The organism is Streptomyces diacarni (assembly GCF_003323715.1).
Taxonomy (GTDB): Bacteria; Actinomycetota; Actinomycetes; order Streptomycetales; family Streptomycetaceae; genus Streptomyces; species Streptomyces diacarni.
Map to the genome: position 1 here is coordinate 229941 of NZ_QOIN01000036.1, position 57671 is coordinate 287611.

At 73.3% G+C, this 57671-nt stretch carries 48 protein-coding genes (1 of these 48 only partly in view); 31 read left to right on the plus strand and 17 right to left on the minus strand.

What is annotated here, in order from left to right:
• The 3 genes from DTL70_RS09695 to DTL70_RS09705 form a co-directional block, all read left to right on the plus strand.
• Positions 1 to 162, plus strand: the final stretch of a protein-coding gene (locus DTL70_RS09695) for a metallophosphoesterase (protein WP_245979174.1). The gene continues 879 nt to the left of window position 1, outside the view; 162 of the gene's 1041 nt are visible here — the last part of the coding sequence; its start codon lies beyond the left edge, outside the window; its stop codon occupies positions 160 to 162.
• A gap of 260 nt (positions 163 to 422) precedes the next feature.
• Positions 423 to 2006 carry a murein biosynthesis integral membrane protein MurJ gene (gene murJ / locus DTL70_RS09700; protein ID WP_425470342.1) on the plus strand — a complete coding sequence of 528 codons (1584 nt, stop codon included), beginning with the start codon at positions 423 to 425 and terminating at the stop codon, positions 2004 to 2006.
• 133 nt (positions 2007 to 2139) lie between these two features.
• Entirely contained in the window at positions 2140 to 3114 is a 975-nt protein-coding gene (locus DTL70_RS09705; protein WP_114021462.1) for a carbohydrate kinase family protein, read from the plus strand.
• A gap of 2 nt (positions 3115 to 3116) precedes the next feature.
• Here the strand turns inward: DTL70_RS09705 and DTL70_RS09710 are convergent, their stop codons facing one another.
• Together DTL70_RS09710 and DTL70_RS09715 are read right to left on the minus strand one after the other, a co-directional pair.
• Positions 3117 to 3533, minus strand: a complete 417-nt coding sequence (locus tag DTL70_RS09710) for an NUDIX hydrolase (RefSeq protein ID WP_114021463.1) — start codon at positions 3531 to 3533, stop codon at positions 3117 to 3119.
• Positions 3534 to 3570: 37 nt separating this feature from the next.
• Positions 3571 to 4536, minus strand: a complete 966-nt coding sequence (locus tag DTL70_RS09715) for a beta-ketoacyl-ACP synthase III (RefSeq protein WP_114021464.1) — start codon at positions 4534 to 4536, stop codon at positions 3571 to 3573.
• 133 nt (positions 4537 to 4669) lie between these two features.
• Here DTL70_RS09715 and DTL70_RS09720 point away from each other — a divergent pair, with 133 nt between their 5' ends.
• Positions 4670 to 5290, plus strand: a complete 621-nt coding sequence (locus tag DTL70_RS09720) for a TetR/AcrR family transcriptional regulator (RefSeq protein WP_114021465.1) — start codon at positions 4670 to 4672, stop codon at positions 5288 to 5290.
• A gap of 50 nt (positions 5291 to 5340) precedes the next feature.
• Here DTL70_RS09720 and DTL70_RS09725 read toward each other — a convergent pair whose 3' ends face one another.
• Positions 5341 to 7011: an acyl-CoA dehydrogenase family protein gene (locus DTL70_RS09725; protein ID WP_114021466.1), complete on the minus strand. Its 1671-nt coding sequence runs from the start codon at positions 7009 to 7011 to the stop codon at positions 5341 to 5343.
• 18 nt (positions 7012 to 7029) lie between these two features.
• Here DTL70_RS09725 and DTL70_RS09730 point away from each other — a divergent pair, with 18 nt between their 5' ends.
• From DTL70_RS09730 to DTL70_RS09745, 4 genes are all read left to right on the plus strand, one after another.
• Positions 7030 to 8223: a YihY/virulence factor BrkB family protein gene (locus DTL70_RS09730; RefSeq protein WP_425470343.1), complete on the plus strand. Its 1194-nt coding sequence runs from the start codon at positions 7030 to 7032 to the stop codon at positions 8221 to 8223.
• Positions 8224 to 8748: 525 nt separating this feature from the next.
• Entirely contained in the window at positions 8749 to 9912 is a 1164-nt protein-coding gene (gene rsgA / locus DTL70_RS09735) for a ribosome small subunit-dependent GTPase A (RefSeq protein ID WP_114021468.1), read from the plus strand.
• Between the two features lie 131 nt (positions 9913 to 10043).
• Positions 10044 to 11597: a DNA-3-methyladenine glycosylase 2 family protein gene (locus DTL70_RS09740; protein ID WP_114021469.1), complete on the plus strand. Its 1554-nt coding sequence runs from the start codon at positions 10044 to 10046 to the stop codon at positions 11595 to 11597.
• A gap of 60 nt (positions 11598 to 11657) precedes the next feature.
• On the plus strand, positions 11658 to 12854 hold the full coding sequence (locus tag DTL70_RS09745; RefSeq protein WP_114021470.1) for a protein phosphatase 2C domain-containing protein: 1197 nt from the start codon (positions 11658 to 11660) through the stop codon (positions 12852 to 12854).
• Between the two features lie 105 nt (positions 12855 to 12959).
• On the opposite strand, the gene DTL70_RS09750 is transcribed toward DTL70_RS09745, so the two are convergent.
• Positions 12960 to 14138 (minus strand): DUF2637 domain-containing protein, encoded by a 1179-nt coding sequence (locus DTL70_RS09750; protein ID WP_114021471.1) that lies wholly within the window; start codon positions 14136 to 14138, stop codon positions 12960 to 12962.
• 217 nt (positions 14139 to 14355) lie between these two features.
• On the minus strand, positions 14356 to 15207 hold the full coding sequence (locus tag DTL70_RS09755) for a (2Fe-2S)-binding protein (RefSeq protein WP_114021521.1): 852 nt from the start codon (positions 15205 to 15207) through the stop codon (positions 14356 to 14358).
• Positions 15208 to 15337: 130 nt separating this feature from the next.
• On the opposite strand from DTL70_RS09755, the gene DTL70_RS09760 reads away from it, so the two are divergent.
• Positions 15338 to 16117 (plus strand): GntR family transcriptional regulator, encoded by a 780-nt coding sequence (locus DTL70_RS09760; protein ID WP_114021472.1) that lies wholly within the window; start codon positions 15338 to 15340, stop codon positions 16115 to 16117.
• A 76-nt stretch (positions 16118 to 16193) separates the two neighbouring features.
• Here the strand turns inward: DTL70_RS09760 and DTL70_RS09765 are convergent, their stop codons facing one another.
• On the minus strand, positions 16194 to 17054 hold the full coding sequence (locus DTL70_RS09765; protein ID WP_114021522.1) for a hypothetical protein: 861 nt from the start codon (positions 17052 to 17054) through the stop codon (positions 16194 to 16196).
• A 539-nt stretch (positions 17055 to 17593) separates the two neighbouring features.
• On the opposite strand from DTL70_RS09765, the gene DTL70_RS09770 reads away from it, so the two are divergent.
• The 3 genes from DTL70_RS09770 to DTL70_RS09780 are packed head-to-tail and all read left to right on the plus strand — an operon-like array spanning position 17594 to position 20834.
• Complete coding sequence (locus DTL70_RS09770) at positions 17594 to 18715, plus strand: glycosyltransferase family 4 protein (RefSeq protein WP_245979176.1); 1122 nt, start codon at positions 17594 to 17596, stop codon at positions 18713 to 18715.
• Complete coding sequence (locus tag DTL70_RS09775; RefSeq protein WP_245979178.1) at positions 18709 to 20121, plus strand: sensor histidine kinase; 1413 nt, start codon at positions 18709 to 18711, stop codon at positions 20119 to 20121. Before DTL70_RS09770 ends, DTL70_RS09775 begins: the two co-directional genes overlap by 7 nt.
• A gap of 26 nt (positions 20122 to 20147) precedes the next feature.
• A complete protein-coding gene (locus DTL70_RS09780) occupies positions 20148 to 20834 on the plus strand; it encodes a response regulator transcription factor (protein WP_181860856.1) in 687 nt (228 codons plus the stop codon).
• A gap of 162 nt (positions 20835 to 20996) precedes the next feature.
• Here DTL70_RS09780 and DTL70_RS09785 read toward each other — a convergent pair whose 3' ends face one another.
• Positions 20997 to 22724: a PucR family transcriptional regulator gene (locus DTL70_RS09785; protein WP_114021474.1), complete on the minus strand. Its 1728-nt coding sequence runs from the start codon at positions 22722 to 22724 to the stop codon at positions 20997 to 20999.
• Positions 22725 to 22992: 268 nt separating this feature from the next.
• Between DTL70_RS09785 and DTL70_RS09790 the strand changes: the two genes are divergently transcribed.
• From DTL70_RS09790 to DTL70_RS09810, 5 genes are all read left to right on the plus strand, one after another.
• On the plus strand, positions 22993 to 23898 hold the full coding sequence (locus DTL70_RS09790; RefSeq protein WP_114021475.1) for an FAD binding domain-containing protein: 906 nt from the start codon (positions 22993 to 22995) through the stop codon (positions 23896 to 23898).
• Complete coding sequence (locus tag DTL70_RS09795; protein WP_114021476.1) at positions 23889 to 24404, plus strand: (2Fe-2S)-binding protein; 516 nt, start codon at positions 23889 to 23891, stop codon at positions 24402 to 24404. The genes DTL70_RS09790 and DTL70_RS09795 overlap by 10 nt, the downstream gene beginning before the upstream one ends.
• Entirely contained in the window at positions 24405 to 26840 is a 2436-nt protein-coding gene (locus DTL70_RS09800; protein WP_114021477.1) for a xanthine dehydrogenase family protein molybdopterin-binding subunit, read from the plus strand.
• A gap of 260 nt (positions 26841 to 27100) precedes the next feature.
• Entirely contained in the window at positions 27101 to 28582 is a 1482-nt protein-coding gene (locus DTL70_RS09805) for an NCS2 family permease (protein WP_114021478.1), read from the plus strand.
• 108 nt (positions 28583 to 28690) lie between these two features.
• Positions 28691 to 29854: an XdhC family protein gene (locus tag DTL70_RS09810; protein ID WP_114021479.1), complete on the plus strand. Its 1164-nt coding sequence runs from the start codon at positions 28691 to 28693 to the stop codon at positions 29852 to 29854.
• A 43-nt stretch (positions 29855 to 29897) separates the two neighbouring features.
• Here the strand turns inward: DTL70_RS09810 and DTL70_RS09815 are convergent, their stop codons facing one another.
• Entirely contained in the window at positions 29898 to 30911 is a 1014-nt protein-coding gene (locus DTL70_RS09815; protein WP_114021480.1) for an endonuclease/exonuclease/phosphatase family protein, read from the minus strand.
• Between the two features lie 124 nt (positions 30912 to 31035).
• Here DTL70_RS09815 and DTL70_RS09820 point away from each other — a divergent pair, with 124 nt between their 5' ends.
• Positions 31036 to 32721 (plus strand): AMP-binding protein, encoded by a 1686-nt coding sequence (locus DTL70_RS09820; RefSeq protein WP_114021481.1) that lies wholly within the window; start codon positions 31036 to 31038, stop codon positions 32719 to 32721.
• A 51-nt stretch (positions 32722 to 32772) separates the two neighbouring features.
• On the opposite strand, the gene DTL70_RS09825 is transcribed toward DTL70_RS09820, so the two are convergent.
• A complete protein-coding gene (locus DTL70_RS09825) occupies positions 32773 to 33507 on the minus strand; it encodes a hypothetical protein (RefSeq protein WP_114021482.1) in 735 nt (244 codons plus the stop codon).
• 289 nt (positions 33508 to 33796) lie between these two features.
• On the minus strand, positions 33797 to 35269 hold the full coding sequence (locus DTL70_RS09830) for a catalase (RefSeq protein WP_114021483.1): 1473 nt from the start codon (positions 35267 to 35269) through the stop codon (positions 33797 to 33799).
• Between the two features lie 256 nt (positions 35270 to 35525).
• On the opposite strand from DTL70_RS09830, the gene DTL70_RS33485 reads away from it, so the two are divergent.
• Both DTL70_RS33485 and DTL70_RS09835 read left to right on the plus strand, forming a co-directional pair.
• The gene (locus tag DTL70_RS33485; protein WP_181860857.1) at positions 35526 to 35681 is read left to right on the plus strand and encodes a hypothetical protein; all 156 of its coding nucleotides are present in this window, start codon (positions 35526 to 35528) and stop codon (positions 35679 to 35681) included.
• Between the two features lie 120 nt (positions 35682 to 35801).
• Entirely contained in the window at positions 35802 to 38546 is a 2745-nt protein-coding gene (locus DTL70_RS09835) for a class III lanthionine synthetase LanKC N-terminal domain-containing protein (RefSeq protein WP_114021484.1), read from the plus strand.
• Positions 38547 to 38597: 51 nt separating this feature from the next.
• Here the strand turns inward: DTL70_RS09835 and gcl are convergent, their stop codons facing one another.
• The 4 genes from gcl to DTL70_RS09855 form a co-directional block, all read right to left on the minus strand.
• Positions 38598 to 40367, minus strand: coding sequence for a glyoxylate carboligase (gene gcl, locus DTL70_RS09840; protein WP_114021485.1), 1770 nt, complete (start codon positions 40365 to 40367; stop codon positions 38598 to 38600).
• A gap of 160 nt (positions 40368 to 40527) precedes the next feature.
• Entirely contained in the window at positions 40528 to 41460 is a 933-nt protein-coding gene (locus DTL70_RS09845) for a 2-hydroxy-3-oxopropionate reductase (protein ID WP_281278663.1), read from the minus strand.
• A gap of 59 nt (positions 41461 to 41519) precedes the next feature.
• The gene (locus tag DTL70_RS09850; RefSeq protein ID WP_114021487.1) at positions 41520 to 42338 is read right to left on the minus strand and encodes a TIM barrel protein; all 819 of its coding nucleotides are present in this window, start codon (positions 42336 to 42338) and stop codon (positions 41520 to 41522) included.
• Between the two features lie 221 nt (positions 42339 to 42559).
• The gene (locus DTL70_RS09855; RefSeq protein ID WP_114021488.1) at positions 42560 to 43441 is read right to left on the minus strand and encodes an SAM-dependent methyltransferase; all 882 of its coding nucleotides are present in this window, start codon (positions 43439 to 43441) and stop codon (positions 42560 to 42562) included.
• Between the two features lie 247 nt (positions 43442 to 43688).
• On the opposite strand from DTL70_RS09855, the gene DTL70_RS09860 reads away from it, so the two are divergent.
• From DTL70_RS09860 to DTL70_RS09895, 8 genes are all read left to right on the plus strand, one after another.
• Positions 43689 to 44594: a helix-turn-helix domain-containing protein gene (locus DTL70_RS09860; RefSeq protein WP_114021489.1), complete on the plus strand. Its 906-nt coding sequence runs from the start codon at positions 43689 to 43691 to the stop codon at positions 44592 to 44594.
• 38 nt (positions 44595 to 44632) lie between these two features.
• Positions 44633 to 44908 (plus strand): YkoF family thiamine-binding protein, encoded by a 276-nt coding sequence (locus DTL70_RS09865; protein ID WP_114021490.1) that lies wholly within the window; start codon positions 44633 to 44635, stop codon positions 44906 to 44908.
• Entirely contained in the window at positions 44908 to 45288 is a 381-nt protein-coding gene (locus tag DTL70_RS09870) for a helix-turn-helix domain-containing protein (protein ID WP_114021491.1), read from the plus strand. The genes DTL70_RS09865 and DTL70_RS09870 overlap by 1 nt, the downstream gene beginning before the upstream one ends.
• Positions 45289 to 45455: 167 nt before the next feature.
• Entirely contained in the window at positions 45456 to 45974 is a 519-nt protein-coding gene (gene uraD / locus DTL70_RS09875) for a 2-oxo-4-hydroxy-4-carboxy-5-ureidoimidazoline decarboxylase (protein ID WP_114021492.1), read from the plus strand.
• A complete protein-coding gene (gene uraH / locus DTL70_RS09880; protein ID WP_114021493.1) occupies positions 45971 to 46396 on the plus strand; it encodes a hydroxyisourate hydrolase in 426 nt (141 codons plus the stop codon). Before uraD ends, uraH begins: the two co-directional genes overlap by 4 nt.
• A 5-nt stretch (positions 46397 to 46401) precedes the next feature.
• Positions 46402 to 47337 (plus strand): factor-independent urate hydroxylase, encoded by a 936-nt coding sequence (gene pucL / locus DTL70_RS09885; protein WP_114021494.1) that lies wholly within the window; start codon positions 46402 to 46404, stop codon positions 47335 to 47337.
• A 196-nt stretch (positions 47338 to 47533) separates the two neighbouring features.
• Positions 47534 to 48931, plus strand: a complete 1398-nt coding sequence (locus DTL70_RS09890; protein WP_114021495.1) for an 8-oxoguanine deaminase — start codon at positions 47534 to 47536, stop codon at positions 48929 to 48931.
• A gap of 309 nt (positions 48932 to 49240) precedes the next feature.
• Positions 49241 to 50755, plus strand: coding sequence for a nucleobase:cation symporter-2 family protein (locus DTL70_RS09895; RefSeq protein WP_114021496.1), 1515 nt, complete (start codon positions 49241 to 49243; stop codon positions 50753 to 50755).
• A 128-nt stretch (positions 50756 to 50883) separates the two neighbouring features.
• Here DTL70_RS09895 and DTL70_RS09900 read toward each other — a convergent pair whose 3' ends face one another.
• The 3 genes from DTL70_RS09900 to DTL70_RS09910 form a co-directional block, all read right to left on the minus strand.
• The gene (locus DTL70_RS09900) at positions 50884 to 51579 is read right to left on the minus strand and encodes a helix-turn-helix domain-containing protein (RefSeq protein ID WP_114021497.1); all 696 of its coding nucleotides are present in this window, start codon (positions 51577 to 51579) and stop codon (positions 50884 to 50886) included.
• A 143-nt stretch (positions 51580 to 51722) separates the two neighbouring features.
• Entirely contained in the window at positions 51723 to 52457 is a 735-nt protein-coding gene (gene pepE, locus DTL70_RS09905) for a dipeptidase PepE (protein WP_114021498.1), read from the minus strand.
• Between the two features lie 77 nt (positions 52458 to 52534).
• Positions 52535 to 53380, minus strand: coding sequence for an IclR family transcriptional regulator (locus DTL70_RS09910; protein WP_181860858.1), 846 nt, complete (start codon positions 53378 to 53380; stop codon positions 52535 to 52537).
• A 600-nt stretch (positions 53381 to 53980) separates the two neighbouring features.
• On the opposite strand from DTL70_RS09910, the gene DTL70_RS09915 reads away from it, so the two are divergent.
• From DTL70_RS09915 to DTL70_RS09925, 3 genes are all read left to right on the plus strand, one after another.
• Positions 53981 to 54973: a DUF1177 domain-containing protein gene (locus DTL70_RS09915; protein WP_114021525.1), complete on the plus strand. Its 993-nt coding sequence runs from the start codon at positions 53981 to 53983 to the stop codon at positions 54971 to 54973.
• A 179-nt stretch (positions 54974 to 55152) separates the two neighbouring features.
• Positions 55153 to 56868 carry an OPT/YSL family transporter gene (locus DTL70_RS09920; RefSeq protein WP_114021500.1) on the plus strand — a complete coding sequence of 572 codons (1716 nt, stop codon included), beginning with the start codon at positions 55153 to 55155 and terminating at the stop codon, positions 56866 to 56868.
• 2 nt (positions 56869 to 56870) lie between these two features.
• Positions 56871 to 57656, plus strand: a complete 786-nt coding sequence (locus DTL70_RS09925; RefSeq protein WP_114021501.1) for an AroM family protein — start codon at positions 56871 to 56873, stop codon at positions 57654 to 57656.
• The last annotated feature ends 15 nt before the right edge of the window (positions 57657 to 57671 follow it).

Below are 57671 nucleotides of genomic sequence, written 5' to 3' on the forward strand. Positions count from 1 at the left end.
AGCAACAAGGCGTTCTGGGAGGCCTACGACAGCCTCGGTTTCATGCTGCTGACCGTCAACGCGCGGCAGGTCGTCATCGACGCCTACACCGTCGACCCGGGCACGCACGAATACAGCCACGCTTACCAGCACATCCGCACGGAGCGGCTGCCCGCCGCCTGACCGGTCCGCCCCTGGCACGGCAGGGCACGCCAGCCGTCGGCACCGCCCGGCCGCCGGATTCACACTTCGTCATCCACTGCGCATAGGTTGACCGGATGGTGGACGGGACGCGGGCGACGGCCGGACAAGGTGCGGCATCCCGAGAAGGCGCGGCATCCCGAGAAGGCGCGGCATCCGGACAAGACGCGGCATCCGAGCAGCCGACAGCGGCGGCGGGGGCGGCTCCCGCGCGCCCTGGGCTGGCGCGGTCTTCGCTGGTGATGGCCGCGGGCACCGTCGTCTCGCGGGCCACCGGGCTCGTCCGGCAGGTGCTCCAGGCCGCCGCGCTCGGCACCGGGCTGCTCGCCAGCACCTACAACACGGCCAACACCGTGCCCACGAGCCTCTACACGCTGCTGATCGGAGGCGCGCTCAACGCGGTGCTGGTGCCGCAGCTCGTACGGGCGCGCGCCACCCACCGCGACGGCGGGGCGGCGTACGAGCAGCGGCTGGTCACCCTCGTCGTCACCGTGCTCGCCGTCGGCACGCTGCTCGCCGTGTGGGCCGCGCCCGGCATCGTCGGCCTCTACATGCGGGACACGCCCGCCAACCACGAGGCGTTCGAACTGACCGTCGTCTTCGCCAGGTTCCTGCTGCCTCAGATCTTCTTCTACGGACTGTTCGGGATGCTGGGCCAGGTGCTCAACGCGCGCGAGAGATTCGGCGCGATGATGTGGACGCCGATCCTCAACAACGCCGTGCTCATCGCCATGTTCGGCGCCTATCTGACCATGATGACCGTGCCGGACCGCGTCGCCGACATCACCGCGGGCCAGGTGCGGCTCCTCGGCCTCGGCACCACCGCGGGCATCGCCCTCCAGGCGGTGGCTCTGATCCCGTTCGTGCGCGCGGCCGGCTTCCGCTTCCGGCCGCGCTTCGACTGGCGCGGCACCGGGCTCGGCAGCAGCGCGCACGCCGCCAAGTGGACGCTGCTGTTCGTGCTGGCCAACCAGGTCTCGCTGACCGTCGTCACCAACTACGCCAACGCGGCCGACCAACAACTCCCGCACGCGGGCGCCGGATACTCCGCCTACACCTACGCGCAGACCATCTGGATGCTGCCCCAGTCCGTCATCACCGTCTCCCTGGTGACCGCGCTGCTGCCGCGCATGAGCCTGGCCGTGGCCGAGGGACGCCTCGCCGACCTGCGCGGCCAACTGACGCGCGCGCTGCGGCTGACCGGCGCGCTCATCGTCCCCCTCGCCTTCCTCTTCCTCGCGCTGGGGCCGCAGCTCGCCGCGCTGCTGTTCGCCCACGGCGCCGCCGACGCGGAGTCCGCGCACCCGCTGGGGCAGATGCTCCAGACCTTCGGGCTCGGGCTGATCCCGTTCTCGGCGCAGTACCTGCTGCTGCGCGGCTTCTACGCCTTCGAGGACACCCGGACGCCGTTTTGGGCGGCCTCCTTCATCGCGGCCGTGAACATCGCCCTGGCCACCGCCTGCCATCTGCTGCTGCCCGCGCGCTGGGCGGTGACCGGAATGGCCGCAGGCTACGCGCTCTCCTACGCCGCCGGACTGCTGCTCACCGCCTGGCTGCTGCGCCGCCGCCTGGCCGCGCCCCTGGACCCCGGCCGGCGCCTGATCCGCTGCTACGGCCTGCTGGTGGTGGCCGCGGCCGTCGCGGCGGGGCTCGCCCGGGTGACGTCGGACGCGGCCGCGCACGCGCTGGGTGAGGGTACGGGCCCGACCGCCGCGGCACTCGGCGCGGGCACACTGGTGCTCGCGCTCGGCTACCTCGGGCTGGGACGGCTGCTGCGCGTACCGGAACTGCGCGGCCTCGCGGGCCGTTTGCGGGGGCGGGGCTGAACAGCGCCCGTGGGAGTGCGGCCGACGGGGCTCGAACGGGGGTCCGTAGGGTGGCGAGCCGACAGGGCGGGACAGCGCCCTGCACGGAACGCGGTGCCGGCCGCCTTCCGGGGGCAGACACGAAAGGGCCGAGATGACCGCTGACCACCCCGTGGCCGTGCTGGGCGAATGCGTCGCCGACGCCTTCGTGGCACCGCGCACCACCCCGCCCTCCCCCGCGGCCGAGTCCCCGGCACCGCTCACGTTGGACGTCCACCCCGGCGGGGGGCCCGCCAACACCGCGGTGGCGCTGGCCCGGCTGGGCACGCCCACCCGGTTTCTGGGACGGCTCTCGCACGACGTGTTCGGAAGGCTGTTCTCCGACCACCTCGCCGGCTCGGGCGTCGACCTGAGCCACGCGGTGCACGCGGCCGAACCCAGCACCCTCGCCGTCGCCGACCTGGCCGACGACGGCAGCGCCGACTACTCCTTCCACGCGCAGCAGACAGCCGACTGGCAGTGGACCGACGAGGAGCTGGCCCGCGCCGCCGACGCGCCGACGACCTGCCTGCACACCGGCTCCCTCGCCCTCGTCCAGCAGCCGGGCGGCGCCGCCGTCGAGCGCCTGCTGGCACGCGTGGGGCAGCGCGCCACCGTCTCCCTCGACCCCAACGTGCGGCCGCTGCTGGTCGATCCCGCCGTCTACCGCGAGGCGCTGCCCCGCTGGTGCGCGCTCGCCGACATCCTGCGCCTCTCCGACGACGACCTGGGCCACCTGCGCCCCGGCGCCACTCCGCGGGAGGCCGCGGACGCCTTCCACGCCGAGGGCACCGAGCTGGTGGTGGTCACCCTCGGCGGAGACGGCGTCATGGCCTCCCTCCGTGGCGAGAAGATCCAGGTTGCCGCGCCCACGACCCACGTGGTGGACACGGTCGGCGCGGGTGACTCCTTCATGGCGGGCTTCCTGCACTCCCTCCACGCCGTGGGAGCCCTCGGCGGCCGCCTGGAGGCGCTCACCCCGGAGCAGGTGCGCGACGCGCTGGCGTGGGGGGTGCGGGTGGCCGCGGCCGTCGTCGCCGTCCGCGGCGCGAACCCGCCCTGGGCGGCGGACCTGGACGGCGAGCGCTGAGTTCACAGCACCAGCGGTACGACGTGGTCCCGGATGGCCGGGGCCAGCCTCACGTCCTTGCCGTCCGTCCAGCGCAGCGCCGCGATCTCGGCCGCGGCGCGGGGCGGCTCGTCCAGGGCCGCGCGGAAGACGACCAGGCGCATCGGCACCCCCTCCAGCGCCGCGGTCGCCCGTATCTCGGTGAGCGGGGCGACCGCCCTGGGGACGACGCCCAGTTCCTCGTCCAATTCCCGTACGAGAGCCGCGTGCAGGGCCTCACCGGGCTCGGGCTTGCCGCCGGGCAGGTAGAAGAGGTCGGGGGCCGCCGTCTTGCTGACCACCAGCAGGCGGCCGTCCACGACGACGGCCGCCGCCGAGACGAGCAGCTCGGCGGCGGCTTCTCCGGGCTGCGGCGCGTACCGGTTCTGGGTGTCGTCCATGGCCGGATCGTCGCAGGGGGCGCCGGACGAAGAGGTCTCAGGGGCAGTGCACCACCTGGCCCGCCCACGACATGCCGCCGCCGAAGCTGAGCAGCAGCACCGGAGCGCCCGGCTCCAGCTCGCGGCGCTCGACCAGCTTGGACAGGGCGAGCGGGACGGAGGCGGCCGAGGTGTTGCCGGAGTCGACCACGTCGCGGCCGATCACCACGTCCTCGGCCAGGTCGAGTCGGCCCAGCGCGGCCTCGATCAGGCGCAGGTTGGCCTGGTGGGTGACCACGCCGGCCAGGTCGCCCGGCGCCAGCCCCGCCCGCTCGCAGGCGCGGCGGGCCAGCGCGGGCAGTTCGGCCGTGGCCCAGCGGAAGACGGCGGGGCCCTCCTGGGCGAAGCGCGGCTGCCAGGCGTCCAGCAGCCGCACCATGTCGCCCCGCGAGGGGTCCGAGCCCCACTCGACGGGCCCGATGCCGTTCCGGCCCTCGTCCGCCGCGCTGTCCGGCTGGGCGCTGACGACGGCTGCGCCCGCGCCGTCCGCCAGCAGGATGCAGGTGCTGCGGTCACTCCAGTCGGTGATGTCCGACATCTTCTCCGCGCCGATCACCAGGGCGTGCCGCGCGGCGCCCGCGGCCACCGAGTGGCTTGCGGAGGCGAGCGCCGTACAGAATCCGGCGCAGCCGTTGTTGAGGTCGTAGGCGACGGGGGAGGGGATCTCCAGGCGGCGTGCCACCTGCGCGGCGGTGCTCGGGCAGCGGTCCCGCGCGGAGCACGTGGCGACGACGACCATGCCGATGTCCCAGGGTGCCAGTCCCGCAGCGGCCAGCGCCTTGCCCGCCGCCGCGGTCGCCATGTCGGCGACGGTCTCGTCCTCGGCGGCGATGCGCCGGGTGGCGATGCCGGTGCGCTGGCGTATCCACGCGTCGTTCGTGTCGACCAGCTCCGCCAGGTCGTCGTTGGTGAGGACGCGCTCCGGCTGATAGTGGCCCAGCGCTGCGATACGGGTTCCCGGCACGGTGCAGTTCTCCTCACGGAAGGGGATGTGGCCGGTGGCCGCCCGCGCGGGGGCGCGGCAGGCCGACCGGTGGCGGGAATATAGCAACCGACCGATCGGAAGTTAAATGCGCCCGGGTGGCTACGATGGGCGCATGAGCCCACGCAAGTCCGTCGCCGAGGCGCGCAGAACGCGCGAGCGCATCATCGAGCGCAGTGTCGCCATCGGCTCCGTCGAAGGACTGGAGGGGCTGACCATCGGCCGGCTGGCCACCGACCTGGGCATGAGCAAGGCCGGCGTCCTGGGCCACTTCGGCTCCAAACAGGCGCTGCAACTCGCCGCCCTGCACGGCGCCTCCGAGCTGTTCACCCAGCTGGTGTGGGAGCCGGTCGCCGCACTGCGCCCCGGGCTGGTACGGCTGCGGGCCTGCAGCGAGGCGTGGATCCGCTACCTGGTCAGCGAGCGCACCGCCTTCCCCGGCGGCTGCCTGTTCACCGCCGCCTCCGTCGAGTTCGACGCGCGCGGCGGGCCCGTGCACGACACGGTGGCACGCTTCATGCTGCGCGGCAGACGGCTGCTCGTGAACGACCTGCGCATCGCCGTCGAGGCCGGGGAGCTGCCCGGCGACCTCGACCCCGAACAGCTCGCCTTCGAGATACACGGCCTCTACATGGCGCTCAACCAGGAGCACCAGCTCTTCGCGGACGCCACGGCGCCCGTCAGGACCCGCCGCGCCCTCGACCGCCTGCTGGGCCCGGCACCGCCGCACGGCTGAACACGAACCTGCCGGGCGCGGGTCGTCACATCGCGGGCGGGCCCGGGGCCTCACGCCACAGGCCGCGCCCGCTCCACGAGCGCCTCCAGGTCCGCGCCCGAGGGCAGGGTCCCGAACGCGGCACCCCAGTCGCCGCCCAGCCGGGAGGCGCAGAACGCGTCGGCGACCTCGGGCGGCGCGAAGCGCACCAGCAGCGAGCCCTGGAGGACCAGCGTCATCCGCTCCACGAGCCGCCGCGCCCTCGCCTCGATGCCCTCCAGATCCGCGAGCCGGGTGAACACGTCCTTGACGGCCGCGTCGAGCCGGTGGTCGGCACCGTGCGCCCGGCCGATCTCGCCGAGGAAGGCGTCCAGCGACCCGGGCGAGCGCTGGAGCGCGCGCAGCACGTCCAGCGCCTGCACGTTGCCCGAGCCCTCCCACAGCGAGTTGAGCGGCGACTCGCGCAGCAGGCCCGGCATCGGCGACTCCTCCACGTAGCCGTTGCCGCCCAGGCACTCCAGCGCCTCACCCGCCAGCGGCACACACCGCTTGGTCACCCAGTACTTCGCCGCCGGCAGCGCAAGCCGCAGGAACGCGCGCTCGGACGCGGCCCGCTCGCCGCCGCCCGCCACGCTGTCGTGCGCCGCCGCCAGCCGCAGCGCCAGCGTCGTGGCCGCCTCCGACTCCAGCGCCAGGTCGGCCAGCACGTTGCGCATCAGCGGCTGCTCCACGAGCGGCCTGCCGAACACTGAGCGGTGCCCCGCGTGGTGGACGGCCTGTGCCACGGCCTGGCGCATCAGCGCCGCCGAGCCCGTCACGCAGTCCAGCCGGGTGGCCGCCACCATCTCGAGGATGGTCGCCACCCCGCGCCCCTCCTCGCCCACGCGGCGCGCCCACGTCGTCCCGTCGAACTCGACCTCGCTGGAGGCGTTCGAGCGGTTGCCCAGCTTGTCCTTGAGCCGCTGGATGCGGAAACCGTTGCGGGTGCCGTCCGGCAGCACGCGGGGCACCAGGAAACAGGTCAGCCCCCCGGAGGCCTGCGCCAGCACCAGGAAGACGTCCGACATCGGCGCGGAACAGAACCACTTGTGGCCCAGCAGCGTGTACTCGGCGCCGCTCGCCCCCGCGCCGGTCAGCGGGGTCGCCTCCGTCGTGTTGGCCCGTACGTCGCTGCCGCCCTGCTTCTCCGTCATGCCCATCCCCGCGATGGCGCCCCGCTTGGCGCTCGCGGGACGGTCCAGGCCGTAGTCGTAGCGGCGGGAGGTCAGCAGCGGTTCCCACTCGGCGGCCAGCGCCGGATCCTGGCGCAGCGCCGGCACCGCCGCGTGCGTCATCGAGACCGGGCAACCGTGCCCCGGCTCCACTTGCGACCACACCAGGAAGGCGGCGCTGCGCCGCAGCTGCCCGTCGGGGCGCGAGAACGGGTCCGTCAGCCCCGCGCCCACCGCCCGCTCCATCAGCTGGTGCCAGGCCGGGTGGAAGTCCACCTCGTCGACGCGGTGCCCGAACCTGTCGTGGGTGCGCAGCACCGGAGGGTTCGCGTTGGCCTGCCTGCCCCACTCCTGCGCCTGCGCGGAACCGGCCGCCCGGCCCAGCTCGGACAGCTCGGCGCGCACCTCCTCGGCGCGCTCGGGGGCCACGTGGCGGGCCACGCCCTCGGCGAGCGCGGAGTCGGCCGTGAAGACGTCGTAGTCGACCAGCGGCGAGGCCTGATTGGTCACGGTGTGAGTCGAGGGTGGCATGGCAGATACGTTAAAGACGTGCGTGCAGTCGAGGAAACCCCTGAGCAGACCGTCGCGGAAGGCCCGAAGTGGGCCCCGCGGCGCTCCCGCGGCCCGTTGCGGCGAGCGCGGGTCAAATACCGCGACGTCCCCAAACGGAGGATGGCGTGGCTGCTGCTCAAGGACACCGTGAACTCCTGCATGGAGTACCGCGTCCTCGGGCTGGCGGCCGAGGCGGCGTTCTTCACCCTCATCTCGATCCCGCCGCTGCTGCTCGGACTCATCGGCTCCCTCGGCTATCTCGACTGGATCGGCGCCGACACCGTCGACACGCTCCGCCAGAACACCCTCGACGCCTCCGCCACCGTGCTGTCCGACAAGGGCGTCGACCAGCTCGCCAGGCCGCTGATCGACGACGTGATCAGGGGCGGGGGCCCCGACGTGATCTCCCTCGGCTTCGCGCTCGCCCTGTGGTCGGGCTCCCGCGCCGTGAACGTCTTCATCGACACCATCACCGTCATGTACGGGCTCGACGGGCGGCGCGGCATCGTCAGGACCCGGCTGCTCGCCTTCGGCCTCTACCTCGTCGCACTGGTGATCGGCGCGGTCGCCCTGCCGCTGATGGTGGCCGGACCCGACGCGGTGCTGCGGCTCGTCCCGCAGGCCGAGTGGGTGGTCAGCGCCTTCTACTGGCCGGTCGTGCTGCTGCTGTCCATCGTCTTCCTCACGACGCTCTACCACGTGTCCGTCCCCGTGCGCTCCCCCTGGCGCGAGGACGTCCCCGGCGCGCTGGTCGCGCTGGTCATGTGGGTGCTGTGCAGCTTCCTGCTGCGGCTGTACCTGACCAACACCGTCGAGGGGCCCACCATCTACGGCTCGCTCGCGGCGCCCGTGGCCGTGCTGCTGTGGATCGGCGTGTCGGCGTTCGCCGTGCTGGTGGGGGCCGCCGTCAACGCGGCCATCGACCACGTGTGGCCCTCGGTCGCGACCGCCGCGGCGCGGCGGGCCAACGAGCGGCGCCGGGAGGAGGCGGCCGCAGAGGTCGTCGCCGCCGTCGCCGCGCGCCGGCGGCGCGCCGGCGAGGACGAGCCGGGGGGTGAGGACGCCCCCTCCGAGTTCCCCGAGCGCTGGACGAAGTTCCTGCCGCCCTCAGACGTGCGGGGCCGCCTGCTCCGGCCGCGGGCCCGCGACCACGAGGAACAGGACGGGGCCTCCGACGACGACGGCCGGTGAGCCGCGGTCCGGCCGGCCGGTGCGCGCGGTCCGGCCGGTGAGGCGCGGGACGGTCAGCCGGTGAGGCGCGGGCCGACGAGCGGCGGCCGACCGGGCGCGGTCTGAGGACCGGCGGACTGAGGACCGGCGGATCGGGGCCCGAGGGCTGTTGCGGTCGGGGGGAAGGGGCGGGGCCGGCGCCGAGGCCGGGGCGCACGGGTCGCACAGCGTGTACCGGGTACGCCCACGCGGCCCTTGGTGGAAAGCCGGGCGGCACCGGCGTGCCAGGCCGGGTGGCCTCCGGTGGGAAGCCGGGCGGCTTCCGGCGGAAAAGCGGTGGCTTCCGTCGTGGGGCCGCGCTACATTCTCGGTGATCCGCGCGACGGCATCAGCCGTCGCCCGCACGGGACGAGAAACGGAGGTGTGACCGATGGCTGTCTCCCCACAGGGCGCTGCCCTCTTCCAGACCGTCACATCCACCTCCGTGGCCACCGGCTGACCGCGCTTCTCCGCGCGCCGGGGCCGCCCTTGTGAAGGGCCACACCCTTGTCCCACAGCACGAACGCGTCTTCCTCTTCCGCTTCTCCTTCCGCGCAACTCGACTTCTCCCGCCTCGCCCCCTACGGCTGGGACGACGACTGGGCGGCCGCGTACGCCGACGCCGTGGCCGACGCACGCACCGCGGCCCCCGACCCCCTGCCCGGCAGGGTGGTGCGCGTCGACCGGGGCCAGTGCGACCTGGTCACCCCCGCCGGCACGCTGCGGGCCGACACCGAGTTCGTCGTCCCGCGCGACCCCATGAAAGTGGTCTGCACGGGCGACTGGGCCGTCGTCGACGCGGACGGGGCGCCGCCGTACGTGCGCACGCTGCTGCCGCGCCGCACGGCGTTCGCCCGCTCCACCTCCTCCAAGCGCTCCGAGGGCCAGGTGCTGGCCGCCAACGTCGACCACGCGCTGATCGCCGTGTCCCTCGGCGCCGAACTGGACCTCGGCCGTATCGAGCGGTTCCTCTCGCTGGCCTGGAGCAGCGGCGCGTCTCCGGTACTCGTCCTCACCAAGGCGGACCTCGTACCGGACACCGCCACCCTCGCCCACCTGACCGCCGACGCCGAGACCTCGGCACCAGGGGTTCAGGTGCTGCCCGTCAGCGCGGAGACGGGGGAGGGCGTCGACGTGCTCGCCGCCGTCCTCGCCGGGGGCACCACCGCGCTGCTCGGGCAGTCGGGCGCGGGCAAGTCCACGCTGGCCAACGCGCTGCTCGGCCGGTCGGCGCAAACGGTGCAGACCATCCGCGACCGGGACGGCAAAGGACGGCACACCACGACGACCCGCAACCTGCTGCCGCTGCCCGCCGCCGGTGGGGGCGGCACTCTCATCGACACCCCCGGGCTGCGCGGCGTCGGCCTGTGGGAGGCCGAGGAGGGGCTCGGGCAGGCGTTCGCGGAGATCGAGGAACTGGCCGCCCGGTGCCGCTTCCACGACTGCGCACACGACGCGGAGCCCGGCTGCGCCGTCCTCGCGGCCGTCGAGGACGGCACACTGCCCGAGCGCCGGCTGGTCAGCTACCGCAAGCTGCTGCGCGAGAACGTGCGCCTGGCGGCCCGTACGGACGCGCGCCTGCGTGCCGAGCAGCGGCAGGTGTTCAAACAGCGGCAGGCACTGGGCCGCCACATGATGGAGCGCAAGCGCGGCCCGCGCCGCAAGCCGTGACCGGCGCACGGTAGCCGGGAGCGCCTGGCGGGGACGGTCGGTGACCGTCCCCGCCGTCCCCTCCGCCCGCTCCGACTGCCGTGTCGCATTTCCGCTGGCTCACGCGCCCGGCGCCCTCGCACACTGGAGGTGTGACCACAGACGAGAGCAGGTACGAGGCCGTCCGCAGCAGGGACGCGCGCTTCGACGGAGTGTTCTTCCTCGGCGTGCGTACCACCGGAATCTACTGCCGGCCGAGCTGCCCGGCGGTGACACCGAAGCGCGAGAACGTGCGGTTCTACCCGACCGCGGCGGCCGCCCAGGGCGCGGGCTTCCGCGCCTGCCGCAGGTGCCGTCCCGACGCGGTGCCGGGCTCCGCCGAGTGGAACGTGCGGGCCGACCTGGTGGGCCGCGCGATGCGGATGATCTCCGACGGCGTGGTCGACCGCGAGGGCGTCGCGGGCCTGGCGGCCCGGCTGGGCTACAGCCCCCGCCAGGTGCAGCGGCAGCTGACCGCCGAGCTGGGCGCGGGACCCGTCGCCCTCGCGCGGGCGCAGCGCGCCCACACCGCGCGGGTGCTGCTCCAGACGACCGGACTGCCGGTCACCGAGATCGCCTTCGCCGCGGGCTTCGCGAGCGTGCGGCAGTTCAACGACACGGTGCGGGAGGTCTACGCCCGCACACCCAGCGCCCTGCGCGCCGCCTCGGTGCGCGGCGGGCACGGACCCGCGGGACGCCCCGCGGCGCGTGCGGGCACGGCGCGGGACGACACGGCACGGGACGGCGGGCCCGTCAGCGGGGTGACGCTGCGGCTGGCGTACCGGGGCGACTACGCCGCCGGACAGGTGTTCGGTTTCCTGGAGCGGCGCGCCGTACCCGGCGTCGAGGAGGTGCGCGGACAGCCCGGAGGCCGCACCTACCGGCGCACCCTCGACCTGCCGTACGGCACCGGCGTCGCGGAGGTCGACGAGAGCCCCGCGCGCGGCGGCGGCTGGCTCGCCTGCCGGCTGCGCCTGGGCGATCTGCGCGACCTGACGACGGCCGTGCAGCGCATCCGCCGCCTGTTCGACCTCGACGCGGACCCGTTCGCGGTCACCGAACACCTGAGCAGGTACGAGGCGCTGGCGCCGCTGCCGGCGCGCACCCCGGGGCTGCGTTCGCCCGGCACGGCCGACGCCCACGAACTGGCGGTCCGCGCGGTGCTGGGCCAGCAGGTCACGGTGGGCGCGGCCCGCACCCTGACGGGCCGGCTCGTACAGGCCTACGGCAAGCCGCTGGCGGCACCCAGCGGCGCGCTCACCCACCTCTTCCCCGAACCCGGGGCGCTGGCCGAGGCGCCACTGGGCGAGCTGGGCATACCCGAGTCGCGCCGCCGCACCCTGCGTACCGTCGCCACCGCACTGGCCGACGGCACGGTCGTCCTCGACCCGGGCGCCGACCGCGACGCGACCGAACGCGCCCTGCTCGCCCTGCCGGGAATCGGCCCCTGGACGGCGGGCTACATGCGGATGCGCGCCCTGGGCGACCCGGACGTGTTCCTGCCGGGCGACGTGGGCGTGCGGCACGGCCTCGCCCTGGCCGGAGCCGATCCGACGCAGGCCGACCGCTGGCGGCCGTGGCGCTCGTACGCGCTGCACCACCTGTGGCACGCGACCACCCAGGCCGGAGCAGACGGACCGTCGCAGCGCGCTCCCCGGGCCGCGTGAGGGCGAACCGAGTGTGCCGTACGGGCTTTTCGAGAGGCCCGCGCGGGCAACAATGAGCCCATGGACGGCCAGGGGACACGCAACGGCGCGGGCAGCGGACGCGACCGTGACTGGTGGGCCCGGCTGTACGACCCGTACACGCCCGACACGGGCCGTACCCGCGCCGGAGACAGCGTCGACGACCGCTTCGCCTCGGTCGCCCGCACGCTCGGCACCACCGAGGGCGGCGAAGCGCCCACCGCGGAGGCCGGGCGGGAGCCGCCGGACGTGGCCGAGCGGCCGGGGAAAGCCGAGCCGTCGGGCGCAGGGGAGCCCTCGGACGCGGCCGAGCCGTCCGGCCCCGCGGCGCTGTTGCCGCGCGCCGACCCCGACGCGCCGGCCGAACTCGTGCCGGACACCGTGCTGGAGGAGGCGCGGCACGGACACACCACGCTGCGCGCGGGCTCCCTGCGGGGAGAGGCGGCCCGCGAGGCGGGAGAGCCACGCGGGGACGCGCTGCTGGTGGCACGGTTCGGAGCGGGTGCGGACGCACTGGTGCTCGTGGTGGTCGCCGCGGGCGCGCGCACGGACGGCGCCAGTGCGCACCGCGCCGCGCGCGAGGCCTGCCACGCGCTCGCGGCCGCCGTCGGCCGCAGCGCCCCGCGGCTCGCGGAGGACCTGCGAGCCGACCGGCGCGACGCGCTCAGGCCCGGACTGCACCGGCTGACCGACCGCACCCTGGGCAGGCTCCGCGCGCAGGCCGCCGCGTGGGGGCTGACACCCGCACAGCACACGGCCGACGTGCGGTGCCTGCTGGTGCCCACCGACCCGCGCTGCCGTACCCGGGTCTGCTTCGGCGCTGGAGCGGGCGGCCTGCTGAGGCTGCGAGACGGCGCCTGGGAGGACATCGAGCCGCGAGCCACGCCGGTGCCGCCGCCCGCGGCTCAGCCCCTGGCCGGCCCCGGGCGCGCCGCGGACGCGGCCGGTGCCGCCGCGGCCCGGGACGGCTTCACCGCCGCTGAGCCTCCCTCCTCCGCGCTCGCGGAGCCGTTCCGCTTCCGGGCGTGCGCCGCCGAGCCCGGCGACGCACTGCTGCTGGCCTCCCGGGGCCTCGCCGAACCGCTGCGTGCCGAGCCGTCGTTCGCTGACCGGCTCGCCGCCCGCAGGCCGCGCGCCGAAACGGGGCCAGCGGCCCTCGCGGCGTACCTCGCCGACCTCGGGCACCACGTCCCCGGACACACGCGCGACCGCACGGGGGTTCTCCTCCAGGAGGACTGAGTGCGGGGCGGAGTGCCCGGGGACGGGTTGAGGCGGCCGGGGGCGTCCGTTCCGCGGAGCGGACGCCCCCGGCCGCGGATCTCCGACCCGCCAGCCGACCCGACGTCAGCCGAACTGGCGCTCGATCTCGGCCAGTTTCTCCTCCAGGGTGTCCAGCCGCGGGCTCGCGGCGTTGCTCTTCTCGCCCCGCCCGGTGTCACCGGCCCCCTGAGCGCCCTCACTGCTCTCCCCGCGCCGCCGCGCGGCACCGCCGCCGTCATCCACCACGGCCTGCAGGGCGGGCCTGCCGCGCGGTGCGGACGACGCGGCCTCGGGGTCGGTCGCGGGCAGCTGGTTCCTGCCCGCCCCCTCGGAACCGGACTCGCCCGCGTCCGCAGCGGGGACGGGACTCGCGAGCTCGACGTCCACATGGTGCGCGGTGTCCACGGGGCGCGGGGTCTGCGCGCGGCCCCTGCTCCACAGCCGGTGCTGCCGGTTGATGGCCTTGACCCGCGCCCGGTCGAGACGCTCCTGATCCTTGCGGCGCAGCCGCTCCTGCTCGCGCTGCTTGCGGTCGTCGCGCACCTCGTCGACGGCCTCGTCCAGCGTCCGCACGCCCTCCAGCAGCATCAGCGACCAGGCACCGAACGTCTCGCGCGGCGCGCGCAGCCAGCGCACGATGCGGATCTGCGGCAGCGGGCGCGGCACCAGACCCTGGTCCCGCAGCGCGGCGCGGCGGGTCTGCTTGAGCGCCCGGTCGAACAGGATCGCCGCCGACAGCGACATCCCCGCGAAGAACTGGGGCGCTCCGTCGTGTCCGAGGCCGCGCGGCGCGTGCACCCAGTTGAACCACGCCGCCGCCCCCGCGAAGATCCACACCAGCAGCCGGGAGCCCAGCGAGGCGTCCCCGTGGCTGGCCTCGCGCACGGCGATCACGGCGGAGAACATCGCCGCGCCGTCCAGCCCGAACGGCACCAGGTACTCCCAGCCCCCGCTCAGCCCCAGGTTCTGCCGCCCGAAGCCGACGAGACCGTGGAAGGAGAGCGCGGCGGCGACGGCGGCGCAGCAGAACAGCAGCAGATAGGCGGCGGTGGCGTAGAGGGTCTCCTTGCGGCGCCGCCGCTCCTGCGCGCGTTCCCAGGAGTCGGGCGCCGGCTGCTGTTCTGAGGCGGTGGCCGTGGTGTCCCCTTCGGTGGTGGAGCTGTGGCGGCGCGAGCGCGCCATCACGAGCACCGCGGTCAGAGTGCCGACGAGCAGCACGGCGCTCGGCAGCGCCCAGTTCAGCGATATGTCGGTCAGTCTCATCGGGTGTGCCCCTTGCCGCGCGGTGCCGGGGCGCACGGGGGCGTCTGCCGGGTGGGGCGGAGGTCCGTGCGCGGGGCGGTGCCGCGCTCGCGCTCTGGCTTTCTTCGTGTCGCCGAGCATCTTTACGGCAGCGCGCCACCCCTCAGGGGGGTTTCGGGGCAAGTGAACGCGAAAAGGGGGCGCCCGTGCCCTGCCGAGGCGTCCGGGTTCGAATCCCCTACGGAGTCGCGGTCATCCGTTCGATACGTTCCGCGTCACAGGTGCGCGGGCACGTGACGCAGGTGTCCTGGGGACGCAGGGTGTAGAAGAGACAGCAGCTCGCCCGGTCGCGGGTGGTCAGCTCCTGGCCCCCAGGACCCGTCAGCCTGCGGAAACCGGCCCCCTGGGCGAACGGCTTCAGCGAGCCGGGCAGCAGCAGTTCGGCCTCCGCCATGGCGCGCGGTTCCTCGCCCAGCAGGTGCCCCAGGTACCACAGGCCCTCGGTGACCTCGTCCGTCGCCATGCCCCACAGGGCGCGCGCGCCACGCCGCATCCGGGGCCTGAAGCCCTCCAGTACGGGGGCCAAGTGGTCGGCGACCGCGCCGCGCACCTCGGCGCGCAGCGCCTCCTCGTCCGGCACCACCCGGGCGCCCGGCGCCGCCGCGGCCGGATCGTCGGGCAGGCAGGCGAACTCCTCCACGCGGACGGCCAGCCGCCCCAGCGAGCGCTGGAACGCCACCGCCTCCACCGGCACCCGCGGCACCCGCCGCTGGAGGAACCACGGAATCGTCACCAGCAGGCAGACGGGCCAGGCGTAGCGGTGCAGTCCGAAGCTGGCGATCACGTCGGGACGGCCCGGCCGCCCGTAGTCCCGCAGGATCTGCTCCGCGTCCCAGGCCAGGAACGACTCCAGGGCCTGCCCGCCGGCGGCCAACTCGCTCGCCCGTACCCAGCCGGGGCCCTCGGGAAGGGATTCACGAGCCGTGGTCTCGGTCACACCCAGCGACGGGAACACCTCGGCGAGCCGCGCGTACGCCGCCTGGAAAGGCGAGACGTCAGGGGCTACACGGGCGAGGGTGGGCACAGCCATGGGGACCACCGATTCGACGATCGTCAGCAGGTAAGCCTTACCTTAACTGATTGTCCCCGAGGTGTGATCTCCTGTCGTGTCGGCCTATGGTGCTGCGCAGTGTTCCGGAGGGCACAGCCGGAGGAGAACGATGGAGCAGAGCCGAACCAGGGCACCCGGCGTGCCGGCCGCCGGCCGGCCGACGCGGCTCACCACGCAGAACGTCACCGGCGGCGCCCCCGCGGACCCCGCGCCGCGGTCTGCCCCCGGCCCCGCTCGTGGTGAGCACACCCACAGCGAGCCCTCCGCGCCGCGCGTGGTCCCGCAGCGGCACTCCGTACGGGACCAGATACTGCAGGCCCTCCGGGCGGCCCTGCTCTCCGGGGAACTCGCCCCCGGAGAGGTCTACTCGGCGCCCGCGCTCGCCGAACGCTTCGGTGTCTCCCCGACACCCGTGCGCGAGGCCATGCAGGTGCTGGTGAGCGAGGGCTGTGTCGCCACGGTGCCCAACCGGGGTTTCCGCGTCGCCCGGCACAGCCCGCGCGACCTGGCCGAACTCACCGAGATCCGGGCGCTGCTGGAGGTGCCCGTCGTGCTGGCCCTCGCGCGGACGCAGCCCGCGGAACGCTGGGAGGAGCTGCGCCCCCTTGCCGAGGACACCCTCCAGGCGGCGGTCTGCGGCGACCGCGGCGCCTACGCCGAGACCGACCGCGCCTTCCACCGCTCCCTGTTGGAACTCGCCGGTAACGCGCAGCTGGTCTCCCTCGCCGAGGACGTCAGACGGCGCGCCTCCCTGTCGTCCTCGCGGCAGGCACCGACGCGCCGCACCACCGACCTGCTCGCCGAGGCCGCCGACCACCTCGCCCTCCTCGACGCCCTGAGCGACCAGGACCTCCCCGCGGTGGAACGCCTGGTCCGCGACCACGCCTGATCGCACCCCGACGGCGCGCGGGGACCGCTCCCCTGGGGGTACCTCCCGGCCGGAGGGCAGCCCCGCGGCAGAAGCCCTAACCGTCCGACCCCGCCGCAGGGCCCCCCGGGCCCTGCGGCTCCGTCTCGGTCTCGGTATCCGTCTCCGGGAGTTGGCTGGTCAGCCAGGTGGGCACGCCGCCCAGCAGGCGGTGGAGCCGGCCCGCCTCCTCCCGCAGGCGGGACGAGCCCGGCTCGGGCTCGACGTCCGCCAGCGAGGCCAAAGCCGGTGCCATGCCGACGAGGAACCCCAGCTCCTCGCGCAGCCGCAGCGACTCGGCGAAGCCGTGCCGCGCCTCGGCCAGTTCGCCCTCACGTGCCGCGATCCCCGCCAGGTGCCGGAAGGTGGACGAGCACAGCAGGTCGTCGCCGCGCGAGGTCGCCCCCGCGTGCGCCCTGCGGTAGGCGGCGCGCGCCGCCTCGGGCGTCTCACTCAGGTTCTCGGCCAACAGCCCGCGCCGGTAGTCCAGCAACGCCCGTCCGGGCGCGCCCGGCTCCAGCAGCGCGGCCGCCCTGCCGAGGGCGGCCCGGGCCTCGTCCGTCCGGTCGCGTACGCCCAACACGGTCGCCGCGTAGGCGAGTTGCCCGCGCTCGCAGGCGGCGGCTCCCCGGTCGTCGTCCACCTGGGCGACGGCCTCGGCGACCCGCAGCGCGTCCTCGGCCGGCGCCCATCCCTCGCCGGTGTACATGCACCGTTCCACGAGCAGCGCGGCCCGGCCCACCGCCGCCTGCGGCAGCTCGTGGGCGTACGGCTCCAGCAGGGCCGCCGCGTCCTCCCAGCAGCCGCGTGAACGCAGCCGCCACACCGCCCGGCCCAGCGGGCTGTCAGGACCCGTGGACGGCGGTTGCGGCCCGCCGTCCGAGGGGTTCGCGGGATCCAGCCGTGCCGAACGTGACATGGCGGTGTCCGCCACAGTGCCCTCCCCAAGCGCGCCGTCGAGCCGGATGTGACCGCATCTCAGCACGCCGTGCCCCGCCCGGCCAAGAGGCTGGTGTGAATCAGTTCACAAAGTTTTACCGGAGGGACTCTTCTGCCAACTGCCCGCGGACGCGCTGCCACACGGGGCGGCTGAGGGGGTAGGGCCTGCCCTACCCCAGGTCGGCACCTGGATGCAGTGAACCGCGCGGCGGCGCGCGGTTCGCTGAGTGCGTGAATCCGCACACCGCGCGGCGCGCCCGGCTCGCCGCCTCCGCCCTGTGCGCCGTCTCGGCCGTGCACGCGGCGGTCACGGCGGCCGTGACCGCGCTGGAACCCCACCGAGTGTGGGCCTGTACGCGGCACCCGCCTACACGGCACTCGCCCCCGTCCTCGCCCTGTGGGCGCACTGGAGGAAGCCCGATGCACCGCCGCACGCCGCCACCGCCACCGCCACCGTCCTCGGCCCCGTCAACCACAGGTCTTCGCCGTCGGCCGGGGGAGGGGAGCGGACGCACCCTGGTGGTGACCAACGACTTCCCGCCCCGCCTGGGCGGGATCGAGAGGTTCGTGCACGAGATCGCTCGCCGCTTCCCGCCCGGTGAGGTCGTGGTCTACACGGCGGCGCAGCACGGCGGTGACGCGTTCGACGCGGCGCAGCCCTTTCCGGTGGTCAGAGACCGGGCCCGCACCCTGCTCCCCACCCCGCGGGTGGCCCGCACCGCCCAAGCGCTGGCCTTCCGGTACGGCTGCGACCGCGTGTGGTTCGGCGCCGCCGCCCCGCTCGGGCTGCTGGCCGCGCGCCTCGGGCTGCCCTCGGTGGCGACGACGCACGGACACGAGGCGGGGTGGGCGGCCCTCCCCGGAGCGCGGCACGCGCTGGCACGCATCGCGGGGAACGCCGACGTCGTCACGTACCTGACCACCCACGCGCGCCGGCGCATGGCGGGCGCGCTCGGCCCCCGTGCGCGCACGGCACGGCTGGTTCCCGGAGTGGACACCGCGCTCTTCCGTCCGGCCGGGCCCGAGGAGCGCCTGCGGGCGCGGCGCGAGTTGGGCCTGGGGGAGGGCCCGCTGGTGCTCAGCGTCTCGCGCCTCGTCCCGCGCAAGGGACAGGACGTTCTGCTGCGTGCCCTGCCGCTGCTGCACGCCTCGGTACCGGGGGCCACCCTGGTCATCGTCGGCTCGGGACCCCACGAGCGGGCGCTGCGGCGCCTGGCCCGTCGGCTGCCCGCCACCTGCCGTGACGCGGTGGTCTTCGCGGGCGCCCGCGAGCACGGCGCCCTGCCGCCCTACTACGCGGCAGCAGACGTCTTCGCGATGCCGTGCCGCACCCGGCGCCTGGGTCTGGAGTCCGAAGGGCTCGGCATCGTCTACCTGGAGGCCGCTGCCGCCGGACTCCCCGTGCTCGCCGGGGACTCCGGCGGTGCGCCCGAAGCGGTCCAGGACGGTGTGACCGGCTACGTCGTGGACGGCGGCGACGTAGCCGCCGTCGCCGGCCGGCTGGCCGGGCTGCTCACCGATCCGGCCGCCCGCGCCCTGATGGGTACGCGGGGGCGGTCCCGGGTCGAGGCGGAGTGGAGCTGGGAGGCCTCGGCGGGTCAGTTGCGCACGCTGCTGTCCCGTACCGTCGAGGCGTGGTGAGCGGGACGGCGGCGGGGGAAGCACGCAGCGGCAGCGGCAGCGGCAGCGGCAGCGGTGCGGCGAAGGGCGCAGAGGGCGGGGTCTGGCGGGCGCTGGCGGCGGGGCCGCGGGCCTTTCTCGGTTCCGCCTGGCCCCTGCGGGCGCTGGGCTATCTGCTGGCGGGCGGAGTGCTGGGCGTCGGCTGGTTCTTCCTCGCCCTGGCGCTTGCCGTCGCCGGCGTCCTGCTGCTGCCCGTCGGCGTCGGGGTGGTCGCGCTGGCGTGCGTGCCCGTCTCCGCCGCCGGACTGGCCGCGCTGGAGCGCCGGCGTCTGCGGTGGCTCCGGCCGGGGGCCGTACCCTCACCGCACGAGAGCGGCGACGCGGAGGGGCCCGAGCCGCCCGGCGGACCGGTGCGGCGCGTACTGCGCCGCCTGTGGCGGCGTACCGCGGCGCCCGCCACCTGGATCGAGTTCGGCTTCGCGCTGCCCCACGCGGTGCTGTCACTGGTGGATCTGTTCGTGGCGGTGGCGGGGATCGGCCTGGTCGTCAGCCAGCCGCTCGCCCTGCTGCTGGTCGGCAACGGCGAACAGGTCATGTACGGCGAGCACGTCGTGCTGACCGAGCCGGGGCAGGTGGCGCCGTGGCTGCTGCTGACCCCCGTCTTCGCGGTGCTCGTCTCCTACCTGTGGGCCGGCCTCGCCGGAGTGCGGGCCGCGCTCGCGCGCGCCGTGCTGGTGGGACCGCGCCGGGAAAGGGAACTGGACGCCAGGCTGACCGAGGTGACCGCCTCGCGGGCCCGGCTGGCCGACGCCTTCGCACTGGAGCGCCGCCGCATCGAACGCGACCTGCACGACGGGGCGCAACAGCGCCTCACCGGGCTGATCATGACGCTCGGCCTGGCGAAGCTGGACGCCGACCCCGCGCTCGTCGCCGACGCGCAGGACGAGGCCCGTGCCGTCCTGGCCGAACTGCGCGAACTCGTCCACGGCATGCACCCCTCCGTGCTGACCGACCGCGGTCTGGGTGCCGCGATCGAGGCGCTGGCCGAGCGCTCGCCCGTGCCCGTCGAGGTGGATGTGCGCCCGGGCGCGGGGCGGCCGGACGAGGCGGTGGAGGCCGCCGCCTACTTCGCCGTCGCCGAGGCGCTGGCCAACGTGGCGAAACACAGTGGCGCCTCGCGCGCGACCGTCACCGTGCGGGCGGGGAGCGCGCTGGTGGTGGAGGTCCGCGACGACGGCAGGGGCGGCGCGGACCCGCAGCGCGGCACGGGCCTGACAGGGCTGGCCGACCGGCTCGCTGTGCATGAGGGCAGGTTGCGCCTCTCCAGCCCCGCGGGCGGGCCGACCCTCCTGCGGATGGAACTGCCCTACCGGCCGGGCCGCGCAGGAGAGGAGCACGAGACCACCGGGAACAATCGGTGCGGGTAGGACGGGACGAGAGGCGGAGAGGACGCATGCGGCTGGTGCTGGCCGAGGACTCGGTACTGCTGCGCGAGGGGCTGACGCAGATCCTGACGCGGTTCGGACACGAGGTCTGCGCGGGTGTCGGTGACGCGCCCGCGCTCCTCGACGCCGTCGCCGCACACGACCCCGACGCCGTGGTCACCGACGTGCGGATGCCCCCGGGGCTGCGGGACGAGGGGCTGCGCGCCGCCCTCGCCCTGCGCGCCGAGCGGCCCGCGCTGCCGGTGCTCGTCCTCTCGCAGTACGTCGAGAACTCCTACGCGGCCGAACTGCTGGCGACGGGCGACGGGGTGGGGTACCTGCTCAAGGACCGCGTCGGGGAGGTCACCGAGTTCGTCGAGGCGCTGGAGCGCGTGGTGGCAGGCGGTACGGCCATCGACGCCGAGGTCGTCAGACGGCTGCTGGCCCCCGACCGCCGACCCGCCGCGCTGCGCCGGTTGACGGCGCGCGAACACGAGGTGCTGGCCGCCATGGCGGAGGGGCGTTCCAACGGGGCCATCGCCCGAGCGCTGGTCGTCAGCGAGGCCGCCGTGGTCAAGCACGTGGGGTCCATCCTCACCAAGCTCGACCTCCCGCCCGCCCCCGACGACCACCGCCGCGTCCTGGCCGTTCTCGCCTACCTGCGGCACCCGGAACGCAGCCGCGGCGCGGTGCCTCCCGCCGCCCCCCGCACCTGAGGGGAGCACAACAGGGCCGGGCGTACTCAGCTCATCCGCAGCGCCAGGCTGTGCTTGCCCGGGGGGCGACCCCCGGCCGGAACCGCCCTCATTCAGCTCATCCGCAGCGCCAGGCTGTGCTTGCCCGGGGGGCGACCCCCGGACCCCCGGCCGGAACCGCCCTCAGCTCATGCGCAGCGCCAGGAAGAAGTCGAGTTTGTCCTCCAGGCGGGACAGGTCGCGGCCGGTGAGTTGTTCGATGCGGCTGACGCGGTAGCGCAGCGTGTTGACGTGCAGGTGGAGGCGGGAGGCGCAGCGGGTCCACGAGCCGTCGGAGGAGAGGAAGGCCTCCAGGGTGGGCACCAGTTCGGCGCGGTGCTTGCGGTCGTACTCGCGCAGCGGGTCCAGCAGCCGGGCGGTGAAGGCGCGGCGCACATCGTCGGGGACGAACGGCAGCAGCAGCACGTGCGAGGCCAGCTCCTCGTGCCCCGCCGCGCGTACCGCGCCGGGGCGGGCCGCAGCGACCCGGCGGGCGTGCCTGGCCTCCTCCAGTGCCCCCCGCAGGCCCTCTGCGGAGTGCACGGCCGCGCTCACCCCCAGGGTGAGCCGCCCGTCGTCGGCGAGCGCCTGCCCCAGCGGTTCACCGACCGCGGTCAGCAGGGAGTCCGCCTGGAGCCCGGCACCGTCGGGCGCGCCGGTGAGCCCGGTGGTGCGGGCAGGCTCCGCTCGGGTGCCTCCGCGGCCCGCTTCGGCCTCCTCCTGCGGGCTCTCGCCCGGCAGCGGCACCAGCGCCACCGCCTCGCCGTCGACGTGGGCGACGGCGACGCGGTCTGAGCCGTCGGGGCCGACCGCGCGCGGGTCGATCAGCAGCTCTTCCAGCAGGGTCTGGGCGACGGCGCCGCCGTCCAGTGCGCGGGCCGGGTCGGGCTCGTCCCAGTCGACGCGGGCCACGATCACCTGCCAGTGCGGTGACGCGCCCTGTCCTGGCAGCAGGACGGGGGCCGCGACGCGCAGCCTGGCGGCGATCTCCGACGGCGGGGCGCCGGTCTGTACCAGTTCGAGGACTTCCTGGGCCAGCCTGCGCCGTACGGTGCGGGAGGTGTCGCGCCGGTCGCGTTCGACGGCGATCAGCTGGGTGACGCCGTGCAGCAGGTCGAGGCGTTCGGCCGGCCAGTCGCCGGTGTCGGCGGCGACGGCCAGCAGCCAGTCGGACAGGACGGTGCGGCGCGGGTCGCCCGCCCCGCGGTGGACGGGGAAGAGGGAGTAGGCGGTGGACTCGTCGGTGGTGCGGTGCGGGCTGCGCCGTCCGGCCCGTACGGCCGCCATGTGGGCGCCCGCCAGCCGGGTGGCGGTCTCCTGCGGCAGTCCGGGGCCCTCCGTGGGGCGGGCGATCTGGCGTCCTGTGGGGGAGAGCACCCAGGCGGCCAGGTCCAGGTCGGAGCCGAGCAGGTCCAAGACGACGTCGGGGCCGCCGCCTGCCGGGCCCGAGGACATCAGCCGCCGGTGCCGTTCCACGACGGCGGCCAGGTCTCCGGCGCGCTCGGTGGAGACCTGGCGCACCACGTGTTCGGTGATGGTGGCGAAGGCGACGGACTCGGTGACGGAGAAGAGGGGCAGCCGGTGCCGGGCGCAGGCGGCGACCATGTCCTCGGGGACGCGGCCGAGCTCGGCCTCGCCCGCCGCCAGCCCGGCGACGCCCGCGCTCGCGAGGATCTGTACGAACGGTTCGGAGTCCTCGGGCGCGTGCCGCCAGGCCAGCCCCGTGAGCACCAGTTCGCCGCCGGACAGGTAGCGGCTCGGGTCGCGCAGGTCGGTGGTCATGACGCCGCGCACCGTACGGTCCAGCTCGTCCTCGCCGCCCAGGAGCCTGAGGCCCAGCGAGTCGTTCTCCAGGAGGGCGCGCAGCCGCATCGTCTCGTCGCCTGCCGTTCGTGTGTCGGGTGGTGATGGTGTGCGGGGGAGGCCGGGAGGAAACCGTGAGGTTACCGGTGCCCGGCTTTCGTCTGAATCTACAAGACCCGGTGGCCGACCAGCCAAACACTTCATGGTTTCGGTGGCTGCACCAGGGCGGGCACCAGTCTGTGTACTGACCGCGTCCCGCCACGCTTCCCGGATCCGCCCCCGCACCGAAGACCGCAGCGAAGATCGCACCCCCACCCGAGCACCGAGAAGAGACACCATGGAGTTCCTGCGCCCGGCCACCTGGGAGGAGGCGCTCGCCGCGAAGGCGGAGCACCCCTCAGCCGTGCCCATCGCGGGCGGCACCGACGTCATGGTCGAGATCAACTTCGATCACCGCCGCCCCACCCACCTCATGGACCTGGGCCGGATCCGTGAGCTGCGGGAGTGGGAGGTCGGTGACGACACCGTCCGACTCGGCTCCTCCGTGCCCTACTCGACGATCATCGACCAGCTCGCCACCGAACTGCCGGGCCTCGCACTGGCCTCGCACACCGTCGGCTCGCCCCAGATCCGCAACCGGGGCAGCGTCGGCGGGAACCTCGGCGCCGCCTCCCCCGCAGGGGACTCGCACCCCGCGCTGCTCGCAGCGGGCGCCGAGGTCGAGGCGGAGTCGGTGCGGGGTACCCGGTTCCTCCCCGTCGAGGACTTCTACACCGGCGTCAAGCGCAACGCGCTCGCCGAGGACGAGCTCATCAAGACCGTGCACATCAAGAAGGCCGAGGGCCCGCAGCAGTTCTCGAAGGTCGGCACCCGCAACGCCATGGTCATCGCCGTGTGCGCCTTCTCCCTCGCGCTGCACCCCGAAGGCCGCACGGTCCGCGCCGGCATCGGTTCCGCCGCCCCCACCCCGCTGCGGGCCAGGGCCGCCGAGGACTTCCTCGACGCGGCGCTGGCCGACGGCGGCTTCTGGGACAGCGGAAGGGCGCTCCCGCCGTCACTCGCCCGCGAGTTCGCCGAGCTGTGCTCGGGCGCCTGCAACCCGATCGACGACGTGCGCGGCAGCGCCGCCTACCGCCGCCGCGCCGTCGGCGTCATGGCCCGCCGCACGCTGGGCTGGACGTGGGAGAGCTACCGCTCGACCTGCAGCGGCCGCACCACCGAAGGAGGCTCCCAGTGCGCGTGACATTCACCGTCAACGGACGCCGGCACGAGGCCGACGACGTGTGGGAGGGCGAGTCCCTGCTCTACGTCCTGCGCGAGCGGATGGGCCTGCCCGGCTCGAAGAACGCCTGCGAGCAGGGCGAGTGCGGCTCGTGCACCGTCCGGCTGGACGGCGAGCCCGTCTGCGCCTGCCTGGTCGCCGCGGGCCAGGCCGAGGGGCGCGAGGTCGTCACGGTGGAGGGCCTGGCCGCGTACGCGAAGGAGCGCGAGGGCTCCGCGCGCACCGGCGATCTCGCCCCGGTGCAGCAGGCGTTCCTCGACGCCGGAGCCGTCCAGTGCGGCTTCTGCACCCCCGGCCTGCTGGTGGCCGCGGACGAACTGATCGAGCGCAACCCCCAGCCCTCCGACGCCGACATCCGCGAGGCGCTCTCGGGCAACCTGTGCCGCTGCACCGGCTACGAGAAGATCATGGACGCCGTCCGCCTCGCCGCGGCCCGCACCGACGACGGCGCCCCGGAGGTGGTCTGAGTGGCGCCCGCGACCGGACCCACCGGGACCCCCACCAGGCTGGACGAGGGCGCCGGCACCCGGGCCGGGGTCGGTGACTCGCCGTTGCGGCCCGACGGCACCCTCAAGGTGACCGGCGACTTCGCCTACTCCTCCGACATGTGGCACGAGGACATGCTGTGGGGCTGCACCCTGCGCAGCCCGCACGCGCACGCCGAGATCCGCTCCATCGACACCGGCGAGGCGCTCCGGCAGCCCGGCGTGCACGCGGTCCTGACCTTCGACGACCTGCCCGCCGCCACGACCCACTACGGCCTGGAGATCCAGGACACCCCGGTACTCGCGCACGGCCGGGTCCGCCACCACGGGGAGCCCGTCGCACTGGTGGCGGCCGACCACCCGGAGACGGCGCGCCGCGCCGCCGCGAAGATCAAGGTGGAGTACGAGGAGCTGCCCGTCGTCCACGACGAGGCCAGTGCGCTCGGCGAGGGCGCGCCACTGCTCCACCCCGACCGCGACGACCTCCCCCAAGGACCTCCGGCAAGCTCCGGACCAGGGGGGACCCCCAGCGCCCCGCACGTACCGCACCCCAACATCGTGCACCGCCAGCCCATCGTCCGCGGTGACGCGGAAGCGGCCGCCGGGCGCGCCGACGTGATCGTGACGGGCGAGTACGAGGTCGGCATGCAGGACCAGGCCTTCCTCGGCCCGGAGTCCGGCTTGGCCGTGCCCGCCGAGGACGGCGGCGTGGACCTCTACATCGCCACCCAGTGGCTGCACTCGGACCTGCGCCAGATCGCCCCCGTCCTCGGGCTGCCCGAGGAGAAGGTGCGCATGACGCTTTCCGGCGTCGGCGGGGCCTTCGGCGGCCGCGAGGACCTGTCCATGCAGATCCACGCCTGCCTGCTGGCGCTGCGCACCGGCAAGCCCGTCAAGATCGTCTACAACCGGTTCGAGTCGTTCTTCGGCCACGTCCACCGGCACCCCGCCACCCTGTGGTACGAGCACGGCGCCACCCGCGACGGCAAGCTCACGCACATGAGGTGCCGCATCGTGCTGGACGGCGGCGCCTACGCCTCCGCCTCACCCGCGGTCGTCGGCAACGCCTCCTCGCACGCGGCGGGCCCCTACGTCGTCGACGACGTGGACATCGAGGCCCTCGCGCTCTACACCAACAACCCGCCGTGCGGCGCGATGCGCGGCTTCGGCGCGGTCCAGGCGTGCTTCGCGTACGAGGCGCAGATGGACAAGCTCGCCGCCGAACTGGACATGGACCCGGTCGACTTCCGGCAGCGGAACGCCATGTCGCGGGGGTCGCTGATGCCCACGGGCCAGCCCGTGGACGCGCCGGCGCCGGTGGCCGAACTGCTCCGCAGGGTCAAGGCCCGGCCGCTGCCCATGGAGGCGCAGTGGGAGAGCGTCGGCGGCGAGACCGACGTACGGGCGCTGCCCGGCGGGCTGTCCAACACCACCCACGGCGAGGGCGTCGTGCGGGGCGTCGGCTACGCGGTCGGGATCAAGAACGTCTGCTACTCCGAGGGCTTCGACGACTACTCCACGGCCCGGGTCCGTCTCGAGGTCGTCGGGGGCGAGCCGGTCGCCCTGGTGCACACGGCGATGGCCGAGGTCGGCCAGGGCGGCATCACCGTCCACACCCAGATCGCCCGCACCGAACTGGGTGTCACCCAGGTGACCCTCCACCCCGCCGACACCCGGGTCGGGTCCGCGGGCTCCACCTCGGCCTCCCGGCAGACGTACATGACCGGCGGCGCCGTCAAGCACGTGTGCGAGCTGGTGCGCGAGAAGGTGCTCCGGCGCGGCCGGGAGCTCTTCGGCACCCACCACCCGGCGTGGGCGACGGCCGAACTGCTGCTGGAGGGCGGCAAGGTCGTCACCGACGGCGGCGAGGTGCTCGCCTCCCTGGTGGACGTCCTCGGCGAAGAGGCTGTCGAGGCCGAGGACGAGTGGCGGCACCGCGCGACCGCGCCCTTCGACCTGGAGACGGGGCAGGGCTTCGGCCACGTCCAGTACTCCTTCGCCGCGCACCGCGCCGTGGTGGAGGTCGACACCGAGCTCGGGCTCGTCAAGGTCGTCGAGCTGGCCTGCGCCCAGGACGTCGGCAAGGCCATGAACCCCCAGGCCGTGGTGGGCCAGATCCACGGCGGCACCACGCAGGGGCTCGGTCTTGCCGTGATGGAGGAGATCGTGGTCGACCCTGCGGCCAAGGTCCGCAACCCCTCCTTCACGGACTACCTGATCCCCACCATCGCGGACACGCCGACCATCCCGGTCGACGTGCTGGAGCTCGCCGACGAGCACGCCCCGTACGGGTTGCGGGGTGCGGGGGAGGCGCCGACGCTGTCGTCGACGCCTGCCGTGATGGCGGCCATCAGGGCCGCGACCGGGCGCGCGCTGCCGCGCGTGCCCGTACGACCGGAGCACATCGTCGAGGTGTGATCCTTTTCCCCAGTCCTTCCCCTTCCCGAAACCGGGGGCGCTGCCCCGGACCCTGGCTCCTCAATCGCCGGAGAGGCTGCTTTTGAGCCTGTCCGGAGGACGAACGAAGCGATCGGGGGAAAGGGGGCGAAGCCCCCATGAGAAACGGTGAAAGGGAGGGGCTGGGGCCAAAGCGCCGGCGCGGGCCGTCCCCCGGGTCGTGGCTTCCCAAACCCCCGGTGTCTGCCGGGGTGCCCCTGTGAACCTTGGGAGTCAGCACAATGACCCAGTCCAAAGTAGGGCCGACGACGTCGCCGGAGGAAGCGGGCCCCGGCTCGCGCATCCCCGCGGGACGCTCGTGGCTCGACCGGTACTTCCACATCTCCGCCAGAGGGTCGAGTTACGCCCAGGAGGTGCGCGGCGGTATCACCACCTTCATGGCGATGGCGTACATCGTCCTGCTCAACCCCGTCATCCTCTCCGTGCCCGACGCCACGGGGCACAAGCTGGACGGCGGCGAGGTCACCACGGCGACCGCGCTGGCGGCCGCGGTGACCACCCTCGTGATGGGTTTCGTCGGCAACGTGCCGCTGGCGATGGCGGCGGGCCTCAGCGTCTCCGCGGTCATGTCCACGCAGGTGGCCCCCGAGATGACGTGGGGCAACGCGTGGGCGATGTGCGTCATCTACGGCGCCGTGATCATCCTCCTGGTGGTCACCGGGCTCCGTGAGCTGATCATGAACGCGATACCCATGGCACTGAAGCACGCCATCACCATGGGCATCGGGCTGTTCGTCTGTCTGCTCGGTCTGGTGCAGGCCGGGTTCGTCACCTCCACGGGCGGCCCCGGGGGCCTGCCCGGCGTCAAGCCGATCCAGCTGGGCACCGCCGAGGTGCTCACCGGCTGGCCGGTGCTGTGCTTCTCCGTCACCGTGCTGCTGATCTTCGCGCTCCAGGTGCGCAAGGTGCCCGGCGCGATCCTGATCGGCATCGTCGGCGGCACCGTCATCGCGGGGGTCATCCACCAGCTCGCCGGGCTCACCAAGAAGGACTGGGGCGGCCACAACGCCCCCGAGTTCCCGGGGTCGCTGGTCAGCTCGCCCGACTTCGGGCTCTTCGGTTCCGTCTCGTTCGACGGCCTCGGCGACGTCGGCGCCATCTCCATCGGCGTCATCGTCTTCACCCTCGTCCTGGCGGGCTTCTTCGACGCCATCGGCACCATCATCGGCATCGGCCAGCAGGCCGGGCTCGCCGACAAGGAGGGCCGCATGCCGGGGCTGGCCAAGGCGCTGACCATCGACGGTGCGGGCGGCGTCATGGGCGGTCTGTCCGGTGCCTCGGGGCAGACCGTCTTCGTGGAGTCGACCGCCGGTGTCGGCGACGGCGCGCGCACCGGCTTCGCCAGCGTGATCAGCGGCCTCGGCTTCGCCCTCTGCCTGTTCTTCACGCCCCTCGCGCAGATGATCCCTCCGCAGGTGGCGGCGGCCGCGCTGGTCGTCATCGGATCGATGATGATCACCAACGCCATGCACATCGACTGGTCGGACCCGGCCACCTCGATCCCGGTCTTCCTGACGACCGTTCTGATGCCTTTCGCGTACTCGATCACCACCGGCATCGGGGCGGGCGTCATCTCCTATGTTCTGATCAAGGCAGTACAGGGAAAGTTCCGCGAGCCCGGATGGTTGATGTGGGTGCTGGGATTCGTCTTCCTGGCCTATTTCGCGCTCAACCCGATCGAGCAGTGGCTGGGGGCGAAATAGCCGCCCGGCCGCCGGCCTGACGTCTGGCGGGAGCGGGTGCGGTCTGACTGGCCGTTCCCGCTCCCGTTCAGGCTGTTCGGACCTGCGCCAACGCCGAGGAGTAGGCACATGCTGGACATCGCCGCACAGCTGCACCGCTGGTGCGAGGAAGGACGCGACTTCGCCGTCGCCACCGTCGTCGGCGTCAGCAACAGCGCCCCGCGACAGGTCGGCGCGGCACTGGCCGTCGACGCCGACGGCGAGGCCGTCGGCAGCGTGAGCGGCGGCTGCGTCGAAGGCGCCGTCTACGCGCTGTGCCAGGAGGCGCTGGAGTCTGGCGCCAGCATCCGACAGACCTTCGGCTACAGCGACGAGGACGCCTTCGCGGTCGGGCTCACTTGCGGCGGCATCATCGACATCCTGGTCACCCCGGCGCGCGCCGGAACGCGGGCGCGTGAGGTGTTCACCGCGGCCGTCGCCGAGGCCGCCGAGCGCCGCACCGCCGCGCTCGTCCGCCTCGTGGAGGGCCCCGACGAGCTGCTGGGCGGCGCGCTGTGGCTGGACGCCGAAGGGGAGCCCCACGGCGCCCTGGGCGGCGCGCCCGAGCTGGACGCCACGGCGGTGGCCGAGGGCCGCGCCCTGCTGGACGCCGGCCGCACCGCGACCGTCACCGTCGGCGCCGACGGCAGCAGGTGCGGGCAGCCGGTGACCCTGCTCGTCGAGTCGAGCGTCCCCGCGCCCCGCATGCTGGTGTTCGGCGCCATCGACTTCGCGGCCGCGCTGGTGCGGATCGGCACGTTCCTCGGCTACCGCGTCACCGTGTGCGACGCGCGCCCCGTCTTCGCCACCGCCCGCCGCTTCCCCGACGCCGACGAGGTCGTCGTCGACTGGCCGCACCGCTACCTCGACACCCAGGAGCTGGACGGCCGCACCGTCGTCTGCGTCCTCACCCACGACGCCAAGTTCGACGTGCCGCTGCTGGAGCGCGCGCTGCGGCTCCCGGTGGCGTACGTCGGTGCCATGGGCTCGCGCCGCGCCCACCTGGAGCGTCTGGAGCGGCTGCGCGAGGCCGGGCTGACCGACGCCGAACTCGCCCGGCTGCGCTCGCCCATCGGCCTCGACCTCGGCGCCAGGACACCACAGGAGACGGCGCTCTCGATCGCCGCTGAGATCGTCGCGGTGCGCCACGGGGGCACCGGCGTGCCCCTCAACGGCGCCCACACCCCCATCCACCACGACCGGGGCCCGGCCCCCACCTCGCTGACGGGCGGCACGGACCGGGCGGCGGGCTGAACGCGCAGCCGGCGGACAGCGCGGCGTGAACGCGCGGACGGCGCTAGAGCAGTTTCACGTTCACCAGCAGTGCCCGGTGGTCCGTGCCCCGCAGGTGCAGAAACTTGCCGTCCACCGGCACCATCTCCTCGCTGAGCAGCACGTGGTCGATCTGCGCGCCCAGCACCGGGGTGGTGCGGGTCGGCCACGTCGGTGTACGCGAGTTGCCGAGCAGACGGGCCGCGTCGTGCATGCCGGTGTCCAGGACGGCCCGGAAGCTCGCGTGGTCCTGCGAGGAGTTGAAGTCGCCCGCGATCAGCGTCGGCAGCCTGCGGTCCGCGGCGTAGGCGCGCAGCGCGTCCAACTCGGACCGCCACGTCGCCGTGTCGCCGGGCGTGGGCGGCATCGGGTGCGCCACCTGGAGGGCGACGCGCTCGCCGTGGACCTCGGCGACGGCGCCGGGCATCGACAGCCGGCCGCTCACCTGGCTCCGGTCGTGCAGCGGGTAGACGCTCAGCAGCGCCGAACCCCGCGCGCCGCCGTCCACCCCGGTGACGAGCCTGTGCGGGTACTCCTCGCGCAGCGCGGGAGCGTTCAGCGCCTTCGCGCACCCCCTGTCGCATTCCTGGACGGCCACCAGCTGCGGACGCTCCCTGCGCAGCGTCTCCACCAGATCCCGCGTCGCCCCGCCGTACTTCAGGTTGGCCGTCAGAACGCGGAACTGCGCCTTGCCGGCCCGTCCTGCGGCCCCGTCCGGCGCCGGCGGCCCGTAAGGACGCAGGAACCAGCCGGTGCCCGCCAGCACCACCAGCGCCCACACCAGCACCAGCCACCGCCGGGCCAGCGCGGCGCCCGCCAGCGCCAGCCAGGCGGGCACCATGAACCACGGCAGGAACGCCAGCAGCTGCGGCACCGGGGTCGGCCCGGCCTCGTCCGCGGCACGAAAACCCAACGGCACGCTGAGGACGAGGAGCGTCAGCGCACACAGCGCCGCGACGAAGGGGTGCCGGCGCCGCCGCCCCGCGAGCGCACCGTCCGCCCCGCCCCGCTCCCTGTCCGTCCTCGCCCCCGTGTACACGTCCCCGATGATGCCGCACCTCCTGTCACGTTGGGGTAAGCCCCCGCCCGGGGGTGGTGCGCGTGCGGGTGTACCTCCACGATGGGCTCCCAGCACTTCCAGCCCCCGCTGACCAGGAGGGAACATGATCCCGTCCCCGCCCACCGAGGCCTTCCGAGCCGCCCGCGACACGCTGCTGACGCACCGGACGGACTACGAGGCCGCGCGCGCCGCCTTCGCCTGGCCACGGCCCGAGCACTTCAACTGGGCGCTGGACTGGTTCGACCACATCGCCGAGGGCAACGACCGGCTCGCCCTGCACATCGTGGAGGAGGACGCCACCGAGCGGCGCGTCACCTTCGCGCAGATGCGGGAGCGCTCGAACCGGGTCGCCAACTGGCTGCGCGGCCGCGGTGTCGACCCCGGCGACCGCGTCATCGTCATGCTGGGCAACCAGGTCGAACTCTGGGAGACCCTGCTGGCGCTGATGAAGCTGCGCGCCGTCGTCATCCCCGCGACCCCGCAGCTGGGCCCGCGCGACCTCACCGACCGCGTCACGCGCGGACAGGCCCGCCACGTCCTGGCCCGCGCCGCCGACACCGGCAAGTTCGCCGAGGTGGCCGGCGACTACACGCGCATCGCCGTGGGCAGCGGCGGCACGCCCGAGGCCGGCTGGCTCGCCTACGAGGACGCGTACGAGGCCGACGGCGTCTTCGACCCGCAGGGCGCCACCCGCGCGGACGACACCCTGCTGCTGTACTTCACCTCGGGGACGACCGCCCTGCCCAAACTGGTGGAGCACACCCACGTCTCCTACCCGGTGGGACACCTGGCGACCATGTACTGGATCGGACTGCGCCCCGGCGACGTCCATCTCAACATCTCCTCGCCGGGCTGGGCCAAGCACGCCTGGTCCAACTTCTTCGCCCCCTGGAACGCCGAGGCCACCATCTTCATCCACAACTACACCCGCTTCGACGCGGGCCGCCTCATGGCCGAGATGGAACGCGGCGGCGTCACCAGTTTCTGCGCACCGCCCACCGTCTGGCGCATGCTCATCCAGGCCGACCTGGGCAAGCTCGCGGCCGTACCGCGCGAGGTCGTCGCCGCGGGCGAGCCGCTCAACCCCGAAGTCATCGCGCACGTGCGCCGCGTGTGGGGCGTGACCATCCGCGACGGCTTCGGCCAGACGGAGACGGCCGTCCAGGTCGCCAACACCCCGGGCCAGGTCCTCAAGACCGGCTCCATGGGACGTCCCACCCCGGGCTTCGACGTCACCCTCCTCGACCCCGTCACCGGTGAGGCGGGCGCCCGCGAGGGCGAGATCTGCCTCGACCTCGCGGGCGCCCCGGTCGGCCTGATGCGCGGCTACCACGGCGACACCGAGCGCACCGAGCGGGCCATGGCGGACGGCTACTACCGCACCGGTGACATCGGCTCACGCGACGCGGACGGCTACCTCACCTACGTGGGCCGCTCCGACGACGTCTTCAAGGCGAGCGACTACAAGATCTCCCCGTTCGAGGTGGAGAGCGTCCTGCTGGAGCACGAGGCCGTCGCGGAGGCGGCCGTCGTGCCGTCGCCCGATCCGGTGCGGCTCGCGGTGCCGAAGGCGTACGTCGTGCTGGCGGACGGCTACACGCCCGACGCGCAGACGGCGCGCGTGCTGTTCGCGCACTGCCGCGAGCGGCTGGCACCGTACAAGCGGGTGCGCGTGGTGGAGTTCGCCGAGCTCCCCAAGACGATCTCCGGCAAGATCCGCCGGGTCGAGCTGCGCGCGCACGCGGCCGGGGAGACGGGCGCCCCCGGGGTGGAGCACCGCGACGGCTGAGGCGATCCCCGCTCCCTCCGCAAGCGGCGCCGGTGCGGAGCGGGGACACCCTCATCTCGGGGTGCGCAGCAGGTGCTGGGCCGTCTCGTTGATGGCGCTCGGCGTTCCGGTGAGGTCGAGGACGAACAGGGGGAGGGCGAGCGCCTCGGCGCGGGCCCGCGCCTCGGGCGCGTACCCGGCGAGGGCGAAGCACACGGCCTCGACGGAGTCGTTGAGCCCGGTCAGCCACAGGGTCTCCACTTCGCGCACCCCGGTCGGCGTGGTGGAGGGATCGACGTGGGCGATGACTCTGGCGCCGCGCACATCGACCCCGGAGGCCGGGGTCCGCTCGGCGACGCGCACCCCCTCGAACCCGAGCCACCGCAGGTACTGCGCGGCGGCGTTGTTGGCGTCGTGCGCCGTGCGGATGGTGACGGGCCTGAACGGCGGCCGCGCCACGGGCGCGGCGGGTGGTGCCGCGGGTGGTGTGGCGGGCGGTGCGGCCGCGGGCGGCCTTGTGGTGGCGCCTTCGCGCGCCGAGGTGCCCGCACGGGCGACCGGCACCCGCAGTGTGGTGCCGCAGCCGCAGCCCAACTCCGGCTGCGGCCACTCGTCGACGCGGCCGCACGCCGGGCACCGCACGGAGATCCAGGAGCCCGCCCAGGTGCGGTGGCGTACCTGGGTCGCGGAGGCGGTGGCGAGCAGGGGCAGGGCGATCGGGGCGCCGCATCCGCAGGGGTATACGGGGGCGGCGTAGTGGTGCTCGCGACGGCACACGGGGCAGCGCACAAGCACACTTTCAGCCATCGTTCGGGCTCCAGCAGGTCGTCCGGCGCATCGCCGGTCACGGCACGATTCCCTCCATCGTGCCCCACTCGCGCCCTGATCGTCAGTGGTCGTTCCGCTCGTCGGGGTTTGCGCGGAGGGGGCCGCTGTCGGGCGGTGCCCGCTGTGCGGGAGGATGGCATGAGGATGCCCCCGCGCGGGACGGCCACCCCTCATCAACTGGACCGTCCCGCACGGGGGCGCGCACGGACCGACCTCCCAATCGGTCCCGTACGCCGCTCGTGGTGCGGCTGGCGCGGAGCGCGGGCGCTCAGCCCTCCTGCAGCTCGCGGACCGCCTCTTCGACGCGCTTGCCGTACTCCGGGTCCGCGGCGGCGAAGTGGGCGATGTTCTTCTCGACGACGTCCTCGCGCGAGACCTGCGCCAGCCCGCCGGCGATGTTGCCGATCAGGCGCTTCTTCTCCTCCTCGGACATGAGCCGGTAGAGCTCGCCGGCCTGGAAGAAGTCGTCGTCCTTGGTGTGCTGCGGCGCCTCGTGGGTGCCCCAGTGGCCGGTCACCTGCTGCGGCGCGGACAGCGGGGCGCCGGTCTCGACGGGGCCGCCGTAGGAGTTGGGCTCGTAGTTCTTGGCGTGGCGGTCGTAGGCGTTGGTGGCCATCAGGCCGTCGCGCCCGTAGTTGTCGGCGCCCGTCGCCACGGCCTTCGGCGCGTTGACCGCGAGCTGGGTGTGGTTGACACCGAGCCGGTAGCGGTGCGCGTCCGCGTAGGCGAACAGCCGGCCCTGGAGCATCTTGTCCGGCGAGGGGCCGATGCCGGGCACGAAGTTGTTGGGCGAGAACGCGGACTGCTCGACCTCGGCGAAGACGTTGTCCGGGTTGCGGTCCAGCACCAGGCGGCCCACGCGCTGGAGCGGGTAGTCCTTGTGCGGCCAGATCTTGGTCAGGTCGAACGGGTTGAAGCGGTAGTCGGCCGCCTCCGCCGCGGGCATGACCTGGACGTACAGCGTCCAGGACGGGTAGACGCCGCGCTCGATCGACTGGAGCAGGTCGGTCTGGTGGCTGTTGGGGTCGGAGCCGGACAGCTCTTCGCCCTGCTCGGCGGACAGGCAGCGGATGCCCTGGTTCGTCTTGAAGTGGTACTTGACGAAGAAGGCCTCGCCCTCGGCGTTGGTCCACTGGTAGGTGTGCGAGCTGTAGCCGTTCATGTGGCGGTAGGAGGCCGGGATGCCGCGGTCGCCCATCAGCCAGGTGACCTGGTGGGTGGCCTCGGGCGAGTTGGCCCAGAAGTCCCACACGTTGTCGGGCTCCTGCTTGCCGGTGAACGGGTCGCGCTTTTGCGAGTGGATGAAGTCGGGGAACTTCAGAGGGTCCTTGATGAAGAAGACCGGGGTGTTGTTGCCGACGAGGTCGTAGTTGCCCTCTTCGGTGTAGAACTTCAGGGCGAAGCCGCGCGGGTCGCGGGCCGCGTCGGGGCCGCCGAGGCTGTCGGCGACGGTGGAGAAGCGGGCGAACGTCTCGGTGCGGCGGCCGACCTCACCGAGGAAGTGGGCGCTGGTGTAGGCGCTGACGTCGTCCGTCACCTCGAAGTAGCCGTACGCGCCGGAGCCGCGGGCGTGCACCACGCGCTCCGGGATCCGCTCCCGGTTGAACCGCGCCAGCTTCTCCAGCAGGTGCTGGTCCTGGAGAAGGAGCGGGCCACCGATGCCGGCGGAGGTGGAGTTCTGGTTGTCGGCGACGGGCGCACCCGCCTCGGTGGTCAGCGTGGGCTTCGACGACTTCGACATGGACGACCTTCCTGGGGCGTGATTCGCGGAAAACAGTTTCCGCATCATGGAGCGTAGGGAGGGGCGCAGGGTGAGTCAACAGTTTGTTGAAATTTTGGCGCGGGGGAAACCCGTCGGACGGCGAGACGACCGGAAACCCGCCGCTTCCCGGGTCTTGTCCACCCATGCCCGCCGCTCATATCGTCCTCGGGTCGCGACGCACGCACGTGCTGACCGCACGTGCGTCAGGGAACATGACGCTTTCACGGGAGAAACCATGGAAACGCTGTCAGAGTTCACGCCACGCGAGGCCGGGGCCCTCCCGGCGGAGCCGCAGACCTCCTTCACCGACACCGACATGAGCACCGCGGCGGCGGACCGCTGCCCGATCAGCATGTGCGTCGACCACTGCGTCGGCACGCAGACCGGCTGACCGCACGCCGACGGACCGGCGGCGGCGCTCGGACCGGCCGACCGCACGGGCCGGCGGCCCCGGGCCGCCGCTGAGCTCCGCTGACTGCTGAGGGACCAACGCCTTGGGGGAGCCGGGTCGATGACGGACTGGAACGCGCTGGAGAGCCTGCGCGCGCTCGTCGGGCAAGCGGCTCCTCCGGGGCACCCGGCGGTCACGGGGACGCACGTGGTCACCCCGGGACCGCACTGGGTGCACGTGCGGCCCCACGAGGCGGAACCGCTGCCCGGCGAGGGCTGGAAGCTGCACATCTCCTCCCGGGCCGCCACCCTCCCCGCGTTCGCGGACGCGCTGCTGCCCAGGCTCGTGCGGGAGCGGTGCCGCTTCAAGGTCGTGCGCTCCGCGCGGGCGCTCGCCCTCATGAACGACGGACAGCGCAGCCCCGCCTCGGTCGGCAAGGCCGTCACGGTCTACCCGTCCGCCGGGCGGGTCCGCGAGCTCGGCTGGGAGCTGGCCGCGCTGCTGCGCGGCCACGAGGGCCCCCGGGTGCTCAGCGACCGCCGGGTCGCCCCCGACGCACCCGTGTACTACCGGTACGGCCCCTTCCGGGCGCAGTGGCACGCGGGGGACAAGGGCACCCTCGTGGTCCGGCTGCACGGCGAGGACGGCGAGGTCTTCGACGCGGCCGCCACCCTCGGCTACCGGCAGCCGTCCTGGGCCCGTGACCCCTTCGGCTCCGAGGCCGCCGGCGAGGTTCCGGCGCCGGACGACCCCGGTGACCCGGACCACGGCGCGGGCGCCGCGGAAGCACCGCTGCTGGGCGGGCGCTACCGCGTGCTGGAGGGCTTGCAGGAGTCGGCGCGCGGCAACGTCTACCGGGCCGAGGACACCCGCGCCCCCGAACCGGCACACGGCGCCGCGCGCCCCACCCTCGTCGTCAAGCAGGCGCGCGCCTTCGTGGCCGAGAACGCGGACGGCGCGGACGTACGGGCGCGGCTGCGCAACGAGCGGCGGGTGCTGGAGGCCTGCGCCGGCGTGCCCGGCCTCCCCGCCTTCGTCGACCACTTCGCGCACGAGGCGGACGAGTACCTGGTCACCACGGACGCCGGAGACACCAACCTGCTCCGCCACGTACGCAGGAACGGCGCACTGCTGCCGCCAGGACCCGGCCCCGGCTCCGGCGGTGAGGGGCGCGGGGAGCGGGAGGAGCGCGAGCGGCGCGAAGAGCGCTTCGCCCGGCTGTGCGGCGACCTGGCCACCACACTGCGGGCGCTGCACGACCGGGGCGTGGTCATGCGGGACATCACGCCGCGGAACGTCGTGCTGGGCCCGCGTCGTGCCCACCTGATCGACTTCGGCATCTCCGCGCTCGACGGCTTCCACCTGCCCGGCGGGACCCCCGGGTTCGCTCCCCGCGAGCAGCTCGACAAGACGGCTCCTCCCCGCCCCGAGGACGACCACTTCGCGCTGGGCATGGTCCTCGCCTACGCCGCGACGGGGCTGTTGCCCGTAGTGGGCGCCGCCACCACCCGGCTGGCGCGCGAGCGGCAACTGGCCTGCCTCGCGGCCGTCTACGGCACAAACCGCGCCGCGCTGCGGACGACGCTGGCGCAGCTGCTGAGCGGCGACGCGGACGCCGGGCGCGGCGCCCTGCTCGCCCTGGCCACCCGACCCCCGGCGCCAAAACCCGCACCGGCACCGGCACCCGTGCCGATGCCTGCCCCGGCATCGGCGCCCGCCCCCGACCCCCGCCCGGCGGGGCTGCCGTCCCACCCGGCGGGAGCCGCTGTGGGCGCGCACCTGGCGCAGGCGGTGCGGGAGGCGCTGCTGTCCGGGGTCGCCGACTACCAGTTCGGCGGCGAGTACGCCGACTTCCCCGCCGTGGACGCGAGCCTCTACACCGGCAGCGCGGGCGTCGGCCTCGAACTGCTGCACCACCGGGAGGAGCCCGGCGTCGCCAAGGTCCTCGACCAGCTCGCCGCGCACGCGCACCACGGGCTGTGCCGCGTCGCGCTGCCGCCCGGGCTCTTCTCGGGGCGAACCGGCACCGAACTCTTCCTCGCCAGGGCGCGCGCGGCCAGTGTGGCCCTACCCACCGGGCCGCTGCCCGGCGGCACCGACTGGAGCGCGCCGGAGCCGGAGACGGACGTGATCAGCGGCCGTGCGGGAGTGGGTCTGGCCGCCCTGGCGCTGGGCGACCTGGACGCGGCACGCGAGCAGGCCACCCGCCTGGCCGCGCTGCCGCCGCGCACCGAGCCGCCCCACGAGGACGACGCGAGCGGCAGCGACCCCGGATTCGGCTACGCGCACGGATTCGTTGGAACGACCGACCTCCTGCTGCTCGTCGCGGCCCGCACCCCGGACGACTCCGCTCTGCTGCGCGCCGCGCACACCCACGCGCGCGAACTGGCCCGCCGCACGGTGCGGCTGGCCGCCGCCTCGTACGGCCCCGGGGCCCTGCCGATGGTGGCCTCCTGGTGCCGCGGCCTGGCGGGCGCCGCCCGTACGCTCCAGCACGCCCGCGAACTCTTCGACGACGAGGCGGACTTCGCCGCGGGCGCCGAACAGGCCGCGCTGGCCGCCGCCGCGTGGGTGCCGCGCATGGAGACGCTGGGGCAGTGCTGCGGCGCCGGCGGCGTGGGCACCATGCTGGTGGAGCTGGCGCGGGCGACCGGGGACGACCGCTGGCTGGAGGCCGCGCACGAGGTGGCACGCCACCTGCTGCGGCGCAGCCTCGGCCCCGACGAGGCGCCCGTGATGCTGAACACCGAGCACCAGGAGACCCCGTACTCCTGGGCGCAGGGGTACGCCGGGCTCCTCACCTTCCTGCGCCGCCTGGAGCGGCCCGAGAGCCCCGACGTGCTCGGCCCCGCACCCTCGCGGTGAGGGAGCGGGGCCGTCGGCGCACAGGGGAGGGCGGGGCGGGCCGCCCGGGCCTCAGCCCAGCGGCACCGTGGCCGTCGGCGCGTGGGACGCCTCGGTGGCCAGCTCCTCGAACTCGTTGACCGAGCCGATGTCGCTCCCGCTCATCGAGATGTTGGTGATCCGCTCCAGGATCGCCTCCACCACGACGGGCACCCGGTGCTCGGCGGCGATCTTCTTCGCCTCCTCGAAGGCGGGCAGCAGCTTGTCCGGCTCGGTGACGCGGATCGCCTTGCAGCCCAGGCCCTCGGCGACCTTGACGTGGTCGACGCCGTAGGCACCCAGCTCCGGGGTGTTGATGTTCTCGAACTCCAGGTTGACCTGGAAGTCCATGTCGAACCCGCGCTGCGCCTGGCGGATCAGGCCCAGGTAGGAGTTGTTGACCAGCACGTGCACGTACGGGATCCGGTGCTGCGCGCCGACGGCCAGTTCCTCGATCATGAACTGGAAGTCGTAGTCGCCCGACAGCGCGACGACGCTCGCCTCCGGGTCCGCCTTGGCGACACCGAGGGCGGCCGGGACCGTCCAGCCCAGAGGGCCCGCCTGGCCGCAGTTGATCCAGTGCCGCGGCCGGTAGACGTGCAGGAACTGCGCGCCCGCGATCTGCGAGAGGCCGATGGTGGAAACGTAGCGGGTCTCGGGCCCGAAGGCGCGGTTCATCTCCTCGTAGACGCGCTGCGGCTTGAGCGGCACGTTGTCGAAGTGCGTGCGGCGTTGCAGCTCGCCCTTGCGTTGGCGGGTGGTGTCCGCCCACTTGGACAGGTCCTTGAGCCGCCCGGCGGCCTTGCGCTCCCTGGCGACCTCGACGAAGAGGGCCAGCGCGGCGTGCGCGTCGGAGACGATGCCGTAGTCCGGCGCGAAGATCTTGCCGATCTGGGTCGGCTCGATGTCCACGTGGACGAACGTGCGGCCCTCGGTGTAGGCGCCCAGCGCGCCCGTGTGGCGGTTGGCCCAGCGGTTGCCGATGCCCAGGACGAAGTCCGACTCCAGGAACGTGGAGTTGCCGTACCGGTGCGAGGTCTGCAGGCCGACCATCCCGGCGTGCAGCGCGTGGTCGTCGCCGATGGCGCCCCAGCCCATCAGGGTCGGCACGACGGGGATGCCGGTCAGCTCGGCGAACTCGATCAGCAGGCCGGCCGCGTCGGCGTTGATGATGCCGCCGCCCGCCACGATCAGCGGCCGGTCGGCCTCGGCCAGCATGTCCAGGGCCTTTTCGACCTGCTTGCGGGTCGCGGCCGGCCGGTGCGGGACCAGCGGCTCGTAGGTGTCGACGTCGAACTCGATCTCCGTCTGCTGGACGTCGATCGGCAGGTCGATCAGGACCGGTCCTGGGCGGCCCGAGCGCATCAGGTGGAACGCCTCCTGGAAGACGCCCGGCACCTGCGCGGCCTCCTTGACCGTGGTGGCCTTCTTGGTGACCGGGGCCGCGATGGAGGCGATGTCGACGGCCTGGAAGTCCTCCTTCTCGATCACCGCGACGGGCGCCTGGCCCGTGATGCACAGGATCGGGATGGAGTCACCGAGCGCCGAGTAGAGGCCGGTGATCATGTCGGTGCCGGCCGGGCCCGAGGTGCCGATGCACACGCCGATGTTGCCGGGCGCGGTACGGGTGTAGCCCTCGGCCATGTGCGAGGCGCCCTCGACGTGGCGGGCGAGCGTGTGCTCGACGCCGCCGGCGGCGCGCAGGGCGGCGTAGAACGGGTTGATCGCGGCACCCGGCACGCCGAACGCGGCATCCACACCCTCACGCTTGAGGATCTCAACTGCCGCACGGGCAGCGGTCATACGAGCCATCGAACTCTCCTGGTTCGGTGCAGGTGGTACCCGGGCGGCGGCGCCTGGGCGCGACAGGACAGTGTCGGCGCCGCCGCCCGGAGTCGGTGGGTGTAAGCCCGCAGGTCAGGAACCGGGAGGGGTGTCCGGGGTGACCCGGGTGGGGCGTTCCTCAGTTGGCGCCGTCGGGGTTCTCGCCCGACAGGCGCTTGACGCTGCGCACCAGCGCCGAGTGGTCGAGGCCGCCGTCGCCCTGCGCACGCAGCGAGGCGACGAGCTGGGCGACCAGTGCGCCGGCCGGAACGGCGGCGCCGACGGCGCGGGCCGCGTCGGTCACGATGCCCATGTCCTTGTGGTGCAGGTCGATCTTGAAGCCGGGCTGGTAGTCGCCGGCCAGGATGCTGTCCTTCTTGCGGGTCAGCACGGTGGAGCCCGCCAGGCCGCCGTTGAGCACGTCGAGCGCCGCGCCCAGGTCCACGCCGGACTTCTTGAGGAAGACCACGGCCTCGGCCACGGCCTCGATGTTGACGGCGACGATCAGCTGGTTGGCCGCCTTGACGGTCTGGCCCGAGCCGGCCGGGCCGCACAGCACGATCGTCTTGCCGAGCGTTTCGAGGATCGGCTTCGCCGCGTCGAAGTCCTCCTGCTCGCCGCCGACCATGATGGAGAGCACGGCCTCGATCGCGCCCGCCTCGCCGCCGGAGACCGGGGCGTCGATGGCCCGCACGCCCTTGGCCTTGGCGGCCGCGGCGACCTCGATGGAGGTCTGTGGGGTGATCGAGGACATGTCGATGATGAGGCCACCCTCGCGGATGTTCTCCAGGACGCCGCCCTCGTGCAGGACGACGGCCTCGACCTGCGGGGAGGCCGGAACCATCGTGATCACGACGTCGGCGTCCTCGACGGCCTCCGCGATGGAGGAGGCGCCCTTGCCGCCGTCCTTGGCGAACTGCTCGACCTTCTCGGTCTCCAGCGTGAACGCCGTGACGTCGTAGCCCGCCTTGAGCAGGTTGCGGGCCATGGGGTCGCCCATGATGCCCAGACCGATGAAGCCGATCTTCGTGTTGCCGGCCGTGTGAGCCATGACTGCTTGCCTTTCGCAGATCCTGTCGTTGCCCGCCCCGCGCCCGGGGCACTGCCCCGGACCGCGTCCGGGGCGGGTGATTACTTGCTGAGCCAGCCGAAGGAGGCGGCGCTGCCGTTGTCGCCGGGCTTGTACTCCAGCCCGATCAGACCGTCGTATCCGGCCTTGTCGAGCCGGCCGATGAGGTCGTCGAAGTCGAGGGAGCCGGTGCCCGGCGCGCCGCGGCCCGGGTTGTCGGCGATCTGCACGTGCCCGGTCTTGGCGGCGTAGCGCTCGATGACGCCCGCCAGGTCCTCGCCGTTCATGGACAGGTGGTAGACGTCCATGAGGAACCGCGCGTTGTCCAGTCCGGTCGCCTCGTTCACCTTGTCGACCAGCTCGACCGCCTTGGGGGCGCTCACCAGCGGGCACTTGGGCGACTCGGGCGCGTTGAGCGCCTCGATCAGCAGCACGCCGCCCACCCGGTCGGCCTCCCGGGCCGCCAGCACGAGGTTCTCCAGCGCGAGTTCGTCCTGCTCCTGCTCGGTGGCGCCCTCGACGCGGTTGCCGTAGAGGGCGTTGAACGCCTTGCAGCCCAGCGACCGGGCGAAGTCCGCGGCCACCTTGAGGTTGGCGCGGAACCTCTCCGACTCCTGGCCGGGGAGGGACAGGGCGCCCCGGTCCGGGCCCGGGAGCTGTCCCGCGTAGAAGTTCAGCCCGGTGAGCTGGACGCCCGCGTCCTCGATGGCGCTGCGGAGCGCGTCGAGCTGCGCGCGCTCGGGCACGGGCGCTTCGACCCAGGGCCACCACAGCTCGATCTTGTCGAATCCCGCCGCGGCGGCGGCCGCCGGGCGCTCCAGCAGGGGCAGCTCGGTGAAGAGGATCGAGGCGTTGACGGTGAACCGGTCCGAGGAGACCACTGCGACCGCCCTCCCTTCCTTGGGTGTTTCGTCCGGTGAGCGCGTCGAGTAATTCCGTATGGTGAAACTCGTATTCTGCTCACTGGAAGATTGCGCTGCGGGTGGCCGTCCTGTCAAGAGCCGCAGCCGGCCCCGGGCGGTCCCAGGCAGCGAAAAGCCCCGGGCTCCGTCGAGATGACGGAGCCCGGGGCTCGGTGCGCACGCGCTGCCGGCGCGCCTGCTCAGGGCTTGCGGGCGACCCCCGCCCACATGCTCACGAGCGCGTCCGTGGTGTCCCCCGGATCGTGCGGAGGCAGGTTCACGACGTGCGAGGTGTCCTCGTCCGGGTGCCAGCGGTGCGGCACCTCGATGCCCGGCTCGACCAGGTCCAGCCCCTCGAAGAAGCGGGCGAACTCCTCCTTCGGCCGCACCTGCGCGCTGCCCCCGTCCATCTTGTAGACGTCCATGGCCTGCTCCCACTCCTCGGGCGCGAAGTCCGGGGTGCACTGGGAGAGGACGACGTGGCTGCCTGCGGGTATCGCCTCGACCAGGTGCCGGACGATGCCGTGCGCGTCGTGCTCGTCGGTGATGTAGTGCAGCAGCCCCACCAGGCACAGGGCGACCGGCCGGTCGAGGTCCAGCGTCTCGCGTACCTGCGCGGAGTGCAGGATGCTGTCGGGCCGGGTGATGTCCGCGTCCACGTACGCCGTGCGCCCCTCGGCCGAGCCGGTCAGCAGGGCGCGGGCGTGTGCGAGCACGATCGGATCGTTGTCCGCGTACACGACGCGCGACCGCGGCACCATCGCCTGCACCACCTCGTGCAGGTTGGGGCTGGTGGGGATGCCGGTGCCGATGTCCAGGAACTGGTGGATGCCGCGCTCGGCCAAGAACCGCGCGGCGCGGTGCATGAAAGCGCGGTTGGCGCGGGCGGCGTTGCGGAAGCCGGGGAAGGCGGCCAGCAGCTTCTCGGCCACCTCCCGGTCCGGCGGGAAGTTGGTCTTGCCGCCCAGGAAGTAGTCGTAGATGCGGGCGCTGTGGTGCCGGTCGAGGCCCAGGTCGCGCCCGCTGTGCGGTGGCCTTGCGGCACGCTCCGTCCGCCGTCGCCGCTCGCCGTTCCGATCCATGTGTCTGCCCCTGTCGTCAGGCCTGAGCTGTGGGCGGCATCGTAGTGGCCCCGGGTGTGCGGAGTGCTCCATTCCGCGACGTCAACTTCCCTGTCCGTAAGGGTGGTTGCGGGGTTCTCCGTGAGGGAGTATGGAGGCGCCGCGGCGGACACGGGCCCGCCGGGGCGCGTATTCTCCCGGTGCCTGTACCGGACCGGTGCTCAGGTGCCACACTGTTGTGACCGCCCAGTCACCCTTGGGAGTCGGAATGTCCGCCATGATGCAGCCGTCAGGGGCGCCTTCGCGTGGGGGCGCGCCAGAAGCGCCGAACGGCCCCACCGCGCTGCGCATCATCCTGGGCGTCAAGCTGCGCAGGTTGCGGCAGGCGCTGGACATCTCCCGGGAGGACGCGGGCCGCGCCATCCGCGGCTCCCACGCCAAGATCACCCGGCTGGAGCGCGGTCAGGTCGGCGCCAAGGAACGCGACCTGCGGGATCTGCTGACGCTCTACGGCATCCACGACCCCGAGGAGCGCGAGGAGTTCTTCGACCTCGCCCGCCAGGCCAACTCGCCGGGCTGGTGGTACCAGTACTCGGACGTGCTGGAGGACTGGTTCGAGCTGCACCTCGGCCTTGAGGACGCCGCCTCGCTGATCAGGACGTACGAGGTCCAGTTCCTGCCGGGGCTGTTGCAGACCGAGGACTACGCGCACGCCGTCAGCCGCCTCGGCTATCCCAACACCGAGCCCCGCAAGGTCGCGCGGATCGTGGATCTGCGCATGGCCCGCCAGAAGCTGCTGCACCGCTCGGATCCGCCGCACCTGTGGGCCGTGGTCGACGAGGCCGTGGTCCGCCGGCCCTTCGGTGGTGCCGAGGTGATGCGGGCGCAACTGGAGCACCTGCTGAAGATCGTGCGGCTGCCCCACGTCACCCTCCAGGTCGCGCCGTTCGAGGTGACCGCGGCGGCGGCCGGCACGCCGGTGACGCTGCTCAGGTTCGCCGACCCCGACCTGCCCGACAAGGTCTACCTGGAGCACCTGACCAACGCGGTCTACCTCGACAAGCCCGGCGAGATCGACCAGTACACGCTGATCATGGACCGGCTGTGCGCCGAGGCGTTCTCGCCGAGGGAGACGGTCTCCTTCATCGAGGAGCTCCTGGAGGAGCTGCACTGAGCAGCCCGGGGCGCGGCGCCCTCGGTAGTGTGTGGCGCATGGAACGCTTGCGTGTGGAGTTCACGACCGAGCCGTTCGACCTCGACGAGGCTCCGCAGCACGCTGTCGTGGCCCGTCAGGTCGTTCAGGGCGCGGCACTGGATGCCGTGGACGTCGGCCCCTTCGGCAACACCGCCGAGGGCTCGGGCGAGCAGGTGCTGGCGGCCGTGACCGAGCTGCTGCGCCGCTCGTTGGAGGCGGGGGCGACCCGGGTCTCCCTGCAGGTCAACGTGATCGGCCAGGACGAGGGCTTGAACGGGGAGGACGAGGGCTGATGGGGGACGAGCCGCACGCCGCCCATCCGTTCGTCGTGGCGGTCAAGCCGCTGGTCGATGCCATGGGCGGGGCGATGGTGGAGCCGGGGCAGGCGCAGGGGGACGATGTGGTCCTCGCCTGGGAGGGTGAGGACGTGGTGGCCGTGCGGCTGCCGCACCTGTCCGACTCCCTCGACCACCTCCTGGCCGAACTGGAGAGACGGCACGGGGTGCCGCTGGCGGAGCTCGACCGCAGGACCAAGCAGTCGGTGGTCCGGATCCTGGAGACGCGGGGAGCGTTCTCGGTCCGGCACGGCGTGGAGACGGTGGCCGGCGCCCTGGGCGTTTCGCGCTTCACCGTCTACAACTACCTGAACCGGGACAACACCAGCCCGGACTGACGGTCTCCGGCGCCGCGCCGGGGACCGCGAGCGAAAGCCCGCCATGCTTCCGCATGGCGGGCTTTCGTTTCCAAGATGTCGAAAAGGCTTCAACAAACTGTTGACGTGGTGTTGCCGGGGGACTTAGCTGTTCCCAGCCCGAACAGCACCACGGCCACGGAGGTCCCGTGACTTCGCGTTCGACGCCAGGTCTCACCTGGCTCAACACCGCCAAGGACACCGAGGCGCGCGCCGCGCTCCACGACGTGTGCGCCGCACGAAGCTGGGGGAGCGCGCTGCTCACCCGGCGACCGTACGACAGCGCCGAAACCCTCTTCGCGGCGAGTGACGAGGCCACCGGCGCCCTCACCGACGAGGGCCTCGACGAGGCCATGTCCGGGCACCCGCCCATCGGCCGCCCGAAGCCCGGCGACCCGACCTCGGCCCGTGAACAGCGGAGCATGGCCGGCGCCTCCGAGGCACTGAAGGCCGAAATGCTCGAACTCAACCTGGCCTACCAGGACAAGTTCGGGTACGTGTTCCTCATCTGCGCCACCGGCAAGACTGCCGAGGAGATGAGGGACGCCGTTCGTCACCGGATCGACAACTCCCCCCGGCAGGAGCGGGAGATCGTGCGGCAGGAGCTGGCGAAGATCAACCGTCTTCGGCTCACCCGCCTTACGGAGAATGGAGCCTCCACGGCATGAGCGACGCGACGAGCACCTCGGTGTCCACGCACATCCTGGACACCAGCCTCGGCCGCCCGGCCGCGGAGGTCGGCGTACAGCTCTTCGTACGCCGGGGTGACGGACAGGCCGAATGGGCCGCGCACGGGGCGTCGAAAACCGACGCCGACGGGCGCTGCAAGGACTTTCCGGCGCTGCCGGAAGGCACCACGCACGTACGGCTCGTCTTCGAGACGGAGCCGTACTTCGCAAAACAGCACAGTACGAATCCGCGCAGCCAGCGCGAAGCCGCGGAACAGCAGGACGCCCCCCGCGTAAGGGACAGCGCACCAGGCAGCTTCTTTCCCGAGGTCACCATCGTGTTCGCGGTCGACCCGGGCGAGCACTACCACGTGCCGCTGCTGCTCAACCCGTTCGGCTACTCCGTGTACCGAGGGAGCTGACACCTATGCCCACGATTCTCGGCCAGAACCAGTACGGCAAGGCGGAGAACCGCGTCGTCAAGATCACGCGGGACGGCGACACCCACCACATCAAGGACCTGAACGTCTCGGTCGCCCTCAGCGGCGACCTGGACGACGTGCACTACTCCGGCTCCAACGCCCACGTCCTGCCGACCGACACCACCAAGAACACCGTGTTCGCCTACGCCAAGGAGCACGGCATCGAGTCGGCCGAGGCGTTCGGCCTCCTGCTGGCCCGGCACTTCGTCGACGACACCGGGCCGATCCACCAGGCCCGGATCCGCATCGAGGAGTACGAGTGGGAGCGCATCGCCACCTCCGACGCCAGCTCCAAGTTCATCGGCGCCGACGAGGTCAAGCACTCCTTCGTCCGCAAGGGCCAGGAGACACGCACCGCGCAGATCACCTACGACGGTGACAGCGTCGAGGTGCTCTCCGGGCTGAAGGACCTGACCGTGCTCAACTCCACCAACTCGGAGTTCTGGGGCTACATCAAGGACCGCTACACCACGCTCCAGGAGGACTACGACCGCATCCTGGCCACCTCGGTCAGCGCCGTGTGGCGGCACCACTACACCGGTGCCGAGCAGGAGCGGACGCCCAACTGGGAGAAGTCCTACGCCCAGACGAAGAAGCACATGCTGCAGGCCTTCGCAGAGACCTACTCGCTCTCGCTCCAGCAGACCCTCTACCAGATGGGTTCGCGCGTCATCAACAGCCGGCCCGAGGTCGACGAGATCCGATTCTCGATGCCGAACAAGCACCACTTCCGCGTCGACCTGTCGCCGTTCGACATGAAGAACGAGGCGGCGGACGGTGCGGTCTACTACGCAGCGGACAGGCCCTACGGCCTGATCGAGGCGACGGTCCTCCGCGACGGTGCCACCCCTCGCATCCCCGTGGACATGACCAACCTCTGATCCACCCCTGCCTGCCCCTTCCCACCTCCCAGGGACCGCTTCCGGTCCCCGGACTCCCTCGGCGGGCCCGCTTGTCGCGCGGGCCCGCCGAGGGAGGGCGATCCGTTCCCTGCGGACCGCGGGGCCCGGGACGGAAGCTCCGCAAGGAGACGGGAAGAGCCCTGGCGGGGCCGTCAACCCCCCGAACGAGGACCCCATGGCGGACCAACAAGCCGCGGCCACCGGCCGCATCGTCATCGACAAGTGTGCGATCGCGACGGTCGACGCGGAGGACACCGAGTACGCGACCGGTCACGTCGTCATCAACGGCAACCGGATCGAGTCGGTCGGTCCGGGTGACGCTCCCGAGGGCTTGCGAGACGTCACACGCCGCGTCGACGGCACCGGACACCTGCTCACCCCCGGCCTGGTCAACACCCACCACCACTTCTACCAGTGGCTCACCCGCGGTCTGGCCACGGACTCCCACCTCTTCGACTGGCTGGTCGCCCTCTACCCCACGTGGGCACGCATCGACGAGGAGATGGTGTACGCGGCGGCCCGTGGCTCGCTGGGGATGATGGCCCGCGGCGGTGTCACCACCGCCATGGACCACCACTACGTCTTCCCGCGCGGCGCCGGCGACCTGCTGGGCGCCGAGATACGCGCGGCCGGCGAGCTCGGCGTCCGCTTCACCGCGGCCCGCGGCTCCATGGACCGCGGCACCTCGGACGGCGGGCTGCCCCCGGACTTCGCCGTCGAGACGCTGGAGGGCGCGCTGGCGGAGACCGAGAAGGCCATCGACACCCACCACGACGCCTCGTTCGGGTCGATGCTGCACGTGGCCGTGGCGCCCTGCTCCCCGTTCTCCGTGTCCACCGAGCTGATGCGCCAGGGCGCCGAGCTGGCCCGCCGCAAGGGCGTGCGCCTGCACACGCACGGCTCGGAGACGGCTCAGGAGGAGAAGTTCTGCCACGAGCTGTTCGGCATGGGCCCGACCGACTACTTCGAGTCCGTCGGCTGGCTGGGCGAGGACGTGTGGATGGCGCACTGCGTCCACATGACCGACGCGGACATCGAGGCGTTCGGCCGCACCAGGACGGGCGCCGCGCACTGCCCCTCGTCCAACGCGCGCGTGGCCGCCGGTCTCGCCAGGGTCCCCGACATGCTCGCGGCGGGCATACCCGTGGGCCTCGGCGTGGACGGCACCGCCTCCAACGAGTCGGGGGAACTGCACACCGAGTTGCGCAACGCGCTGCTCATCAACCGCCTCGGCGCACACAAGGAGAACGCGCTGTCCACCCGCCAGGCGCTGCGTCTGGGCACCCTGGGCGGTGCGCGGGTGCTGGGCAGGGCGCAGGAGACGGGCTCACTGGAGGCGGGGAAGCTCGCCGACGTGGTGCTGTGGAAGCTCGACGGGATCGGGCACTCCACCATCGCCGATCCGGTCGCCGCGCTCGTCCTGGGGGCGGCGGCTCCGGTCACCCTCTCCCTCGTCGGCGGGGTACCGGTCGTCGAGGACGGCCGGCTGACCCGCGCGGACGAGGACGACATCGCACGCGGCGCGCGGGACGAGGCCCGCCGCCTCGCCAAGATCGCCGCCGGAGCCGGCTGACCGCCGGCGGACGGTACGGCGCGGGCCGCCTCGCGGCGGTCCGCGGGCCGGGCGCACACCACCTGAGGCGCTCGGCCGCCCCTCAGACACCGGCCGGGGGGGACGGCCCCCGGCCGGTTCGGTTCCACGACGCGGTTCCGGAACCTGACTCCTGTCATGCTCCGGACATCCGTACGGGCGCACCGCACCACCGCACAACGCCGCACCACCCAGCACCACAGCACCACCCCAACCACCACCACCTTGCACTCCGCAGCACCTCCGGAAACTCGAGTGCCGCGACGGCGCCGTAAACGACAGGAGGACCCCGTGGCCAAGACGCCCAGGTTCACCACGCAAGGAAAGACGGCGGACGGCAGTGGGGACGTACCGGGCCAGGACTCACAGGGCTCACCGGACTCACAGAGCCCCGCTGAGACCAAACACCCGGTCGACCAGGGCATGCCGCCGCTGAAGCTGTTCACCACCGGACTCCAGCACGTCGCCGCGATGTACGCGGGAGTCGTCGCACCTCCGCTCGTCGTGGGCGCCGCGGTGGGGCTCTCTCCGACCGAACTGGCGTTCCTCACCGGGGCCAGTCTCTTCCTCGCCGGTATCGTCACGCTCCTCCAGACGCTCGGCTTCTGGAAGATCGGCTCCCGGCTGCCCTTCGTCAACGGCGCCACCTTCGCCGCCGTCGCCCCCATGCTGGCGATAGCCAAGTCCTCGGGCCCCGAGGACACGCTCCCCGTCATCTTCGGCGCGACGATGGTGGCCGCCGCGCTCGGCTTCGTCATCGCCCCGTTCTTCTCCAAGCTCATCAGATTCTTCCCGCCGGTCGTCACCGGCAGCGTCATCACCCTCATCGGCGTCTCCCTGATGCCCGTCTCCTTCAACTGGGCCATGGGCGGCGACGAGAAGAGCCCGCACTACGGCGACTTCGCCAACATCGGCATGGCCGGGCTCACCCTGGTGATCGTTTTGGTGCTGCGCCGGTTCACCACCGGGTTCATGAAGCAGATCGCGGTGCTGATCGGCCTCGTGATCGGCACGCTGATCGCGATACCCGTCGGCATCACGGACTTCACCGCGGTGACGGAGTCCGACCCCGTCGGCTTCCCCACGCCCTTCCACTTCGGCGCCCCGCAGTTCGCGATCCCGGCGATCGTGTCGATGTGTGTGGTGATGCTGGTCTCCATGACCGAGTCCACCGCGGACATGCTCGCCCTCGGCGAGGTCGTGGACCGCCCCGCCGACCGGAAGACCATCGCGGGCGGCCTGCGCGCCGACATGCTCGGCTCCGCGCTCAGCCCCTTCTTCAACGGCTTCATGTGCAGCGCCTTCGCGCAGAACATCGGCCTGGTGGCCATGACCAGGATCCGCAGCAGGTACGTGGTCGCCACCGGGGGCGGCATCCTCATCCTGCTGGGCCTGTCCCCGATGGCCGCCGGGCTGGTCGCCTCCGTGCCGCAACCGGTCCTCGGCGGCGCGGGCGTCGTCCTCTTCGGCTCCGTCGCGGCGAGCGGTATCCAGACGCTCATGAAGGCCGACCTGAGCAAGGACAACAACGTACTGATCGTCGGCACCGCGCTGGCCGTCGGCCTCATACCGATCGCGGCGCCGGACTTCTACCACGCGTTCCCCGACAGCGCGAAGATCATCCTGGACTCCGGCATCTCCACGGGATGCGTCACCGCCATCGTCCTCAACCTGGTCTTCAACCACCTGGGGCGCTCCCGCCGCGACGAGGAAGTCGTCGCCCACCCCATGGAGCCGGGAGAAGGCATCTCCTACGAACGGGACGAGCCCGACCCGGTGCCCGGCACCGACAAGGCCCCCGCGTAACGGACACGGCGGCGCCAAGGGCGTCGGGAGAGCGGCCATCGCGCTCTCCCGACGCCCTTCCGCTCGTCCGCACGCGGCCACGGCCACGGAGCGGCGAAGCCCGGGCGGCGGTCCTCCGCCCGCCGCCCTCAGCCCTCGATGGCCTCCCAGAAGCGGGTCAGGATCTCCTCCAGGAAGGCGCGGCCCGCCTCGCGTGAGGGGGCCGAGGCCGGCTGCCCCCAGCCCAGGGACGCCGCGGCCGTGGACTGGTACCCGGCGTGCAGCGCGCGCAGCCCCTCCTCCACGTACTCCCTGGGCAGCGGCACCAGGGCGCCGACCTGGTTCACGTACGCCTGCCACCTGGTGGTGGCGGCCTTGCGCAGCAGAGCCGCCAACTCCTCGTCCCGCCCGGTGAACTCGATCAGCGCCGGCACCGGAAGCCGCAGCACCCGCGCCAGCGCTTCGGCCTGCCGCGCGTCGCCCGTCCAGGCGCCGGTGTCCTCGATGCGGGCGTACGCGTCCGGGGCCATCCCGATCTCCAGCGCGACGTCGGCGCGCGAGACGCCCCGCGCCATGCGGTACTCGCGCAGCGTCCCCGGGCGGCCCATCAGGTCGGAGGCCGAGCACCACAAAGCGCCCGCGAGCGCGGCGAGTTGCCGCTCGTCGGGCGCGGCCACCCCCGCCTCCCAGGCGGCGACGGCGCGCCCGTCGACGGCCATGCCGTAGGCGGCGCGCATCCCGTACGCGACATCGGCCGGCGCCATCCGCAGCTCTTCGCGCAGCCGCCGTGCCGCCGCGCCGTCGAACGAACTTCCCGCCTGCCCCCGTGCCGTGCCGTAGTGCATCGGCACACGGTACGGCCCGCACGGGTGACGGCCTACCGTGCGTTCGCCCGAAGCGCGGGATTGGAGAAACCTCTATCGGTTCGGGGTATCCGACGGGTATGCCGCGGCCAAGGCAGGGCGGTCCCCGGAACGGGACAGGCCCGTCAGGCCGCGCGGTGGTCGAAACGCACCCGTGCGGACAGCAGGTGGCTCAGGTCGGCGCCGGGCGCGTACTCGGCCGGATCGGCGTCCGTGGTGAACAGGCGGGCGCCCGCCGCGACGCCGCCCAACTCCAGCGCGTCGTCCGCACGGCGCAGCCAGGTGCCCTCGCGCAGGCCGAGGACGGGCACGTCGTTCTCATGGAGGAACTGCGTCAGCCGCTCCTCGCGGGTCTCGCCCATGTGGGCGCTGCCGGGCTGCGGGTCGAGGTAGTGCGGATTGATCTGGAAGGGGACCAGCCCCAGCGTCTCGAAGGAGGCGGGCTGGACGATGGGCATGTCGTTGGTGGTCCGCAGCGTGGGACAGGCCATGTTGGTGCCCGCGCTCGACCCCATGTACGGCACGCCGTCCTGGCACACGCGCCGGGTGATCGCCTCGGTCAGGCCGCGCTCCTGGAGCGACTTGAGCAGCCGGAAGCTGTTGCCCCCGCCGATGAAGACCGCCCGCGCCGCGGCCACGGCCGCCCGCGGGTCGTCCGCCGTGTGCACGCCCGACACGCGGATGCCGAGCCCGTCCATGAAGGAGGCGACCTTCGCCGTGTAGCCGTCGTGGTCGGCCAGCGCGTAGGGGACGAACAGCAGCTCCTCGATCCCGGCCAGGTGGTCGGCGATCACCTCGCGGGCGTGGTCGAGGTACGCGCGCCCGGGAGCGGAGGAGTTGGACAGCAGCAGCAGCTTCATGGGTGGTTCGGCCTTTCGGTCTCGGTAGGGGCGGTCTCGATCTCGGTGTGTGTACGGGCTCGGCCTGGGGCCGTCTCTCAGCTCCGGGCGGTCTCCGGGCGGCGGGCTCCCCGCACCCGGCGCGGGGTGAGCAGCTCGCCGAGGTCCTGCGCGGCGGAGCGCAGCGGCTCCAGCAGCTCCTGCCGCCTGCCCGCGAGAGGGGCGTGCGGTCCGACGAGGGTGAGCGAGCCGACCGGCTGCGAGCGCACCAGCACGGGCACGGCCAGGCCCGCCGTCGCCGGGTCGTACTCGCCCTCGGAGTACGCGAAGCCGTCTGCCGGCACCCGGCACATCAGCTCCTCCAGCTGGGCCGGGTCGGTGACGGTCAGTTCGCTGAAGCGGGCCATGGGGCGTCCGTAGAGGACCGCCGCGCGGGCGCCGGGGGTGAGCATCCCGAAGTAGGCGCGTGAGGTCGCGCCCGCGTGCCCCGGGTAGAGCTCGTCGGCCAGCCGGTAGGCCCGCAGGGGGCCCAGGGTGCCGTCCGCCGAGTCGACGCAGCGCAGGTGCGCCCCGTCGGGCACGGCGAACAGCGCGGTCACCCCGCTGACCGCGGCCAGTTCGCGCAGGGCGGGGCGCACGAGCCCGGCCATGCCGCCGTGCCGCTCCCAGGCGGTCGCCATGTGCCAGACGGCGGGACCGAGCCGGTAGCGCCGGGTGACGGCGTCGGAGACCAGGAAGCCCCGGTGCGCGAGGGAGGCCAGGAGCCGCTGGGTGACCGACTTGTCCCAGCCGCATTCCGCCGCCAGGTCGGTCACGCCCCACTCCTCGCGGTCGTGGGTGAAGGCGAGCAGGACCTGCAGAGCGCGGTCCGCGGTCTGGAGCGGTGCTCCTCGATCGGTAGTCACGCCTCGCACTCTACCGTTACCCGATTCACTGTCCCTCATATAGGGAAAAGGTTGCTCTCTCGGAATCGTGGGAGCACGCTGGCCGCAACGGCCGACGGCTACCCCGACCCGGCCGACCCGCCCGCCCCCCGGGGTCCGGCCCGCACCCGGGCCCCGGGACGGGCACCGACCCGCCCACGCCCACCCCTCGCGCGAGGCCGGTTCGGACCGCACGCGGCGTCCACGCTCCTGGGAGCAGGCCGGGACCGCGCGGCGGCCCCGCACGTCGTCCTCCCGGGGCGGCACCGGGCCCGTACGCCGGAGACCGTGCCCGCGCCCGGAAGGCCCGCGCGTCGCCGCGGTACCTCCGAGCCGTCCACGGCGCGGGACCCCCTCGGCGCACCACCGGCGCACCTCGCTCCGGCGCCTCGCCGGTGCACGTGGCTTCGGCGTACCGCCGGTGCATCCGGCTCCGGCGTACCGCCGGGTGGCGCGCACCCGGCGGTACGCGGCAGCAGGCCCGCACACGTGCGCCGCGGCGCACCGCCTTACTTCGGCACGCCCGACGCCTCCCGGCTGTCGGCACGCCCGACGCCCCGCATCGGCCCGTCCGACGCACCCCTCCCGCACAATCGCACGACCCGTACCAAGGAGCCCACGGTGCTCAAGCACGTACTCGACGTCATCGACCTTCTCGACCGGCCGCAGGCCGACGGGCACTCGCTCGCCGCCCACCTGCGCGGCGTACTCGACCAGGCGCTCACCCAGGCGGGCCACCCGGACCCGGCGACGGCCGCCGAGCGGGTGGAGATCTCCGTCACCCGCGTCGAGGGCGCCAAGGGAGGCACCGACTTCGTGAAGGTCGTCGTGCCGGGCCGCTCGGGCAGCGGCGCGGGCGGCAGCGCGCCCACCCTCGGCATCCTCGGCCGGCTCGGCGGCGTCGGTGCCCGCCCCGAGCGCACCGGCATCGTCTCGGACGCGGACGGCGCCGTGGCGGCACTGGCGGCGGCGGCCAAGCTGCTGGACATGTACGGGCGCGGCGACGTGCTCGAAGGCGACGTCATCCTCAGCACCCACGTGTGCCCCGACGCGCCGACCCGGCCGCACGACCCGGTGCCGTTCATGGACTCGCCCGTCTCGATCCTCGACTGCAACCGCGAGGAGATCGACGTGGCCATGGACGCCGTCGTCTCCATCGACACCACCAAGGGCAACCGGCTGCTCAACCACCGCGGCGTCGCCCTCTCGCCGACGGTCAAGGAAGGCTGGATCCTGCGGGTCAGCGACGACCTGCTGGGTCTGCTGGAGACCGTGACGGGCGAGGACGCGCACGTGCTGCCGATCACCACCCAGGACATCACGCCCTACGGCAACGGCGTCCACCACATCAACTCGATCATGCAGCCGTGCGTGGCGACCTCGGCGCCCGTGGTGGGCCTGGCGCTGACCACGGGTCCCGCCGTCGCGGGCTGTGCGACGGGCGCCAGCCACGAGAGCGACATCGCCGCGGCGGGGCGGTTCGCCGTCGAGGCCGCGAAGGAGTACGGACGAGGGGCGGCCCGCTTCCACGACGCGGACGAGTTCGCCCGGCTGCTCGACCTCTACGGCCCCATGACGCGCCTCCAGTCGACCGAGGGAGCGACGCAGGACTGACCCCCGCGAGCGGCCCGACGCCCCGCGGGGCGATCCGGCCGCCGCCCCTGGTGCGGAACCGGGGCCCTCTCCCGGCCGTGCCCTCTCCCGGCCGCCGGCCGGAAGAGGGCACAGGGCGGCTCCCGCCGGCCCACCGCACCACCCACGCACCGCATGCGCACCCGGAAAGACAGATCCGCATGAGCACTTCATCCCAGGCCTCCGCCCCGGAAACGGCGCGGACCCACCCCAGAGCGCTGGAGCCGGTCACCCTCGTGGTGACGGTCCTGCTCTCCGTCCTCGGAGCCGTGATCGGCCTCGTCCTGATCACCACGCTGGGCATCGCGCCGAACACCTCCGTCATCGGGGCGCTCATCGCCATGCTGATCGGGCGGATCTCCTTCGCGGCGCTGTCGCGGATGCGTGACCCGCAGCGGCAGAACCTCGTGCAGTCCGCGATCTCCGGCTCCACCTTCGCCGCGGCGAACTCGCTGGTCACCCCGATCGCCGTGCCGTTCCTGCTGGGCAAGCCCGGACTGGTGTGGCCGATGCTGGGCGGCGCGGTCATCGGACTGGCCGTGGACAGCTGGGTGCTCTACCGGGTGTTCGACTCGCGGCTGCTGCCCGCCGCCGCCGCGTGGCCGGCCGGGATCGCCGCCGCCGAGACGATCAAGGCGGGTGACGAGGGCGGCCGCAAGGCCAAGCTGCTCGGCCTGAGCGCGGTCATCGGCTTCGTCGGCTCGCTGTTCAAACTCCCGATGAGCGCGGCGGGCGTGGCCTTCCTGGGCAACATCTGGGCGCTGCTGATGTTCGGCGTCGGCCTGCTGGTGGCGCAGTACGCGCCGACGCTGCTCGACGTCGACCTGTCGGCCAACTACGTGCCGCACGGCGTCATGATCGGCGCGGGCCTCGTCGCGCTGGTGCAGGCGGTGCTGATGATGCGGGACCGCAAGGGCGGCAAAGGCGGAAGCGGGGCGAAGGGGACCGCGTTGGGCGCGGCACGTCCGGCCCGGGACGCCGAGGGCCCCTTCGACCCCGAGATCCGTACGGTCGACTCCCGGCGGCTGCGGCGCGGGCTGCTGGAAGGGCTCGCCCTCTTCCTCGTCGGCGCCCTCTTCATCGCCTTCACCGGCGGTGTGCTCGCCGACATGAGCGGCGCGGGCCTGGTGGGCTGGGTGCTGCTCGCCGGGGTCGCCGCACTGGTGCACCAGCTCATCGTGGGCCTGGCCGCCATGCACTCGGGCTGGTTCCCCGCCTTCGCCGTCACCCTCATCTTCCTGATCCTCGGCCTGGTGCTGGGCATCCCAATGGTGCCGCTGGCCCTGCTGGTCGGCTACGCCGCCTCGACAGGGCCCGCGTTCGCCGACGTCGGCTTCGACTTCAAGGCCGGCTGGCTGCTGCGCAAGGGCGCCGTGCCCTGGCACCCGTACGAGATGGCGGGGCGGCGGCAGCAGTACGTCGCCCAGCTCGTCGGCTTCGCGGTGGCCATCCTCGTCGTGGCTCTCGCCTGGAAGCCGTTCTTCGAGGACGGCAGGGTGCCGCCGGTCGCCCAGGTGTACGTCGACACCATCAAGGCGGGGCTCACCGACACCCACGCGCTGACGATGATGGCGCTGTGGGCGATCCCCGGCGCGCTGATCCAGTTCTTCGGCGGCTCCTCGCGCCAGATGGGCGTTCTGCTCGCGACCGGTCTGCTGGTCGCGACCCCGCAGGCGGGCTGGCTGGTCCTCGCCGCGCTCGCCGTCAGGGTCGGCTACAGCCGCTGGAAGACGCGGAACAGGACGCGGACCGACGCGGACCCGTCAGCCGACGCGGACCCGTCGGCCGACGCGGACAACGAACTCGCGCTGGTCGGTGCCGGGCTGGTGGCCGGCAGCTCGTTGAACGACGTCAGCCAGATCTACAAGGCGGTGTGAGCATGCGAGGCGGCGTGAGCGGACGGGCCGAAGCGGCGACACCGGACGGCAGCACGGGGACCCTGGGCCTGGTCACCATCGGGCAGGCGCCCCGCACCGACCTGGCCGGGGACCTCGAACCCTGGCTCGGCGGACTGCGCGTGAGCGAGCACGGCGCGCTGGACAACGACGTCTTCGACGGCTCGGAGGGACAGCGCACCCGCGCCGCCCTGGCCCCGGCCCCCGACGAGGCCCCGCTGATCTCCCGGCTGCGCGACGGCACCTCCGCCGTCCTGGGCCACGACGCGCTGGCGCCGCGCATGCGGGACGCCGTCGCCCGCTGCGCGGCGGACGGCGCGGCGGCCACACTGCTGCTGTGCACCGGCAACTTCCCGCCTGTCCCACCCGTCCACGGGGAGGGGTCCCGGCGGGGCCCGCACCCCGTTCTCTACGCCGAGTCCCTGGTCCAGCGCGGAGTCCGCGCGCTGGTCGGCGACGCCCCGGTGGGTATCGTCTGCCCGCTCGCCGAACAGCGCGCCGACGTGGCACGCCGCTGGTCCCAGCTGCTGCCGGGGCCGCTGCGCGCCGCTCCTGCCAACCCGTACGCGGCCGACGCCCACGACGCAGTCGCCGCCGCGGCGCGGCGCCTGGTGGAGGAGGGCAGCCACTGGATCGTGCTGGACTGCATCGGCTACACCGAGTCGATGCGCCGCGCCGCCGCCCTGGCCGCTGCGCGCCCGGTCCTGCTGGCCCGCGCGCTCGCCGTGCGGCTGGCAGCGGAGGCCGCGACGGCCGCGTCCGGCGACTGAACGGACGGCTGGGAC

What these genes read in the sequence shown, in the direction of transcription:
- DTL70_RS09765 (WP_114021522.1), bottom strand. Translation starts at nt 17,054, where the DNA reads ATGTCACGTTCGGCACGGCTGGATCCCGCGAACCCCTCGGACGGCGGG.
- DTL70_RS09860 (WP_114021489.1), top strand. Translation starts at nt 43,689, where the DNA reads ATGTCCGCCATGATGCAGCCGTCAGGGGCGCCTTCGCGTGGGGGCGCG.
- DTL70_RS09780 (WP_181860856.1), top strand. Translation starts at nt 20,148, where the DNA reads ATGCGGCTGGTGCTGGCCGAGGACTCGGTACTGCTGCGCGAGGGGCTG.
- DTL70_RS09755 (WP_114021521.1), bottom strand. Translation starts at nt 15,207, where the DNA reads ATGGCTGTGCCCACCCTCGCCCGTGTAGCCCCTGACGTCTCGCCTTTC.
- DTL70_RS09760 (WP_114021472.1), top strand. Translation starts at nt 15,338, where the DNA reads ATGGAGCAGAGCCGAACCAGGGCACCCGGCGTGCCGGCCGCCGGCCGG.
- DTL70_RS09830 (WP_114021483.1), bottom strand. Translation starts at nt 35,269, where the DNA reads ATGTCGAAGTCGTCGAAGCCCACGCTGACCACCGAGGCGGGTGCGCCC.
- uraH (WP_114021493.1), top strand. Translation starts at nt 45,971, where the DNA reads ATGAGCGACGCGACGAGCACCTCGGTGTCCACGCACATCCTGGACACC.
- DTL70_RS09705 (WP_114021462.1), top strand. Translation starts at nt 2,140, where the DNA reads ATGACCGCTGACCACCCCGTGGCCGTGCTGGGCGAATGCGTCGCCGAC.
- DTL70_RS09910 (WP_181860858.1), bottom strand. Translation starts at nt 53,380, where the DNA reads ATGAGGGACAGTGAATCGGGTAACGGTAGAGTGCGAGGCGTGACTACC.
- pucL (WP_114021494.1), top strand. Translation starts at nt 46,402, where the DNA reads ATGCCCACGATTCTCGGCCAGAACCAGTACGGCAAGGCGGAGAACCGC.
- DTL70_RS09835 (WP_114021484.1), top strand. Translation starts at nt 35,802, where the DNA reads ATGACGGACTGGAACGCGCTGGAGAGCCTGCGCGCGCTCGTCGGGCAA.
- DTL70_RS09870 (WP_114021491.1), top strand. Translation starts at nt 44,908, where the DNA reads ATGGGGGACGAGCCGCACGCCGCCCATCCGTTCGTCGTGGCGGTCAAG.
- DTL70_RS33485 (WP_181860857.1), top strand. Translation starts at nt 35,526, where the DNA reads ATGGAAACGCTGTCAGAGTTCACGCCACGCGAGGCCGGGGCCCTCCCG.
- DTL70_RS09820 (WP_114021481.1), top strand. Translation starts at nt 31,036, where the DNA reads ATGATCCCGTCCCCGCCCACCGAGGCCTTCCGAGCCGCCCGCGACACG.
- DTL70_RS09890 (WP_114021495.1), top strand. Translation starts at nt 47,534, where the DNA reads ATGGCGGACCAACAAGCCGCGGCCACCGGCCGCATCGTCATCGACAAG.
- gcl (WP_114021485.1), bottom strand. Translation starts at nt 40,367, where the DNA reads ATGACCGCTGCCCGTGCGGCAGTTGAGATCCTCAAGCGTGAGGGTGTG.
- DTL70_RS09865 (WP_114021490.1), top strand. Translation starts at nt 44,633, where the DNA reads ATGGAACGCTTGCGTGTGGAGTTCACGACCGAGCCGTTCGACCTCGAC.
- pepE (WP_114021498.1), bottom strand. Translation starts at nt 52,457, where the DNA reads ATGAAGCTGCTGCTGCTGTCCAACTCCTCCGCTCCCGGGCGCGCGTAC.
- DTL70_RS09745 (WP_114021470.1), top strand. Translation starts at nt 11,658, where the DNA reads ATGGACGGCCAGGGGACACGCAACGGCGCGGGCAGCGGACGCGACCGT.
- DTL70_RS09920 (WP_114021500.1), top strand. Translation starts at nt 55,153, where the DNA reads ATGAGCACTTCATCCCAGGCCTCCGCCCCGGAAACGGCGCGGACCCAC.
- DTL70_RS09805 (WP_114021478.1), top strand. Translation starts at nt 27,101, where the DNA reads ATGACCCAGTCCAAAGTAGGGCCGACGACGTCGCCGGAGGAAGCGGGC.
- DTL70_RS09725 (WP_114021466.1), bottom strand. Translation starts at nt 7,011, where the DNA reads ATGCCACCCTCGACTCACACCGTGACCAATCAGGCCTCGCCGCTGGTC.
- DTL70_RS09810 (WP_114021479.1), top strand. Translation starts at nt 28,691, where the DNA reads ATGCTGGACATCGCCGCACAGCTGCACCGCTGGTGCGAGGAAGGACGC.
- DTL70_RS09785 (WP_114021474.1), bottom strand. Translation starts at nt 22,724, where the DNA reads ATGCGGCTGCGCGCCCTCCTGGAGAACGACTCGCTGGGCCTCAGGCTC.
- DTL70_RS09750 (WP_114021471.1), bottom strand. Translation starts at nt 14,138, where the DNA reads ATGAGACTGACCGACATATCGCTGAACTGGGCGCTGCCGAGCGCCGTG.
- DTL70_RS09720 (WP_114021465.1), top strand. Translation starts at nt 4,670, where the DNA reads ATGAGCCCACGCAAGTCCGTCGCCGAGGCGCGCAGAACGCGCGAGCGC.
- DTL70_RS09710 (WP_114021463.1), bottom strand. Translation starts at nt 3,533, where the DNA reads ATGGACGACACCCAGAACCGGTACGCGCCGCAGCCCGGAGAAGCCGCC.
- murJ (WP_425470342.1), top strand. Translation starts at nt 423, where the DNA reads ATGGCCGCGGGCACCGTCGTCTCGCGGGCCACCGGGCTCGTCCGGCAG.
- DTL70_RS09825 (WP_114021482.1), bottom strand. Translation starts at nt 33,507, where the DNA reads ATGGCTGAAAGTGTGCTTGTGCGCTGCCCCGTGTGCCGTCGCGAGCAC.
- DTL70_RS09900 (WP_114021497.1), bottom strand. Translation starts at nt 51,579, where the DNA reads ATGCACTACGGCACGGCACGGGGGCAGGCGGGAAGTTCGTTCGACGGC.
- DTL70_RS09855 (WP_114021488.1), bottom strand. Translation starts at nt 43,441, where the DNA reads ATGGATCGGAACGGCGAGCGGCGACGGCGGACGGAGCGTGCCGCAAGG.
- DTL70_RS09925 (WP_114021501.1), top strand. Translation starts at nt 56,871, where the DNA reads ATGCGAGGCGGCGTGAGCGGACGGGCCGAAGCGGCGACACCGGACGGC.
- DTL70_RS09790 (WP_114021475.1), top strand. Translation starts at nt 22,993, where the DNA reads ATGGAGTTCCTGCGCCCGGCCACCTGGGAGGAGGCGCTCGCCGCGAAG.